The 53088-nt window shown below is 56.3% G+C and carries 70 protein-coding genes, 2 tRNA genes and 2 pseudogenes (1 of these 74 only partly in view); 51 read left to right on the top strand and 23 right to left on the bottom strand.

Annotation, left to right across the window (positions count from 1 at the left end; genetic code table 11):
• Positions 1 to 28 precede the first annotated feature (28 nt).
• From ALO43_RS24175 to ALO43_RS24190, 4 genes are all read right to left on the bottom strand, one after another.
• On the bottom strand, positions 29 to 364 hold the full coding sequence (locus tag ALO43_RS24175; protein ID WP_042932682.1) for a hypothetical protein: 336 nt from the start codon (positions 362 to 364) through the stop codon (positions 29 to 31).
• A gap of 479 nt (positions 365 to 843) precedes the next feature.
• Positions 844 to 1491: a hypothetical protein gene (locus ALO43_RS31690; RefSeq protein ID WP_235662572.1), complete on the bottom strand. Its 648-nt coding sequence runs from the start codon at positions 1489 to 1491 to the stop codon at positions 844 to 846.
• Entirely contained in the window at positions 1488 to 2015 is a 528-nt protein-coding gene (locus tag ALO43_RS24185) for a hypothetical protein (RefSeq protein WP_054998189.1), read from the bottom strand. The genes ALO43_RS31690 and ALO43_RS24185 overlap by 4 nt, the downstream gene beginning before the upstream one ends.
• Positions 2016 to 2082: 67 nt before the next feature.
• Positions 2083 to 2865, bottom strand: a complete 783-nt coding sequence (locus ALO43_RS24190; protein WP_054998190.1) for a DUF2786 domain-containing protein — start codon at positions 2863 to 2865, stop codon at positions 2083 to 2085.
• A gap of 84 nt (positions 2866 to 2949) precedes the next feature.
• Here ALO43_RS24190 and ALO43_RS24195 point away from each other — a divergent pair, with 84 nt between their 5' ends.
• Positions 2950 to 3165, top strand: coding sequence for a hypothetical protein (locus tag ALO43_RS24195; RefSeq protein WP_054998191.1), 216 nt, complete (start codon positions 2950 to 2952; stop codon positions 3163 to 3165).
• Between the two features lie 9 nt (positions 3166 to 3174).
• Here the strand turns inward: ALO43_RS24195 and ALO43_RS24200 are convergent, their stop codons facing one another.
• Positions 3175 to 4311 (bottom strand): DNA-methyltransferase, encoded by a 1137-nt coding sequence (locus tag ALO43_RS24200; protein ID WP_054998192.1) that lies wholly within the window; start codon positions 4309 to 4311, stop codon positions 3175 to 3177.
• A 79-nt stretch (positions 4312 to 4390) separates the two neighbouring features.
• Here ALO43_RS24200 and ALO43_RS24205 point away from each other — a divergent pair, with 79 nt between their 5' ends.
• Entirely contained in the window at positions 4391 to 4579 is a 189-nt protein-coding gene (locus ALO43_RS24205; protein ID WP_054998193.1) for a hypothetical protein, read from the top strand.
• Positions 4580 to 4638: 59 nt separating this feature from the next.
• Here the strand turns inward: ALO43_RS24205 and ALO43_RS24210 are convergent, their stop codons facing one another.
• Complete coding sequence (locus tag ALO43_RS24210; RefSeq protein ID WP_235662573.1) at positions 4639 to 5214, bottom strand: hypothetical protein; 576 nt, start codon at positions 5212 to 5214, stop codon at positions 4639 to 4641.
• 105 nt (positions 5215 to 5319) lie between these two features.
• Between ALO43_RS24210 and ALO43_RS30475 the strand changes: the two genes are divergently transcribed.
• Positions 5320 to 5589, top strand: coding sequence for a hypothetical protein (locus ALO43_RS30475; RefSeq protein ID WP_054998194.1), 270 nt, complete (start codon positions 5320 to 5322; stop codon positions 5587 to 5589).
• 106 nt (positions 5590 to 5695) lie between these two features.
• On the opposite strand, the gene ALO43_RS24220 is transcribed toward ALO43_RS30475, so the two are convergent.
• From ALO43_RS24220 to ALO43_RS24255, 7 genes are all read right to left on the bottom strand, one after another.
• Positions 5696 to 6508, bottom strand: a complete 813-nt coding sequence (locus tag ALO43_RS24220) for a YfdQ family protein (RefSeq protein WP_054998195.1) — start codon at positions 6506 to 6508, stop codon at positions 5696 to 5698.
• 40 nt (positions 6509 to 6548) lie between these two features.
• A complete protein-coding gene (locus tag ALO43_RS24225; protein WP_016567829.1) occupies positions 6549 to 6902 on the bottom strand; it encodes a hypothetical protein in 354 nt (117 codons plus the stop codon).
• A gap of 88 nt (positions 6903 to 6990) precedes the next feature.
• Complete coding sequence (locus ALO43_RS24230) at positions 6991 to 7578, bottom strand: hypothetical protein (protein WP_054998196.1); 588 nt, start codon at positions 7576 to 7578, stop codon at positions 6991 to 6993.
• Positions 7578 to 7916 (bottom strand): hypothetical protein, encoded by a 339-nt coding sequence (locus tag ALO43_RS24235; protein WP_054998197.1) that lies wholly within the window; start codon positions 7914 to 7916, stop codon positions 7578 to 7580. The genes ALO43_RS24230 and ALO43_RS24235 overlap by 1 nt, the downstream gene beginning before the upstream one ends.
• A 625-nt stretch (positions 7917 to 8541) precedes the next feature.
• Entirely contained in the window at positions 8542 to 8943 is a 402-nt protein-coding gene (locus tag ALO43_RS24245) for a helix-turn-helix domain-containing protein (protein WP_003364229.1), read from the bottom strand.
• A gap of 322 nt (positions 8944 to 9265) precedes the next feature.
• Positions 9266 to 9601: a hypothetical protein gene (locus ALO43_RS24250; protein ID WP_024691611.1), complete on the bottom strand. Its 336-nt coding sequence runs from the start codon at positions 9599 to 9601 to the stop codon at positions 9266 to 9268.
• Positions 9602 to 9611: 10 nt separating this feature from the next.
• Positions 9612 to 10331: a LexA family protein gene (locus ALO43_RS24255; protein WP_050587173.1), complete on the bottom strand. Its 720-nt coding sequence runs from the start codon at positions 10329 to 10331 to the stop codon at positions 9612 to 9614.
• Between the two features lie 31 nt (positions 10332 to 10362).
• Here ALO43_RS24255 and ALO43_RS24260 point away from each other — a divergent pair, with 31 nt between their 5' ends.
• The gene (locus ALO43_RS24260) at positions 10363 to 10554 is read left to right on the top strand and encodes a helix-turn-helix domain-containing protein (protein WP_024691609.1); all 192 of its coding nucleotides are present in this window, start codon (positions 10363 to 10365) and stop codon (positions 10552 to 10554) included.
• 185 nt (positions 10555 to 10739) lie between these two features.
• On the opposite strand, the gene ALO43_RS24265 is transcribed toward ALO43_RS24260, so the two are convergent.
• Positions 10740 to 11000 (bottom strand): hypothetical protein, encoded by a 261-nt coding sequence (locus tag ALO43_RS24265; protein ID WP_054998199.1) that lies wholly within the window; start codon positions 10998 to 11000, stop codon positions 10740 to 10742.
• Positions 11001 to 11199: 199 nt separating this feature from the next.
• On the opposite strand from ALO43_RS24265, the gene ALO43_RS24270 reads away from it, so the two are divergent.
• The 20 genes from ALO43_RS24270 (at position 11200) to ALO43_RS24370 (ending at position 22172) form a co-directional block, all read left to right on the top strand.
• Entirely contained in the window at positions 11200 to 11961 is a 762-nt protein-coding gene (locus ALO43_RS24270; RefSeq protein ID WP_054998200.1) for a helix-turn-helix domain-containing protein, read from the top strand.
• A complete protein-coding gene (locus ALO43_RS24275) occupies positions 11958 to 12704 on the top strand; it encodes a replication protein P (protein ID WP_054998201.1) in 747 nt (248 codons plus the stop codon). Before ALO43_RS24270 ends, ALO43_RS24275 begins: the two co-directional genes overlap by 4 nt.
• Entirely contained in the window at positions 12701 to 13006 is a 306-nt protein-coding gene (locus ALO43_RS24280; protein ID WP_054998202.1) for a DUF1364 domain-containing protein, read from the top strand. The genes ALO43_RS24275 and ALO43_RS24280 overlap by 4 nt, the downstream gene beginning before the upstream one ends.
• The gene (locus ALO43_RS24285; RefSeq protein ID WP_054998203.1) at positions 13003 to 13293 is read left to right on the top strand and encodes a hypothetical protein; all 291 of its coding nucleotides are present in this window, start codon (positions 13003 to 13005) and stop codon (positions 13291 to 13293) included. The genes ALO43_RS24280 and ALO43_RS24285 overlap by 4 nt, the downstream gene beginning before the upstream one ends.
• Positions 13290 to 13721, top strand: coding sequence for a VRR-NUC domain-containing protein (locus ALO43_RS24290; RefSeq protein ID WP_054998204.1), 432 nt, complete (start codon positions 13290 to 13292; stop codon positions 13719 to 13721). The genes ALO43_RS24285 and ALO43_RS24290 overlap by 4 nt, the downstream gene beginning before the upstream one ends.
• The gene (locus tag ALO43_RS24295; protein ID WP_054998205.1) at positions 13718 to 13990 is read left to right on the top strand and encodes a hypothetical protein; all 273 of its coding nucleotides are present in this window, start codon (positions 13718 to 13720) and stop codon (positions 13988 to 13990) included. Before ALO43_RS24290 ends, ALO43_RS24295 begins: the two co-directional genes overlap by 4 nt.
• Positions 13987 to 15264, top strand: a complete 1278-nt coding sequence (locus ALO43_RS24300) for a tyrosine-type recombinase/integrase (RefSeq protein ID WP_054998206.1) — start codon at positions 13987 to 13989, stop codon at positions 15262 to 15264. Before ALO43_RS24295 ends, ALO43_RS24300 begins: the two co-directional genes overlap by 4 nt.
• A gap of 2 nt (positions 15265 to 15266) precedes the next feature.
• Positions 15267 to 15584 (top strand): hypothetical protein, encoded by a 318-nt coding sequence (locus ALO43_RS24305; RefSeq protein ID WP_054998207.1) that lies wholly within the window; start codon positions 15267 to 15269, stop codon positions 15582 to 15584.
• Positions 15581 to 15910, top strand: a complete 330-nt coding sequence (locus ALO43_RS24310; protein WP_054998208.1) for a hypothetical protein — start codon at positions 15581 to 15583, stop codon at positions 15908 to 15910. The genes ALO43_RS24305 and ALO43_RS24310 overlap by 4 nt, the downstream gene beginning before the upstream one ends.
• Positions 15911 to 15912: 2 nt before the next feature.
• Positions 15913 to 16296, top strand: coding sequence for an antitermination protein Q (locus tag ALO43_RS24315; RefSeq protein WP_017700707.1), 384 nt, complete (start codon positions 15913 to 15915; stop codon positions 16294 to 16296).
• 131 nt (positions 16297 to 16427) lie between these two features.
• Positions 16428 to 16652, top strand: coding sequence for a hypothetical protein (locus tag ALO43_RS24320; protein WP_054998209.1), 225 nt, complete (start codon positions 16428 to 16430; stop codon positions 16650 to 16652).
• A 48-nt stretch (positions 16653 to 16700) separates the two neighbouring features.
• Positions 16701 to 16786: transfer RNA gene (locus ALO43_RS30480), tRNA-Ser, on the top strand.
• Positions 16787 to 17345: 559 nt separating this feature from the next.
• Complete coding sequence (locus tag ALO43_RS24330) at positions 17346 to 17663, top strand: phage holin, lambda family (protein WP_017700708.1); 318 nt, start codon at positions 17346 to 17348, stop codon at positions 17661 to 17663.
• On the top strand, positions 17660 to 18046 hold the full coding sequence (locus tag ALO43_RS24335) for a hypothetical protein (RefSeq protein ID WP_054998210.1): 387 nt from the start codon (positions 17660 to 17662) through the stop codon (positions 18044 to 18046). The genes ALO43_RS24330 and ALO43_RS24335 overlap by 4 nt, the downstream gene beginning before the upstream one ends.
• Before the next feature lie 357 nt (positions 18047 to 18403).
• Complete coding sequence (locus ALO43_RS24345; RefSeq protein ID WP_054998211.1) at positions 18404 to 18634, top strand: Acb2/Tad1 domain-containing protein; 231 nt, start codon at positions 18404 to 18406, stop codon at positions 18632 to 18634.
• A gap of 160 nt (positions 18635 to 18794) precedes the next feature.
• Positions 18795 to 19148: a hypothetical protein gene (locus ALO43_RS24350; RefSeq protein ID WP_054998212.1), complete on the top strand. Its 354-nt coding sequence runs from the start codon at positions 18795 to 18797 to the stop codon at positions 19146 to 19148.
• 50 nt (positions 19149 to 19198) lie between these two features.
• Positions 19199 to 19378: a hypothetical protein gene (locus ALO43_RS24355; RefSeq protein ID WP_054998213.1), complete on the top strand. Its 180-nt coding sequence runs from the start codon at positions 19199 to 19201 to the stop codon at positions 19376 to 19378.
• Complete coding sequence (locus ALO43_RS24360; protein WP_054998214.1) at positions 19369 to 19785, top strand: HNH endonuclease; 417 nt, start codon at positions 19369 to 19371, stop codon at positions 19783 to 19785. Before ALO43_RS24355 ends, ALO43_RS24360 begins: the two co-directional genes overlap by 10 nt.
• A 167-nt stretch (positions 19786 to 19952) precedes the next feature.
• A complete protein-coding gene (locus tag ALO43_RS24365; RefSeq protein WP_005897614.1) occupies positions 19953 to 20438 on the top strand; it encodes a phage terminase small subunit P27 family in 486 nt (161 codons plus the stop codon).
• A complete protein-coding gene (locus ALO43_RS24370; RefSeq protein ID WP_005897617.1) occupies positions 20439 to 22172 on the top strand; it encodes a terminase large subunit in 1734 nt (577 codons plus the stop codon).
• An 8-nt stretch (positions 22173 to 22180) separates the two neighbouring features.
• Here the strand turns inward: ALO43_RS24370 and ALO43_RS31695 are convergent, their stop codons facing one another.
• Positions 22181 to 22492 (bottom strand): hypothetical protein, encoded by a 312-nt coding sequence (locus tag ALO43_RS31695; protein ID WP_154897054.1) that lies wholly within the window; start codon positions 22490 to 22492, stop codon positions 22181 to 22183.
• On the opposite strand from ALO43_RS31695, the gene ALO43_RS24375 reads away from it, so the two are divergent.
• The 24 genes from ALO43_RS24375 (at position 22473) to ALO43_RS24490 (ending at position 44421) form a co-directional block, all read left to right on the top strand.
• The gene (locus ALO43_RS24375) at positions 22473 to 23636 is read left to right on the top strand and encodes a phage portal protein (protein WP_420028959.1); all 1164 of its coding nucleotides are present in this window, start codon (positions 22473 to 22475) and stop codon (positions 23634 to 23636) included. The genes ALO43_RS31695 and ALO43_RS24375 overlap by 20 nt on opposite strands.
• Positions 23637 to 23639: 3 nt before the next feature.
• Positions 23640 to 24482: a head maturation protease, ClpP-related gene (locus ALO43_RS24380; protein WP_054998215.1), complete on the top strand. Its 843-nt coding sequence runs from the start codon at positions 23640 to 23642 to the stop codon at positions 24480 to 24482.
• Between the two features lie 11 nt (positions 24483 to 24493).
• A complete protein-coding gene (locus tag ALO43_RS24385; protein ID WP_083492241.1) occupies positions 24494 to 25879 on the top strand; it encodes a phage major capsid protein in 1386 nt (461 codons plus the stop codon).
• Positions 25880 to 25929: 50 nt separating this feature from the next.
• A complete protein-coding gene (locus ALO43_RS24390) occupies positions 25930 to 26346 on the top strand; it encodes a hypothetical protein (protein WP_054998216.1) in 417 nt (138 codons plus the stop codon).
• 3 nt (positions 26347 to 26349) lie between these two features.
• On the top strand, positions 26350 to 26826 hold the full coding sequence (locus ALO43_RS24395; RefSeq protein WP_054989973.1) for a head-tail connector protein: 477 nt from the start codon (positions 26350 to 26352) through the stop codon (positions 26824 to 26826).
• Entirely contained in the window at positions 26826 to 27164 is a 339-nt protein-coding gene (locus ALO43_RS24400) for a phage head closure protein (protein WP_054989974.1), read from the top strand. The genes ALO43_RS24395 and ALO43_RS24400 overlap by 1 nt, the downstream gene beginning before the upstream one ends.
• Entirely contained in the window at positions 27157 to 27642 is a 486-nt protein-coding gene (locus ALO43_RS24405; protein ID WP_054989975.1) for an HK97-gp10 family putative phage morphogenesis protein, read from the top strand. Before ALO43_RS24400 ends, ALO43_RS24405 begins: the two co-directional genes overlap by 8 nt.
• Entirely contained in the window at positions 27642 to 28010 is a 369-nt protein-coding gene (locus ALO43_RS24410; protein WP_003407814.1) for a DUF3168 domain-containing protein, read from the top strand. Before ALO43_RS24405 ends, ALO43_RS24410 begins: the two co-directional genes overlap by 1 nt.
• A 63-nt stretch (positions 28011 to 28073) precedes the next feature.
• The gene (locus ALO43_RS24415; protein ID WP_024691402.1) at positions 28074 to 28574 is read left to right on the top strand and encodes a phage tail tube protein; all 501 of its coding nucleotides are present in this window, start codon (positions 28074 to 28076) and stop codon (positions 28572 to 28574) included.
• A 9-nt stretch (positions 28575 to 28583) separates the two neighbouring features.
• Positions 28584 to 29021: a phage tail assembly chaperone family protein, TAC gene (locus ALO43_RS24420; protein WP_024691401.1), complete on the top strand. Its 438-nt coding sequence runs from the start codon at positions 28584 to 28586 to the stop codon at positions 29019 to 29021.
• Between the two features lie 56 nt (positions 29022 to 29077).
• The gene (locus tag ALO43_RS30990; RefSeq protein ID WP_167346621.1) at positions 29078 to 29224 is read left to right on the top strand and encodes a hypothetical protein; all 147 of its coding nucleotides are present in this window, start codon (positions 29078 to 29080) and stop codon (positions 29222 to 29224) included.
• A gap of 47 nt (positions 29225 to 29271) precedes the next feature.
• Positions 29272 to 31845, top strand: coding sequence for a phage tail tape measure protein (locus tag ALO43_RS24425; protein ID WP_054998217.1), 2574 nt, complete (start codon positions 29272 to 29274; stop codon positions 31843 to 31845).
• Positions 31845 to 32189, top strand: a complete 345-nt coding sequence (locus ALO43_RS24430; protein ID WP_054998218.1) for a phage tail protein — start codon at positions 31845 to 31847, stop codon at positions 32187 to 32189. Before ALO43_RS24425 ends, ALO43_RS24430 begins: the two co-directional genes overlap by 1 nt.
• A 36-nt stretch (positions 32190 to 32225) precedes the next feature.
• Complete coding sequence (locus tag ALO43_RS24435; RefSeq protein WP_054998219.1) at positions 32226 to 32924, top strand: phage minor tail protein L; 699 nt, start codon at positions 32226 to 32228, stop codon at positions 32922 to 32924.
• Positions 32925 to 32926: 2 nt separating this feature from the next.
• Positions 32927 to 33709, top strand: coding sequence for a C40 family peptidase (locus tag ALO43_RS24440; protein ID WP_054998220.1), 783 nt, complete (start codon positions 32927 to 32929; stop codon positions 33707 to 33709).
• Entirely contained in the window at positions 33706 to 34293 is a 588-nt protein-coding gene (locus ALO43_RS24445) for a tail assembly protein (RefSeq protein WP_005893813.1), read from the top strand. The genes ALO43_RS24440 and ALO43_RS24445 overlap by 4 nt, the downstream gene beginning before the upstream one ends.
• 54 nt (positions 34294 to 34347) lie before the next feature.
• Positions 34348 to 38184 carry a TipJ family phage tail tip protein gene (locus tag ALO43_RS24450; RefSeq protein WP_054998221.1) on the top strand — a complete coding sequence of 1279 codons (3837 nt, stop codon included), beginning with the start codon at positions 34348 to 34350 and terminating at the stop codon, positions 38182 to 38184.
• Positions 38185 to 38610: 426 nt separating this feature from the next.
• On the top strand, positions 38611 to 39336 hold the full coding sequence (locus tag ALO43_RS24460; protein WP_054998222.1) for a hypothetical protein: 726 nt from the start codon (positions 38611 to 38613) through the stop codon (positions 39334 to 39336).
• A 22-nt stretch (positions 39337 to 39358) separates the two neighbouring features.
• A complete protein-coding gene (locus ALO43_RS24465; protein ID WP_054998223.1) occupies positions 39359 to 40816 on the top strand; it encodes a tail fiber domain-containing protein in 1458 nt (485 codons plus the stop codon).
• Between the two features lie 79 nt (positions 40817 to 40895).
• The gene (locus tag ALO43_RS24470; protein ID WP_054998224.1) at positions 40896 to 41429 is read left to right on the top strand and encodes a glycoside hydrolase family 19 protein; all 534 of its coding nucleotides are present in this window, start codon (positions 40896 to 40898) and stop codon (positions 41427 to 41429) included.
• On the top strand, positions 41426 to 41956 hold the full coding sequence (locus tag ALO43_RS24475; RefSeq protein ID WP_054998225.1) for a DUF2514 domain-containing protein: 531 nt from the start codon (positions 41426 to 41428) through the stop codon (positions 41954 to 41956). Before ALO43_RS24470 ends, ALO43_RS24475 begins: the two co-directional genes overlap by 4 nt.
• A gap of 175 nt (positions 41957 to 42131) precedes the next feature.
• Entirely contained in the window at positions 42132 to 42926 is a 795-nt protein-coding gene (locus ALO43_RS24480; protein ID WP_031595240.1) for a DNA adenine methylase, read from the top strand.
• A 35-nt stretch (positions 42927 to 42961) separates the two neighbouring features.
• Entirely contained in the window at positions 42962 to 43180 is a 219-nt protein-coding gene (locus tag ALO43_RS24485) for a hypothetical protein (protein ID WP_024669238.1), read from the top strand.
• A complete protein-coding gene (locus ALO43_RS24490; RefSeq protein WP_054998226.1) occupies positions 43177 to 44421 on the top strand; it encodes an SGNH/GDSL hydrolase family protein in 1245 nt (414 codons plus the stop codon). Before ALO43_RS24485 ends, ALO43_RS24490 begins: the two co-directional genes overlap by 4 nt.
• A 225-nt stretch (positions 44422 to 44646) precedes the next feature.
• Here the strand turns inward: ALO43_RS24490 and ALO43_RS29590 are convergent, their stop codons facing one another.
• The 3 genes and pseudogenes from ALO43_RS29590 to ALO43_RS29600 form a co-directional block, all read right to left on the bottom strand.
• Positions 44647 to 45129, bottom strand: a complete 483-nt coding sequence (locus ALO43_RS29590; RefSeq protein ID WP_083492242.1) for a type III effector — start codon at positions 45127 to 45129, stop codon at positions 44647 to 44649.
• Positions 45130 to 45212: 83 nt separating this feature from the next.
• The gene (locus ALO43_RS29595) at positions 45213 to 45980 is read right to left on the bottom strand and encodes a papain-like cysteine protease family protein (RefSeq protein WP_083492254.1); all 768 of its coding nucleotides are present in this window, start codon (positions 45978 to 45980) and stop codon (positions 45213 to 45215) included.
• Between the two features lie 91 nt (positions 45981 to 46071).
• Positions 46072 to 46416 (bottom strand): annotated as a pseudogene (locus tag ALO43_RS29600) (hypothetical protein).
• Positions 46417 to 46867: 451 nt separating this feature from the next.
• Between ALO43_RS29600 and xopAH the strand changes: the two are divergent.
• Positions 46868 to 47854 (top strand): XopAH/AvrB family type III secretion system effector, encoded by a 987-nt coding sequence (xopAH, locus tag ALO43_RS24500; RefSeq protein WP_054998227.1) that lies wholly within the window; start codon positions 46868 to 46870, stop codon positions 47852 to 47854.
• On the opposite strand, the pseudogene ALO43_RS32250 reads toward xopAH, so the two are convergent.
• A pseudogene (locus tag ALO43_RS32250) lies at positions 47854 to 47949 on the bottom strand (IS5/IS1182 family transposase); the annotation flags it as partial. The gene xopAH and the pseudogene ALO43_RS32250 sit on opposite strands and share 1 nt — an antisense overlap.
• A 465-nt stretch (positions 47950 to 48414) precedes the next feature.
• On the opposite strand from ALO43_RS32250, the gene ALO43_RS24505 reads away from it, so the two are divergent.
• A complete protein-coding gene (locus tag ALO43_RS24505) occupies positions 48415 to 49158 on the top strand; it encodes a lytic polysaccharide monooxygenase auxiliary activity family 9 protein (RefSeq protein ID WP_054998352.1) in 744 nt (247 codons plus the stop codon).
• Positions 49159 to 49538: 380 nt separating this feature from the next.
• Positions 49539 to 50150 carry a T3SS effector protein kinase HopBF1 gene (gene hopBF1 / locus ALO43_RS24510; RefSeq protein ID WP_054998228.1) on the top strand — a complete coding sequence of 204 codons (612 nt, stop codon included), beginning with the start codon at positions 49539 to 49541 and terminating at the stop codon, positions 50148 to 50150.
• Between the two features lie 143 nt (positions 50151 to 50293).
• Here hopBF1 and ALO43_RS24515 read toward each other — a convergent pair whose 3' ends face one another.
• The 4 genes from ALO43_RS24515 to ALO43_RS24530 form a co-directional block, all read right to left on the bottom strand.
• Complete coding sequence (locus ALO43_RS24515) at positions 50294 to 51325, bottom strand: methionine synthase (RefSeq protein ID WP_005886682.1); 1032 nt, start codon at positions 51323 to 51325, stop codon at positions 50294 to 50296.
• Positions 51326 to 51350: 25 nt separating this feature from the next.
• Complete coding sequence (locus ALO43_RS24520) at positions 51351 to 52334, bottom strand: DUF1852 domain-containing protein (RefSeq protein WP_054998229.1); 984 nt, start codon at positions 52332 to 52334, stop codon at positions 51351 to 51353.
• Between the two features lie 425 nt (positions 52335 to 52759).
• A tRNA-Leu gene (locus tag ALO43_RS24525) sits at positions 52760 to 52845 on the bottom strand.
• A 166-nt stretch (positions 52846 to 53011) separates the two neighbouring features.
• Positions 53012 to 53088 carry the 3' portion of a DNA topoisomerase IB gene (locus ALO43_RS24530; protein WP_054998230.1) on the bottom strand. It continues 979 nt past the right edge of the window, so the window shows 77 of its 1056 coding nt (coding positions 980-1056); the start codon falls outside the window, past its right edge — the gene reads right to left on this strand; it ends in the stop codon at positions 53012 to 53014.

Below are 53088 nucleotides of genomic sequence, written 5' to 3' on the forward strand. Positions count from 1 at the left end.
AACAGGATCGGTCTTTCCTTGGGCTGGGTCATGGCGTCACCACCCGCCGTGCCCACCAGCAGACCGGGCCATCGTCTGTGTCATGAATAGCCAGGCAGAACCAGCCTTCACCATCAGGGCGATCCGGCTCCCAGTAACTGCAATCAGGGTCGCCCGCTTCGAAGTAGCGATCAGCAACAGCTTTGTCGCTTGCATACTCAAGTTCGTCCTTGACCACCTCGAGGCCTTGTTCGGCAATCCAGGCTTTGCACTTGTCGCCGTCACCCTCATCGAAGTCTGGGAGGTCGGGATGCTGGAAAAATCCGTTCTCGTCACGCTTAACGGGCCAGCTCTTAATTAGTGGAATGCGGTCGAGACGTTCGATCTCGGCCAAAATCAAGGCGCCAGCCTTCACCAAGTCGCGACGGCGGTCAGAACTGGGCTTGAATTTGTCTTGGCCCCAAGGCCACGCAGAGCTCATGCTTGTTGGCTGGCCCGCTAGTCTGGAATATACGGATGCCGCCTCGGCCATCTCGCCTTTAACGTAGGCGTCGTCGCGATAGAGCGAATAGCCCTCGGCCGATACTTGCCGCTGGCGCTCAGCTATGACGTCGCGCGCTGCGCTGTTTAGAGTTGGTGAACTTTTTTCGGGCATGACTTCGTCCTTGCCGCACACGCGGCTGACATTGAATTGATTGAGAGGGGGTGGTTACTGCGGGGTGTTCGGGCGCACCTGGCAAAAGTGAGGCCCTGTCAAACCCTTGGAGAAGCGCTTTATGAGTTCAAGTATCGGCCTTTCGGCGGTGATACTCGGTTGTTTCGGCACTGCCTGGGCCGCTGCACGCCAGCATATTGGCTTGCTGGTCATGCCTGGCCGCTGTTCGGCTTGTCGCAGCCCCGAAGCACATCCAAGATGTCGCTCAGATAGCCGCTGGCAACAGTCGGCTGTCCGGCTGCCGCATCACGAAGCTTTTGCACGAAAGCAGTCGCCTCAACCAGTCGCTCATCAACCTTCGCCGTGGCGGGCTGGGCGTGGCGGTAGAGCGGCGTCTGCGCCTTGCAGCAGATTGCGAACACCTCATCGTCGATGCAGTCGGCCCTCGTTAGGACTGAGCCGTCTTCGTACATAGCCGCCACCGGCTCGGCCTGCTGATCGGCTGGGCGGGCGCCGAACGCCTTGAACGCAACCCAAAGGCCTTGAACGTATTCGTCCGCATACCCTTCGCGGTCATCACCACGGCGAAGCCAGTGACCGTCGAGCCAGCCCTTAACGGGGTGCTCGACCGAAAGCGCCCATTTCTGGAACAGTTCACGCGGGCCTCGGGGATTCTGATCTTCCTGCTGGGCGAGCGCTGACGGTTGACAGGCGGGCCTGGCCAGCATCGAATCGCACTCACGCCAATTAGGAGATAACTGACCGCAGGCTGCGCACGACGACCTCGGGTATGGCTTTCCTTCGGCGGCGAGACGCTGGCGACAGCCGACAGGTACAGCCTTGCATTCGTTGATCATGATTTTTCCCCTGTGTATTCACGCCAAGCGACCTTTACGCCGTTGACCAGAAAGCCCCAGTCGCCTTTCCAGCGGCTGGTGATGAAGAGCGTGTACACGCCGCCGGGCGACACTTTGTCGATGCGGTGGTATTCGCCGTGGTTGAGCCGTGCGGTGTCGCCCGCTTCTCGCCAGTAGTCGAGGTCGGTAGGATCGCTAGCCGGCCAAAAGTAACGGCGCTGCTCCTTGTAGAAGCCGCGCAGGATGACCGTGCGCGCATCCCACGGATGGTCGTGCAGGTCCCGGTCGGCGTCGGGCCGCATGATGTGGTGCACCCGGATCGACCAAGCGCACCAGCGTATGCGCCCGAGGTGCGTTTCCCGGTCGTAGGCGTTGAACAGCCACCAGCGTCCCATGTACACCTCTTGTCCATCAGCTGACCGGATGTGCAGGTATGGGGTGCGCTGGGCGCTGGTGATGAGCCAGGCAGCGATTGCCGGGCGCGCGAGTAGCTTGGCGAGCAGTCGCCACAAGAAATTGATCATGCAAGGGCTCCAAATGGCGGTCAGCCTATCGAGGCCCGCCGTGAACTGCGTGATGGGTAGTCTTGGGTCAGGCGCTTGCAGATAGGGCGTGGGCATGCTCGGCGCCATTGGCCAAGCCTGCATGCAAGTCGACCTTGGTGCCCGCCAGCATCCCGGCGATCTGGGCGTTGAGGTCGAGCTCTGCCTCTCTGACCTTCCTGGCTTTGCCGATCTGCTTGTCTGCGAGGTAGCTATCGATCAGCGCTTGGTGCTGGGCTTCTACTGCTACCAGCCCCTGTCCTGCGCTTTGGTGTTCTGGCGTTGTTGGGTCTTCACCACGCGGCACAAGCTCTTGCAACTTGCTCTCAACCGCAAACACCCAGGCTATGGCGAAGTGATCGCCGGCAGTGGGGGCGGAATAGTTGCTTCGGAACTTGCCGGCACGAACCCCGGAAACGTATGCGTTCCGAGCCTGCGTCAGCTTCGAAAGAAGAGTTTCGTAGGCGTAGAGAGCGATGTGTTGTGCAGGGCTCACTCCCACAAACTTGGCACGCTCGACGCGGTTCTTTTTGGTCTCGCACCAATGGGTGAAACGCAGGGCCTTGACGTTAAAAACCTTGGCCACAACTGCGCTCAGCTGTTGATCCCATAACGGTCTGCGTGCAGCTCGCGACATTGACGATTTAGCCTCGCCGACGTCGCTCACCTTTACGTCAGTCTCGCTCAAGTGATACTCACGCATCAGCGCCTGAGCCTGGCGCATCGCCGTGGCGGCTTCGTTTTCGTTCGAGCTTTGCGACAGCGCCAAGCAGTGCTTGATCTTGCGGATAGCCCGCTCGAGCTTTTTCGGATCGATCTGTTTTTCGGACATGGTTCATCCTCGCCGGGGTGGCGTGAGTCGTTGAAGTGGGGTATTGGTGGTTGCCCGGCAAGAAGCCGGTTAAAGGAGATTCGAATGTCACAAGAAGCGAAGGTCATTGCTTTGGAGCACTTGGTTTTAACGCTACTCGAAGATATGAAGGTCAGATCCGGCTGCCATCCTGAGGCGCTGGTTGAAAGAGCGATCAGCTCTATAAGGTCTTCGAGTTATCCCGGCGATGAGGAGCGCATGCAAGCGGCTGTTGGCGCCCTGAAGGATCTGTGGACGCTCGTCGGGGCAAAGAAGCCTTAATCGTCTGATTCATGCGGCTGGCTCTGCGTCATGAAACACATCCATTTGTGCCGCTCCGTCCGCCCAAGCCGCGTCGGTTCGAGCACGGGCTAATGCCGCATACCCTGGGTTCAGCTCGCAGATTATTGACCTGCGACCTTCCTGCATCGAAACCAGCGACGTGGTACCGGCGCCGCCGAATGGGTCCAGCACCACGCCGCCTCGCGGCGCGCCGGCAAGAATGCATGGCCTGATCAGGTCGGGCGGGAAGGTGGCGAAGTGGGCTTCCTTGAAGGCGTGGGTCGCCACGGTCCAGACGCTGCGCTTGTTGCGCGTCGCTGTGTCGTGGGTACTTTCATCCCGGTCAGGCCGGTGCGTGCCTTTTGACTGGCCGGGAATGGCTTGCTCGCGTTTTGAATCTTCACGCTTGAAGCTGTCCCGCCGCTTCCGTTCAGCACCATCCTTGTGAAAGGCCCCGTGGCCACCTTCGCCGGTTGACGTGTCCCAGCCGGTCGGCACAGTTACGCGTGGTTTCGGTACCACGTCGAATCCGTGACCAAATCCAACGCCAGAAGGTGTTGGGCCGTATGCTGCCGGCTCTCTGATGGCCTGCATGTCGCAGTGGTACCGACGCGACTTGCTTAGCAGAAACAGGTATTCGTGAGCTTTGGTGCAGCGGTCCCGCGTCGACTCCGGCATAGGGTTCGGCTTGTGCCATATGATGTCCTGCCGCAAATACCAGCCGTCGTCCTGCAGCGCGAAGGCCAGGCGCCAGGGCATGCCCATCAGATCTTTCGGCTTGTACTCGGCATGTGTTGTTGCTTTCGACTTCCGCTGGCTCGCCATGACCTGGCGCTGGCTGATCGTCGAAACACCAACCCCCATATCGCCCCGGCCATGCGCGCCCCAGCTACCTGCGTAGCTGTCGCCCATGTTTACCCAGATCGTGCCGTCAGCTCGGAGTACTCTGTGCACTTCGCGGAACACATCGACCAAGCGGGCGATGAACTCAGCAGGAGTTTCTTCAAGGCCGATCTGGCCTTCTACGCCATAGTCACGCAGACCGTAGTAGGGCGGGCTGGTCACGCACGTATGCACGCTTTCATCTGGCAGCGTGCGCATCATGTCGATGCAGTCGCCTACCAGTATTTGGTGGAGCTGGCTCATAATCGATTCCGAGGGGTGGCGTCAGTCGTTAAAATTGAGGTATTAAAGATTTTTACAACCACCCTAGCGGGGCACCGTTATGACTTTAAAAAGTGATACAGAAGCGCTTGAGGCGATCGCGGAAGAAGCCGAGATATTGAATCTGCTTCTAGAAAACTTCAAAGGCTCAAACCATGCCGAACTACTCGCCGTCGTTCGACAGATCATCGCAATAGCGCGCTACCGCGAAGAGCTGGGTAACGTTGAGAGCTTTCAGCGCAATGGTTAGGCAGCCCGCTGTTCAAAGATGAAGAGGTCCCACGCTACTTTATCGACGGCGCAGATCCACTAAGTTAGCTCTATACTGTTTTCCGTGTCGCTGACTGATCCGCCGTACTGAGCGCCAGGGAAAGTAAATTTCCCACTGTTTGCGCAATAGGGGTAGCCGCCAGTGAATTCGATGAAGGTAATCCCCGGCTGGGCATCTGCGGCAGAGGACTTGAACGACTCAAACTTTGCGTTTCGGGCACTGACTTCCGCGTCGTGCCCGCTCTTGCACTCTTCTGAGCAGTACACAACGCGGCCATCGAAAACTAGATTCAGTGGAATATCAGAATCTGTTTCCTCGTCCCACCTGCATGCATTGCTGTCGCAGCGGATACCGCAGTGATTGCAATCGAACCACCAGCCCGCATCGATGTAGGCCTTCGCGGGGATGTAACGCAGGCCAGCGTATTGGTCGGCCCATTGCGCGCGACGGCAAGACACACCACTGAAGTCGGTGCCTATCTCGTCAGCACCCTGTCGGCGTGCGGCGGCGTTCGACGTAGCGAACTGAATGGTTGACTCTTCCGGATCATTGGTTTCGACTGAGTACGCCAGCACCGTGCGGTGCTTTTTATCTGCGGATGGTGACTTGTTCATGGCAATCTCCATGCATGCGCCGCCCTCCGTCTCCGGTGGTGGCAAATTGGTTCGGGATGAGGTATTACGAGTGACCGGCATCACGCCGGATCACCGGAGCTGAAAATGAAACAGCACACCGACGCATATACTCATTGGTCAGCGATAAGCGGGCCATTCCTGCACCACAGTGAATGGGTGAGCGATGATCGAGAGATAGATGTTCGGGCGCGAAAGAATAAGTTTGGAGATATTCAAGTCTTTAACGGCGTGTACGATAAAAATGGCGCTCTAAAAATGGAGGAATACCATCCAGATGCAGAGCTGAAGACTTTAGAAGAAGCCTTAGCCTGGGGTATTTCGAGAACGAGAAGCTTTGCTGCAGAGCCTCGATAGCCGATTCGCATCATTCTGGAATTGCGGCCTCATCAGCATGCTCTTGCGGTGAAACTCCAGCGCCACGGTATTCGACACTCCGATTTCGTGGCGCGGGTTTCAGGCGTCAGGCCGCAAAGCTACCCAGCGCCAGCTGAGCGGCATCGCCCACCTTTGCTTCAAGCACCGACTTGAACTCTTGCGCGATATCTTCGCGCTGCACGTCCTCGCCCACCCAGCGCAGTTTCAGCACCGGCTGTGCGCCGCTGGTGATGACCGAGATTCGCAGGATGATTTCGCGCATTTGCAGACCTTCAAACGGCACAGCCGAGAAGATCAGCGACGTGGGCAGCGTTTCTTTACTGGTCGCCTCGATAGCATCCATTGCGCTGCGGCTAGCACGGGTCTCGCTGACGGTGTGATCGCTTTCCGACGATGCCTTGACCGTGATCGTGCGCACGGCGGCGATGGCCTTGGCCAGTGGGATGTTCTGCAGGTCATCACCGACTGCCGACAGCGTGCTGTGCCAGTCTTCAATCCAGTCGCTCATATCCTTCTGCGACATGGCCTTGCCACTGATGGCCTGCACGGCCTGATAGGCTGCGGTGGGCTTAAGTTTCAGCACTGCACGGTCATCTGCGTGGCCTGGCACTTCCTCGTTGCCCAGGTTGAACAGCACCGAACAGGTCATTTCGTCCTGATTGATGAAGCCTTTTGCGTCGGCGACTGCGCGGTCGGAAACGTATTTGGCGAAGTCGGCCAGGGAGTTGGTGGAGAACGTGCCACGGAAGCGACTGCGGCCTGCGCCGAATTGCTCAAGGTTCACGACCTTTGCGCCTTCGGGCAGCACGATGGTTGGCGTGACGGTGTTCAGCTCTCTGCCTTCCGCGATCAGCGCGGTGTCAGTGATCAGTTGAATAGCTTCTTTCGTCAGGGACATTTGTCAGGTCTCTTTGGTGAGGAAGGGTTGTTGCGGTTGATCAGGTGCGAGGCTTGACCGGTGCTTGGTCGCGCTCGAATAGCTGTCCCGGGTGAGGAGCTTCAGCGAACAGCGTTACTTGGCCGCCGGTGCCGACGTTCATCGGGGTATCCAGCGCTGTGTTCTCGCTGCGGGTTCCGCGCTTGGTGGGCACTTTGTAGTCGAGCTTGTGTTTGATCTTAACCATGTGGGAATCGCCGATCTGGCTCATGTCCAGGGTGATGACCAACTTCCCGGCCTTGCCATGCTCGACAACTCCCGAGGCGACTTCGGAAATTGCGTAGCCGATTTGGCTGGCGAAAGCACCGCCATTCAGCTCGTTCAGAAATTCGGTTGTATCGGTAGGGGTGGACATGGGTTCTTCTCCGAGGGCTTGATTCCACTGGGTGGGATGTTGAGTTGAAGAGGGCGGCGGCGATGGTTGGCGCGGGACTGTATACGCCTCATTTAGGGCTTGGCCCTTGCAGCGGGTAGTCGATGTTGAATTCACGGATCAGCCGCTTGATCATCGTGTTACTCAGTCCGAGTTCGACGACGGCGGCCTTCCGCGATATGCCTCGGTCGCGGGCGGCTTTGATCCGCACTACGTTCAATGCGTCAGCTACCGGATCGGTCTGATAGGGAATTAGGTTCGACGCCGGGCTGAACGCCTTGTATTCGAAGCCATGCACGCGGGCCATCTTCCGAAGCCTGTAGATGCTCACGTCAGTTTTTCGCATGACATCGGTGATCGTCATCGTCTCGGCAAGCTTGCGGATGACTTCCACCTGCTTGGCGCGGGCGTTGCAGCGGTCTTGGATAACGTCTTTCGGCGCTGCGGCCCGCAGTGCTTCTTTAGTCCGCCGACGCGGTAAAGGCTGGCGCGCGACCGGCGCACTCATCCGGCCGTATTCCTTTGGCTTGGGCTTCAACGGAAAGCCGCTTTTGGTTTCGATCACGCCGCCGCGTTTGAGGAATGCAGCCACTTCAGCCTCGAGGATGGCGGACCGCTCTTTGTTGCGCTGAATCGTGCTCAGCTCTGGACTTATCATCAGCTTGCACCGTACAGCGCGAAGAGAACGAAGGCGGTGGCGATGGCTGCAGTCCAGCGCAGCATGTGGGAGGCGAACGACGGCTGACGTACAGGTTGCGTTTCCAACTGCTCAGCGGCCTTGCAAGCCGCGCTGTGGCCGCGATGCACACCGCGCACAGCACCTGTTGAACGCTCGACGATACCGAACTCGTTATTGCCGTTTGGTACCACCGTGAAGCGCGGCAGGGTGGCCGGGTTCAGGCGGCCGACCTTGTCGTAAAACTCGGCAGTGGAAAGGTTGCAGCGTTGGCGCAGGCCTTCGAGGATTGCACGACGCTGGCTGATTGTCTGATGCATGTGAGGCTCCTTGACCGCATTGGCCAGATGCCAGGCGCGGGTGACCAAACCCAGCCGTGAGACTGGCCTGGCACCTGCCGATGCGGTCGTTTTGATTTGGGGGAGGGTGATGCAGGGGGCCGATTTAACGGTTTGTACTCATCCGCATCGGATATCGCTCGAATCCCTCCGAGTGTTGCCCGTCTACGCCGCTGCGAAAATCAGCTCTGGCTCGGGACAAGGTGGCCACCCCGCTGTCACGACGGTGGGCCGAGCGATATCCGATGCAGCCTGGCGCTATGACAGGGTTCGGGCAGTTTTCGTCAGGCTGACGTAGTGCTGGTTGAGGCAACAGCCAATTGCTTGAGTCAGGCTTTAATGCCGAGCCGGGTTCTCATTTGTGGAGCGAGCCGACTGCAGAAGCTTTTCTTGAGCTCTGGACCTCTCTGTGCGCGCGCCGCCAAGGGCAGTGATCGCCAGCTCTAGAGCGGTGCTTGCTTGCTCGTATGCTCGCTGTGCCTCGTCTTCTTGTTTCGCTGCTGCTGCCAGCTCGTTGAACGCGGCTAACTGGGCCTCTGTCATTTTGGTTTCTCCAGTAGGTTTCTCGTGCTGGCCAGTCGTAAGGACCGCGCAGGTAAATTGTTGCTCAGCAGATCGCCGCCACTGGCCTCAGCTTGTCCGAGCCTTTACGGCTGATCTTCTGTTCGTACCCGCCCCGGCGTGACTCGGGGGCTCTGCGCTCGCGCCTCATCGATTCATCGCCCAGCACCGCGTGCAGAACGATCACCGACATGAACAGCAGGCAGAGCGGGGAAATGATCTGTCGGCGCATGGCCTCGGCGATCATCGCTGTCTGGCGATTCACGCCGAGCTTGAACATGGCGACCGACAGACGCTTAACGACCGTGCCCGGCGCGATGCCGAACGTGCGGGCGATTTCCTTGGCTGTGCAGCCCTGGGCGGCTGACAACAAAAACTGCAACTCTCGCGGCGCAAGACCACGGCCGAGGTGGCCTCTCCATGCCCCACATACGATGGTGGTGTCCATTACGTTTTACTCGGTGGTTGTCATCCCAAAGCACCCGGCAAGCCAGGTGCTTCAGTGATGCTGTCCAACAGGTGATTCCGTTCTCTGTAAAGAGCTTCGTCCAGTCGGTCCCGTTATCCGGGGCTGGGAGATCACTTCGCTGATCCCGTGCTATCTGGCGGCTTCACCAGTCTTGTGTCGATTCGCTTTGATGCGTTTCGATGGGTAGAACAATACGATACCGAATTAACTGGTGCAAGCCTTTTCAATTCATAAACGTATTAATTTTTATCGAGACGAAAAAAACCCGCCGAGGCGGGGCTTTTTCTGAGAGGGGGAGGAGCTATTCTCCGTCTTGGCTGGCTAAGCAGCCCTTGAACATTTCTGTTCGAAAGTCGCTCACTGCCATGGTTTGATCCCGCTGTCCTTCGCTACGAGGAACACGATAGGCGGCTTCAATAATGATTTTTGCCGATTTTGAGGCGGCTGGGTCGAGTTTATCGGTATTCCGGTAAGCCTCAATCATCGGTACTCCTGCTTGGCGAGAGAGCATCGCAGTCTCAGCTAAACCATCGAGGATGTCGCATATCTGCTCACCCTGGGTGCGTGCCAAGCTCAAGGCTGGAGCGAGCGCCAAGCCCGCACAAATGATGCCTACGGCTAGCCCCTTTATATTCATTTTTGATCCTTCAAAGAAAAGAGTTTGGATACTTTATGTCCACAACTCGACCAATAATTTGAACGTCATCGTCTATGACGATCATCTTGAAATCTGGATTCAAGGGTTTTAGATAACCTATTCCCGAATCTCTCACGTATTGCTTCAGCGTGGTTTCGCCAGTGCTCGCCAGCAGCGCGATGTAATACTTGCCACTCACAAGATCAAATCCCTCTGGCTGCACAAGCACCCTCATGCCTTGGGTAAAACCGTTGCCCTGCGGGGGCGTCATGGAGTCACCTTGGACCTCAAGCCAATACCCGCAGTCTCCTGCATTGCACTCTGAAGGGAGCATTTCTGTGTTAGGTCCTAGCTGATCTACGTCCGGCGACTCCGCCCATGCCCCCGCTGCTATCCAGCTGATAACGGGATATTCCTTTATGCCACGTTGGGGCGCATGGCTCAGTAGAACGTCGCCATGCGTAGAGCCAAACAGCAGCCATTCCGGGGTTACCCCCAGAGAACGCGCAAGTTTTTCGACAGTCGCCTTTCTAGGTGTCTTGCTATCACCATGGAGGATTCGGTGGATTGTGGGCTGTGGGACACTAGCTCGTCTTCCAAGCTCGTTTTCTGACAGAGCCTTTTCGTTCATTTTTGCGCGAAGGCGCGCCGCGATCGTCATAGCTTCGCCCAAGCGTATTAGGGGAGGGCGAAGTGTATTGCCTGCGTTAATTCGGTAGCGTATTATCATGGCCAATTACAAAACGCATTGGTGAGGCATGATGACTATTTCGCAAATGCTGGCCGATCTGACTGAGCAGGGCTGGACCCAGGCTCGCATTGCCGAGCATTGCGGAACCACCCAGCCAACGATCTTCCGCATAACCAAGGGTGGTGACACCAGGTACGAGGTCGGGAAGGCAATTGAAACCCTGCACAAGAAGGTCATGAAGGCTAAGCAGAAAGCGGCTTAAAAGCGGTTCGGTCAGTTCTTGATACGAATTATCCGCTCAGGCGGGAAGGGCAGGTAGTACAGCGGCTGGGCTGTTAATTCATACAGTGAATCTGAAGGGAGTGGAAATGGCAGGCAAAAAGCATCTGGAGAAGGCTCTGCTCAAGACAGATGAGCAAAGCCGCAAGGCGTTCTACGTAGCAATGCTCACTCTTGGTTTGGTGAGACCCGAATGTGATTCAGGGCCTTCACGTAGTTCTCGAGACCGTTAATGACTTCATCTGGGACTGGCAGATACGCGAGCGTCGATCTTGCAGTAGCGATCTCGATATCGAACTCGCGAATGGCTTCCGCACGCACTTCAAGCGGAAGCGACCTCAGCACGCCCAATAGCAGCGCCTGGGTAGCAAGGAGCTCTCCCTTTTGCCCGTTGAGCTTGTCGATGATTTTTTCGGTTGGATCAGTCATGTCCGGTCTCCGTGACCTTCTTGTGTGGAAGCAGAAAGCTACCACGGATGCGCCGGACACCTACAACGCCTGAATTTTGGGCAAAAAAAAGCCGGTGGCTAGACCGGCTTCTTCACAACACTACGAGACAGATTATGCACATCAGACCTGAGCAAGGCAACACAGGCAAAATTGGAGTAGCACTGTGAGCGTTCAAGCAATGTCGTGGGCGCTACAGATCCCACGCGTGACCCTTTCCGATTCCAGCGCCCGGCACGTCCTGCTTTGCCTGGCCAACTATGCCGGTACTGACGGACGCGGGGCGTTCCCTTCTGCCACTACGCTGAGCGAAGACACCGGTCTTTCGGAGCGCACAGTTCGCTCCAAACTCGAGCTGTTGCGGGCGTCTGAACTGATCGTTCCAGGCAATCAAGCGCTGGCCGCTGTGTACATTGAGCGTCATGACCGGCGCCCAGTCGTCTATGACTTGCCGATAAAGCGGGGTGCAAATCCTGCACCCCGAACTGAACGGGGTGCAGATGACGGCACGGGGTGCAAATCACAGCAGAACGGGGTGCAGAATTCGACCGAACGGGGTGCGAAATCTGCACCCAATACGTCACTTAACCATCAATTAACCGAACAGCAGCAGCCGCGCGAGTTTTCGGACTTGATCAACGAGCAGGACGCGCAGGCCCTCGAGAGCACCGATGATCGCCAGCGCTTTTCCATGTTCGCTGACTGGACACCCGACAGCCGCTACCTGATTGCCCAAGCCCAGATCGCTGGCGTGAAGCCGACCGATATCACGGACGCGATGATTCGCAGCTTCATCGGCTGGTTTGTGGCCAAACAGAACACCGTAGACACACCCGCAGGCTGGTGTAATCGCTTGGTGGGCTGGTACGTGAAAGAAAGGGCCAAGGGGAACTCGCCAAATTTCGACGACACGTCCTGGTCTGACGATCTTGGTGACCTATGACCCAAGCCAAGCCAAAGCCGCCCCAGAGCGCTACACAGCTCATGACCAGCATGGGCAACCTGCCGCCTGTCGTTCCTTCGGTTCCGAAAGCACTTCCTCCCGGCACAGCGTCCGTTGTGAACGCGCTGTTCAGGGAGTTGCAGGCGATATTTCCGGCGTGGAAGCAAGCGTGGCCAGACGATGCAGCGTTGCAGGCTGCCAAGCGTAGCTGGATCAAGGCTTTCATCGCTGCGGGTATCAACACACTGGAGCAGATCCGTTATGGCCTGCAGAACTGCCGTCAGAATGGGAACGACTTCGCACCCAGCGTCGGCAAGTTCATCAAGTGGTGTCAGCCAACTCCGGAAATGCTGGGTATTCCATCTCACGACAGGGCATTTCGCGAGACGCTTCTCAACCTGCATCCATCGCGCCGTACATCGCGGGGGTGGTCACACGAGGCAGTACGCCACGCCGCTCTCCAGTGTGAGATGCATAACCTTGCCGACCTGACGTCGGAGAAGGCCAGCAAGGTGTTCGACCGCGCTTATGACATCACCATCCGCATGCTTGTGCGGGGGCAGTCGCTGGAAGACATCGCAGTCGGCATCGGTCATGACGGACAGAAATCAGAATTCGAGCGGGCCGAAGAGCTGACAGATCGGGTCAGTCTCGCACTGATCGCACGACAAGGAATCCCGGCAGACGGTGCAACGGCGCGTCAGCTGCTGATGGCGAAATTTGGCAGAAGGGCGGCGCAATGAATAAGCAAACGAAACTCACCAAGGCAGCGCGTGACCGCGAATGCCAGATCCGTTACCCAGGCTGCTCGAGCGAATCATCGACCACGGTGCTGGCCCATTACCGGCTCGCCGGGACTTGCGGCATGGGCATCAAGCCAAACGACCTGCAGGCCGCTTGGGCGTGTGCTTACTGCCACGACATAGCCGATGGCCGCTTGCGCGCTCCGGCGGTGCTGAGCCGTGACGAAGTCCGTTTGTTCCACGCCGAGGGCGTCATGCGTACCCAGGACGCGCTCATTCGTGAAGGGAAGGTGTCACCGTGAATACTGAAAAAAAGCGAGAACAGTTTGAGGCTTGGGCGCTGGCCCGATTCATAAATTCCGACACCATGAAACCCTTGCAGCGAAGCGCAGATAAGCCAGATGAATACCACTATCCGGTCCTGAACACTGCTTGGGCCGCATGGCAGGCCTCCCGCGAGGCGCTGGTGATTGAGCTGCCGAAAATTCAGTTCATCCAGTCTTCTGAAGAATTTCAACAGTCATGCCTGAAAATCCGCTACTGCGACATCGCTGCCATCGAAGCCGCTGGCTTGAAGGTGAGGCCATGAAGCCCGCCGAAATGACGTTGTTTAAACCGAAGCGCACCCGCGCCAAGTCTGTCGACCGTGAAGGCCTGGAGCAGGCCGCGTTGCTGCGCGAGCTCAAGTTGCGTATGCCTCTGGTAGCGGCGCTGATCTACCACGTTCCCAACGGTGGCCACCGGCACAAGCTGGTTGCGATCAAGCTGAAAGAGCAGGGCGTGCGCGCCGGAGTGCCCGATCTGGTGCTGCCGATGGCACGCGGCGGCTACTTCGGCCTGTACATCGAGTTCAAGGCCACGCCGCCGCACGACGCCGCTGTGTCGGGCAGCCAGTACGAGTGGATACGCCAGTTGGGCGAGCAAGGCTATCTGGCGATCGTCTGCCGTGGTCACTTCGACGCGATGGAGCAAATCCGCGCATACCTCCGACTTCCTCAGACAACGGTGGCAGCATGAACCATCTATTCAAGCAGGGCGACCTGGCACTGACCACGGTTTTTGACGTGGATATTCCTGCAGGAAGCTTGGTAGCGCTCACTGAGCACATAGAAAAAGGAACTCTGATTCGCGGCAAAGGCTATGCATTCAAGGCTCCTACGCCTGGCTGGTACGTGATCCCAAACAGTTCGGGAGCGCGAACTGCCTACGGCGAAAATGAGCTGATACCTCTCCGTGGCGAGTTCGCTCCAGACCATCAGAAAGCCAAGGAGGAGCAGCCTGCATGACGGCCGCCGTGCGCATCACTGACGCTGAAATCAAACGCCAGGCCGCTGGCACCGAGCGTGACCTGCGCGACGTGGAGAACCGTGGCCTGTACCTGCGCTTCACCCGCGACCGCGAACGGGCGTCGTGGTACTTGGTCAGCAAGGGCAAATGGAACCTGGTTGGCCGCTTCCCCGATCTGACGGCCAAGCAGGTCGTTGCGGCACTTCCAGGCATTCGCCTTCGCATCGAGGCCGGTGCCAACTCCACGTTATCCAAATGGACAACTACAGGCGAGCTTTTATGCTGGTTCGCCGAGCGGTATTCGCTCGACCGAAGCCTGTCGGAAAAGCGCAAAGACACCAGTGCGTCGATTCTTAGGTGTCACCTCGTACCGTGCTTGGGAGACGTTGCTCTGTCCAGGATCGACAAAGCCACACTTGACAGCAAGCTGATTTGGCCGATGCAACGAACCGTTAAAATCGACTACGTTCGATCCGCATTCCAGCTGCTCGCCCTGGCGTTCCGGCAGGCATTCAAGCTGCGGCTGATATCGGCAAACCCAATGCAGGACATCAAGTTCAAAGACTTCTCAACAGCCAAGGTCGGCATCAAGGCGTCCAGGCTGCGCGGCACCCAGTTACAGGACCTGCTTCACCATTTGGCTGAGGTCATAGCGTCCAATCCGCACGACGGCATGTTGGCCGTGATGATGCTCTGCCATGGCACGCGCATCGGTGAAACTCGGTTGGCCCGCTGGTCCCACATCAGCCTGGCTGAGCGTGAGTGGTTCATTCCAAGCGAGAACACCAAGACCGGCGTCGAGCATCATCTGCCGCTGACAGATCAGGTGCGGCAGTTGCTTATCTGGTATCGCGACAAACAGCAGGCCATCGGTTACGACGGACAATTCCTGTTCCCGGGTCGCGGCGGTGAAGGGCTCAGTGAGGGCCGAGCCAGTGCGGTATTCGCTCGGGTTGGAAGGGGTGAGTGGACCAGCCACGACCTTCGCAAACTGGCTCGTACCTGCTGGGCAGACATCGGTATCGACCATCTGATCGGTGAGCTGCTGATCAACCATGCCATGGGCCACAACGTGAAGGTTTACGTCCAGTCGGGCGTCATGGCGCGCAAGCGAATTGCATTGGAGAAATGGAACGCCCATCTAGACGGGAAGGGCTTTGGCCTCATTCACGAATTGACCGGATTTAGATTCGAAGATTCTGATAATCACCTACAGCCCACGTATGACGTGGCCTGTAGCGCAGATGCCAACACCACCATAGGCGAGGTTTAAAAATGGCATTTTACTTTCAGGGCCCCACGATTCGCATTGCCGTTCAAGGCCGTAAGCCGCTGGACCTTACCCATCTAAAAGCGCTTGAGGGAGCAGCTACCCCTGGGCCTTGGCTTCGGGATTATGGAAATCACGTTGAGTATTCGGCTTGTGGTGACGAAGGGTTCGAGGAATGGCAGGAGGCGGGGCCGGTGATGGTTGGTGGTGATACCCCGCAAAGCAATGCCGATGCGGATTTCGTAGCCGCTGCTCGCCAAGCTATTCCGGCCCTGATCACTGAAATCGAAGCCCTTCGCGCTCAACTGCTGGAGGCTCAATGAAGAAGAGTCACGGCCCTGCCTTCAAAAAGTCGATCGTGCCGCTGGCCACATGCCCGGCATGCAAAGGAAAGGCCTTTGTGAGCGGCGTCTTTCATCAGATTGATTGCGTCCAGTGCAACGCTTCCGGCTGGGTCCGATTCGATAACGGCGAGGCGCTGGAGATTCATGATTTGGTATTCCAGCTGGGGACGGCTCTCAGCGCCGCCTGCCGACAGGCGAACGGCAGAGAAGTCCAGTCCGGTCCGATACGGACCTCAGATGTCAGTGGTTATTACAGCCAGAACAACCGCCGCGGTGCCGGTGGATCGAATTACACAGGGGATTGACCATGATGACTCGCAACACGCTGCACCGCCCGCTGGGTGAAACTGAAAACATGCTCGAGCAGTGGGGATATTGGCGGATGGACGGAATGGGCGTGCCCAGCTATGCCTCGCCCACGCTCGCCCTGATGCGGGATGCCATGCCGATGCCAGGTAAGTCGTATGTGATCACCGACGAGCTTGCTGGCCTTGTTGACGCAGCCGTTGCTGGTCTGTGCGCTCGTCATCAGCAGATGGGCGATATGGTTTGGTTCTATTACGGCGCGAAGTGGCCCGCGATCCGTGTTGGTCGCCACTTCGCAATGAGCGAGGGTAAGGCACGCGAGTTGATCAAGGCCGGTGCCGCCTGGGTGGATTGCTATCTGGAGGGAGTTCGAGCAGCAGCGTAAAAAAGAGTTGTCCATATGGAATAGCTCTGTTTTCATGGCACGGTGTTCAGCTGTTCCAGCGCGGCACCCATTCATTAACTGCCGAACGTTGTCGCTCCCGCAATGGGCGTTATTTTTGCTTCGGAGGCAATTTGAAAACTGTCTATGTGTTGTTTCGCAATGGCGAAAACTATGGAGAGCAGTGTGCAGTTGGCTGGTACGAATCAAAGCACAGCGCCGATGACGCAGCATTAAAAAGGGAGTGGGAGCACTACCGCGCCGAGGTAGCTGTCCAGCAGCCGGGTGTCAAAGTTTTAAGCCCTGACGAAACCGATTATCGGCGTTTCAATGTTGAGGCTATCCACAAGATCGACTAATACCGTTTAAATCCAAAGCCCAGCCAATAGCTGGGCTTTGTCGTTTCTGGAAGGTGGCGCCCAGTGGTGGGCAAACCGGTTTGAACCCGGTGCTATCGGAAACGGTAAGAGTTCGACTCTTTCACCTTCCGCCAATTACGCCGACTGAGAGTGCGCTGGGACGCACGCTGGACTGTAAATCCGGTACTTAGGTTATGTGGTTCGATTCCATCAGGCGGCACCAATTTGGAATGTAACAAGCCTGCGGAGGCTTGACGGTTTGCTAAACCGATCGATCGGCAACGGTTGTGGTTCGACTCCACTGCATTCCGCCATTTTCGTATTACCATAGTCAGGATGGGCCTTCGGGCGGAGCCTGGACGCGGTATAGCAGGTAGTCACGCGTTACGAAAGAACACCGGCAGTCAGTGTGCCTTCGCTCCATCACACGGGGTAGTGCTGGCGGGCAGCGTGGGAAGACACGCACGCTATGCAGATGAATGCGCAGGCTGATGCGCGAGGAAGCTACACGGGTTTGCCGGTGAAATTCCGGTGCTCCTGCAGGGTTTGCGACCAGCGTTGCCGGTTCGAGTCCGGACGGAACCTTGTATGCCGGGATCAGCACCGGCCATCTGCACCCATTTCAAGGGCTCGCCATATCGGCGGGCCTTTTTCGTTTATAGATCCCGAAAGGGTTGAGACCGGACGCGCACCATGCCCGAAAAGAACCCCGACTTATGGGCGCAGGTCTGGATGGCCCTATCTAACCCACTCTGGCAGGGCGCGATCATGGCCATCATCGTCTCACTACTGCGAATCCTCTACGACGCCAAAGAGACCAGCAAACGCCGCATCTGCTTTGAAGCGTTGATCTGTGGTGCGTTGAGCCTGGTTGCGTCCAGCCTGATCGAGTGGATGGCCTGGCCGCCCAGCCTGTCAGTTGCTGCCGGTGGAACCATCGGCTTTCTCGGCGTAACAGCCATACGCGAACTGGTGACACGGTTCATCGGCCGCAAGGTAGACATCACATGAAGGCTATCGCCGCTGCAATCATCATCGGCCTTGTTGCCCTCTTGCTCGTTGGTATCCAGCAGTACCGCGTCGTTGCCCTCAGTGGCGCCATGCAACTGGAGACCAAGAGCAAGAACGAAGCCATCGCTGCCAACAACGAGAGCCAGGCCACCATCACCACGCTGCGGGCCGAGGCCCAGCGCAACGCTGCATATCAGAAAGACCTGAACCAGCGAATCAAAGCCAGCGAAGACAAAGCCAAAAAGGCGAGGAAAGACTTTGAAAAGCTCAAGACAGATAGCAAGCCTGTTCGTGACTGGGCTGCTCAGCCTCTGCCTGACGGCCTGCGCGGCAAAGCCGGTGCTGGTAACAAAGACGTCAGCGGTACGAATCGAACCCCCTGAGCTGATCCCCTGCGAACGCATCAATGCTGATGAGGCCGATCTGCGGCTGAACGGTGATGTGTGGGAGCTGAAAGATCAGGCCATCAAACTGCTGGATACGTGCGCTGACCAGGTTGACGCACAGATCCAGCGCAGCCAGAGCAAGTAGACAACTTCAATTCATTCACCCGCCATAGTTGGCGAACACCGAGGCAACAATCATGGGATCTAAAACCAACTCATCGAAAGCTGTATCCGCACTTGGCTACCTGGGTTTGGCTGCCATTGTGGCCGCCGGCTTCCTGTTCTATTCGCTGGCCTGACGCGCCACAAATTCAGACACTGCCATTTCGTGGCGCGAACGACAGAGGAAAGATCATGGATAACCAGCACAAGCAAATCACCGGCTACCGCGACCTGAGCCAGTCGGAGATCGACGGTATCAACTCGATAAAAGCCCTTGAGGCTGACGCGGCTGATCTGGTGAAGCAGTTGAAAGCCATCCCTGATGTTGATCAGCGTTCTATTGCCCTCGCGGTCACCAACTTGCACCAGGCCTGCATGTGGCAGACCAAAGGCGTAGCCCGTTCGGACAATCCATTCAACTGATCAGCAAGAACGACAAGTGACGATGACCAAAAAGAATTGGATGGTCACCACTCCCGGCTACAAACCATTCCCGATGATCCTTCTTGAGTGCGCCCTTGATCACACAGGGGCGCTTGCCTTTGCCCGGTCGATCTGGCCTCGCTGCACAGTGGAGTAACGCATGACTGACACCAAGACACTGAAGGTGGCCACGATTATACCTGGCCCTCAGTCACACCCTGGAAGCCCACACCAGGCCAGAGGGACGAAGATCATCCTGTCTGACGGCAGTGAGCTTACCGATGTAACCGGCGTCACCCTGCGTGCAGATGCTGATGGTCTATGGAAGGCGAGCATCGAGGTTTACCCGAGCGAAGTCCCAGCCATCACGGCTGAGGTCACAGCTCTCTCTGTCGTGGACCGCTGGCACGCATCCGGCGATGCAGTCCTGGTTACTAAGGGCTGTGCCAATGTTCCTTCGGGCGGCACGTTCCTTCTTGAGGGCGGCGAACGGGTCATACCTCGTGGCGTGTAGCGGATGCGACGCCCGCCGCGACTGGATCAAGAAGTGGACGAAGGTGGCATATGAACGAGCACAGCAACTCCTTGCTCAGCCAGATCCTGGCCGAGCAGATGAAGCAGACCGAGCTGCTCCGGCTGATGACCGAGCAGCAGACGCTGCTGATCGACGCGCTGAGTGAAGAAGATCCGGGAGATCCCGATACCCAGCCTCTCACTTACCTGGACGGCACACCATGCCGCTAAGGCCGCAGAAGCCATGCAATGCCCAAGGCTGCAACACACTGACCCGCAACCCTCGGTACTGTGAAGCCCATAAGGATGTAGGCAAGCAGTTCGAAGTGAAGCAGCGTGAGAAGCAACGCGAGACCAGTACACAGCGCGGCTACAGCTACAAGTGGCAGCAGGCTCGCAAGTCGTATCTTGCGAAGCATCCGCTGTGTGCTGAGTGCGAACGCCAAGGTTTGGTGGTTGTTGCTACCGATCTCGATCACATCGTGCCTCACGGCGGCGATAAGGATGCGTTCTGGGTTAGATCTAACTGGCAAGGCCTGTGTCACCCCTGTCATAGCAGGAAGACGGCGGCAGAGGATGGTGGGTGGGGCAATGCAACCAAGCCCAAAGGTAGACCTGCCGCGCAAGGTCTTGAGTGATAATAATTATCATCTTTATAAAATTTATGCTCTAAATCGGTGCGCGCACTATTTTGGTGCTTCTGGCTGGGAGGGGGGCGGGTAAAAACTTCACCGGTTCCCGTTTATAGACCGCGCCCTCAGTCGTTTTTTTACACCCGCGAAATTAAAAATTCTGGAGTTGCGCGATGGGAGGTACCGCCACGGTCGCCGGCCGTGGTCGCAAACCCAAGCCGACCGCCAAGAAAGCACTAGCCGGAAATCCCGGCAAACGCGCGCTGAATAAGGCCGAGCCCGCTTTTTCGAAGATCACAAATGTTGATCCGCCCGAATGGCTCAGCGACCGCGCTTCGCAGATGTGGAAGATGATTGTTCCCGAGCTTCTGCGTGAAAACGTGGTCGCGATAACTGATTTACACAACGTCGAAGCGTTCTGCGTTGCATACGACAACTGGCGGATGGCACAGGAGTCGGTCCGCCAGCACGGTATCGTCGTTACTGGTGCCACCGGCGGCCCGATGAAAAACCCGGCGCTCACCGCTGCGAACGAAACGATGCGCCAAATGGTGACGTTCGGTTCGATGCTGGGCCTGGACCCGGCCAGCAGGACACGCCTTATCGGCGGTAACAAGGAAAAAGAAACCAACGAGTTCGCCCAACTACTGAGATCGTAAATGGCCAAGTCCGCCCACCCCAACGTCGATAAGGCGATGGTTTGGGGTCGGTCTCTGTTGCGCGGGAAGGTGCCGGCCTGCCGCTACATTCATCAGGCCGTGCAGCGCCACTTCGACGATCTGGCAGCCAGTCGCAAGCGCGGGTTCAGATTCAAGTTCGACCCGGCGAAGGCTGAGAAAAAACTCAAGCTGATTCAGCTATTGCCGCATACCAAGGGTGAGTGGGCGTTCAAGCGCCAGTTGATCACTCTTGAGGGATGGCAACTATTTGGCCTGGCCGTGACGTTTGGCTGGGTAAAGAAGAAGGGCGGGCACCGTAGGTTCCGCGAGAGCTACTGGGAAGTGCCGCGTAAGAACGGCAAGTCCGTTGTGGCCGGAGGCGTGGGCATAGGCATGTTTGTTGCCGACGATGAGTTCGGTGCCGAAGTCTATTCAGGCGCGACAACCGAGAAGCAGGCTTGGGAGGTTTTCAGGCCTGCAAAGCTGATGGTGACGAAATCGCCGATGCTGATCCAGGCTGCGGGCATTGAGGTCAACGCCTCGAATATGAACATCCCGTCCGACTTCAGCCGGTTTGAACCGCTTATCGGCAACCCTGGCGACGGTGCGTCACCCAGCTGCGCCATTGTCGATGAATACCACGAACACCCAACCTCCGCTCAGTACGACACGATGCTCACCGGCATGGGGGCAAGGCGTCAGCCGCTGATGTTCATCATCACTACGGCCGGCGCTGACATCGAGGGGCCTTGTTACGACAAGCGCCGCCAGGTGATCGAGATGCTGGCCGGCACAGTTCCAGACGAAGAGCTGTTCGGCTGGATCTGGACACTTGATGAGGGCGACGACTGGACGGACCCCAAGATGCTGGCCAAGGCCAACCCCAACCACGGCGTATCCGTGTTTCAGGAGTATCTGGAGAGCCAGCAGGCTCGTGCTATTCGATCTGCGCGTTTCACCAACACGTTCAAGACAAAGCATCTGAACCTGTGGGTCAGTGCCAAGTCCGGCTTTTTCAACATGGAGGACTGGAAGTCCTGCGAGGACACCTCCCTTACGCTCGATCAGTTCGAGGGCCAGGAGTGGATTGCCGGTTTCGACCTTGCGCGAAAGCTGGACATGAACTCGAGAGCGCGTCTGTTTTGGCGGGTGATCGACGGAAAAACTCACTATTACAGCGTGGCTCCAAAGTTTTGGGTGCCATACGACACAGCGTTCGATAGCGACAACAAGCGCATGTCCGAGCGCTTCCAGGCCTGGCTGAACTCGAAACACCTCGAGGTTACCGATGGTGCCGAGATCGATTACCGCGAAATCCTTGAAGACACCAAAGAGGCGAATCACCACGCACCGCTGCGTGAGTCGCCGATTGACCCGCACGGTGCTACTGGATTGAGCCATGACCTCGACGACGAGGGTTTCAATCCGATCACCATCACCCAGAACTACACCAACATGTCCGACGCCATGAAAGAGCTGGAAGCGGCTATCACCGCTGGAAGGTTCCACCATGACGGCAATCCGATCATGACCTGGTGTATCGGCAACGTGATCGGCAAAAACATGCCCGGTAACGACGACGTAGTACGGCCCATCAAACAGGGCGATGACAACAAGATTGATGGCGCTGTTGCACTGATCATGTCGGTCGGGCGGGCGATGATGCAAGTCGTTGTCGGCGATGGCGGCGTGGACCGATTCATGGATTCAATCCGGGACCCAATATTCGAATGAACACAGCATCAATCATTTATCTGCTGACTGCAGTGTTGGGCTTTGCCCTTGCCGTGGCAGGCGTTTACGTGCTGCTTGGCATGGGTTGGGCGCTTCTTGCCGCCGCTTCGTCTTGCTTCGTCGCGGCAGCTTTCATTCGAAGGGGGCTGACCGGTGGCTAAGTCTTTTAAATCCGTCTTGAACGGCGCAATTAGCGCGCCTCGGTCATCGATAATCGATTGGGTGGGCAGGTCTCTCTCCGGCAGCGCTTCCGGCATTTGGGCGCAAACCGTGGGCAGCACATCCGCCAACGGCAAAACCGTGACGATCAACAAAGCCATGCGTCTGGCCGCTTGCTGGTCTTGCGTGCGCCTCATCTCCGAAACGATAGCAACTCTGCCGCTTGGCTTATACCGGCGCATGCCTGATGGCGGTCGTGAAGTGGCCGGCGACAATGACCTGCACTGGATTCTCAACACCAACCCGAACAGCCGCATGACTGCTGTGCAGTTTTGGGAAGCCGTAGTGGCTTCGATGCTGCTGCGGGGTAACGCCTTTGTCGAGATCATCCGTATAAGCGGCCGGATCGTAGCGCTTGAGTTCCTGCTGCCCAACCGAATGGATTTGGATGTAGCGGACAACGGCGAGATTCTTTACCGGTACCGGGAAAAAAACGGGCAACTCCGAGATATTGCTGGCAGCAACATGATGCATATTCCGGCGTTCTCTCTGGATGGGCAAATCGGACTCTCACCCATCGCCTACGGCGCAGACGTGTTCGGCGCGGCAATGTCGGCAGAGGACGTTGCGAGCTCCACGTTCAAAAACGGCATGCACCAAACCGTGGCCTTTGAGGTTGATGCAACGCTGAATAAGCAGCAGCGCGACGATTTTCGCGACTATGTCCAACGCATCAGCGGGGCGATGAATGCCGGTAAATCACCGGTGCTGGAAAAGGGTGTTTCCGCCAAAGTGATTGGTATCAATCCAGTGGACGCTCAGCTTTTGGAATCTCGAGAGTACAGCGCCGAGGAGATCTGCCGCTTTTACATGGTGGACCCGACGCTGGTCGGTTACAGCGATAAGGCATCGAATTGGGGTACCGGCCTTGAGCAGAAACTACTGCGATTTTTGACCTTCACGCTGCGCAGCTATATGCGCCGCATCGAGGAGGGGATCAGTCGTAGTCTGCTGGCGCCTGCGCAGCGCCGTCAGATTTACCCTGAGTTTTCCATCGAAGGCTTGATGCGTGCTGATAGCGCCGCCCGTGCGGCGCTGTACTCGGGCATGGTGCAAAACGGCATCTACACCCGCGACGAATGCCGCATGAAAGAGAACCTGCCCAAAATGGGCGGAAATGCCGGTGTGCTAACTGTGCAAACCAACCTTTCGCCGATCGACAAACTGGGTCAGGGCGATGACGGGCAAGCCGCAAGGGCAGCTCTACAGAACTGGCTGGATCAGCCGGCAAACTCGAAGGAATAAACCATGCAACCAAAATCCAAGGCTGGCAGTTTTAACTGCGAGCTGAGCCCGCGCGCGCTCGACAGATGGAATCCCGCCATCAAAGCGGCCGTGGAGTCCACCAGCGATACCATTACCATCTATGGCGTTATTGGCCAGGACTGGTATGGGGAGGGCGTTACCGTCTCGCGTATCGACGCGGCCCTTCGCTCAATCGGCGATAAGCCAGCCACCGTCTATATCAATTCGCCAGGTGGCGACATGTTCGAAGGCCTGGCCATCTACAACCGGCTCCGCGAGCACAGCCAGCCGATCACAACCAAGGTCCTGGGCCTGGCCGCCTCGGCTGCTTCGGTGATTTACATGGCCGGTGCAACGCGCGAAGTGGCCAGCAGCGGGTTTCTCATGATCCACAACTGCTGGACGCTGGCCGTCGGCAATCGCCATGACTTGCGCGATGTAGCGAACACGATGGAAGAGTTCGATGCTGCGATGACAGACCTTTACGCAGACGGCAGTGGCCAGGCCGTTGCTGACATCGCCGAGATGATGGATGACGAGACGTTCATACGCGGCCGACGAGCAGTTGAGCTCGGCTTTGCAACGGCCGTTCTCTCATCTGACGAAATCACCGAGCGTGAAGACGAGCAGGCCCAACAGAATAACGCGCTGAAAGCTATGGATGTCGCGTTGGCAAAAGCCGGAATGGCCCGCAGCGAGCGGCGCGAACTCTTCGCCAATTTCAAGTCCAGCACGCCGCGCGCTGCTGGCGGGGGTACGCAATACGCTGCCTTGTCCGATAAGCCCCGCGCTGTCGAGTTGGACCTGCCACCCCTGCCGAAACTCAACTTTTCCTTTCCCGTATGAGGCTTCACACAATGATGAAATTTCGTCTGTCCCCGGCATTCTTGATGGCTGTGTTGTCCATCGCTGCCTTGATCCCGCTGACCTTCGGTGCCACGCCCGAAGCAGTTATGGGTTCGCTTTTGCTGGTGGGTATTTCCACTGCGCTCGTAAAACGTGGAACCTCTCACTATCGCGGCTGGAATGCTCAGATGGGGAAAATCGGTGAGGATGACATCGAAACCCAGTACAAGCAGACCCAGGCCAACCTCAAGGACATCGGTGATCAGCTCAAGGCACATGCCGAGCAGGCGCAGAAGAATGTCGATCGCCATGAAGGCCTGAGCAAAGAAACGTCGGCCAAGGTCGATGAGTTGTTGATGAAGCAGGGCGAACTGCAGGCTCGCGTGCTGGAAGCCGAGCAAAAGCTTGTCAATGCCAACCGTGACACACAGCGCAACGAGGCCCCGAAGTCCGCTGGCGAGTTGGTCGTTACCAGCGAACATATGGAAGGCGTCAATTCGTCGTTCCGTGGCTCCCGTCGCGTTTCCGTACCTCGCGCCGCGATCACCACTACGTCCGCCGGTGGCTTGGCGGCCACGGAGCGTTTGGACACTGTTGCGCTGCCGGGCATGCGTCGGGCCACCATTCGCGATCTGGTTGCCCCCGGCCAGACCGAGGCTGGCTCGCTTGAGTACGTCCGCGAGACAGGCTTTACAAACAATGCTGCGATCGTAGCGGAGGGCTCTGCAAAGCCGTATTCCGAAATCACGACCGCCTTGGTTACAGCGTCGGTCCGTACTATCGCCCACCTGTTCAAAGCCTCGCGTCAGATTCTGGATGACGCAAAGGCTTTGCAGAGCTACATCGATGCGCGGGCTCGGTATGGCTTGCTGCTCACTGAAGAGTCCCAGTTGCTGTACGGCAGCGGGGCTGGTGCAAATCTGCAAGGGCTTGTTCCGGTAGCGAATCAATACACGTCTCCGGCTGGCTGGACCGTTACCGGCGAACAGCGCATCGACCGACTTCGCTTGGCCCTTTTGCAAGCTGAGCTGGCAGAGTTCCCTTCGGATGGCATCGTGCTGAACCCAACTGACTGGGCGCTGATTGAATTGATCAAAGACAGCCAGGGCCGCTATTTGATCGGTCAGCCGCAGGAAGGCACTGCAGCTCGTCTGTGGAATCGCCCAGTAGTCTCAACCCAAGCCATGAAGCAAAACGACTTCCTGGTAGGTGCCTTCAAACTGGGTGCGCAGATCTTCGATCGTATGGAAGTTGAAGTTTTGATTTCCACCGAGAACGACAAGGACTTTGAGAACAACATGGTCACGCTTCGCGCTGAAGAACGCCTGGCGTTTGCCATCTACCGTACCGAAGCTTTCGTCACTGGCAAGCTCACGGCTGCGGCCGCTGCGGCTTAAGCTGCCCAACCCCTAAAGTGGCCGGCATCCCCGGCCCACCGAGGTGAGAAATGTCAGATGTATTGATCAAGCCGCTGCGGGCTTACGAGGACCGCGGCACCATCCGTGACACCGACAGCGAGCCTTATGCCGCGCCTGTATGGCTGGCCAAGGAGCTGGAGCAACTCAAGCTTTGCAAGATCGTAGGCGAGGTTGGAGACGCTCTGACGTCGAACTTCAGTGAGCGCTCGGCGCTGACGGTTGCGAAGAAGGGGCAGCGTTGGATCATTGTCGACGCTGAAGGCGCTCAGGTCAGCAACTTCATCGGCAGGAAGGAAGAGGCCGAAAGCGAATTAGCCAAACTTTCGGCCTTGACCACCCCGGATCCCGCCGTGAATCCTGAACCTGATGCTGCTATCGAAGGACCGCCTGTTCAAGGCGAGAATTTGATTCCGGAACCCGAGCAGCACCAACCACCTCTGGAGTGACACATGCCCGTCATCAGCATAGAAACGGCCATGCATCACCTGCACGCCGAATCCGAAGATCAGCCGCTTGTGGAGGCATTGCTCGGCGCGGCTGAGGAAGCCGCTATGCAGTTTTTGCAGCGCCGGTTCTATGCCGATAAAGAGTCTGCCGAATCCGCCAAGGTTGGCACCGTTGATCGCATACGTGAGGCCCGTTCTGCCTATCAAGCGGCGAAGACGGAGGCGGAGCTACCAGAGAACGCCGACATACGCTGCACATTAGTGGAGCGGGCGCGCCAGGCTTTGGCCGATTCGTATGAGTCCATCGACATGGACGATTTCGGAATAGTGGTCAACCCTGCCATTCAGGCCGCGTGTCTACTCAAGCTGGGACACCTGTTCGCCAACCGCGAGGAAGTGGTAATTGGCACGACTGCTACGGAGATGCCGCTGGCGTCCAAGTCTTTACTCATGCCATACCGCATCAGGATGGGCGTGTAATGCGTGCCGGACGACTTCGACATCGCGTTACGTTCCAGGCGCTGGGCCGACTGCAGGACCCTGACACTGGTGAAGAACTGGAGAGCTGGCAAACGGTGTGGGACAAAGTACCCGCAGCGGTCGAGCCGCTAAGCGCCAGGGATTTTATTGCTGCCCAGGCCAGCCAGTCAGAGGCAACCGCACGGATGGTGATCCGCTACCGAGCCGGTGTGCTGCCTACGATGCGAATCCTGTACCGGGGGGATACCTACGACATCAAAGGCCCGCCTTTGCCCGATCCCGATTCAGGTCTGGACTATCTCACCATCCTGGTGGCCAAGGGGGTCAACGATGGCTGACTCAGTGGATTTCCAGCTGCAGGGAATTGACTCTCTCGTTGGGAAACTCGAATCAATCACTCAGGACATGAAGCGTAAAGGCGGTAGGTCGGCGCTGCGAAAGGCTGCACAGCTGGTGGCCAACAAGATGAAAGAGGGCGCGCAACGGATAGATGATCCTGAAACAGGCCGATCTATCGCGGACAACGTTGCGCTTCGCTGGAACGGGAAATTGTTTAAGTCCAGCGGGGACCTGGGTTTCCGGGTTGGTGTCCTGCAAGGCGCTGTCCTCAAGAAAGGCGGCGACAAATCTGCGAACGCTGCGACGCCTCATTGGCGTCTGATCGAATTCGGTACTTCCAAAATGCGGGCGGATCCATTCGCGCGAAAAGCCTTGGCCGACAACATAGCGGAGGCAACCAACACATTCATCACTGAATACGAGAAGGCCATTGACCGCGCGATTAAACGAGCGGCCAAGGCCGCAGGGGGGGCGTGATGTCATATGCACCCATATTCGCGGTATGCGCTGCTGACGCAGGCGTGACGGCACTCCTCGGCGTCAGCCCCACCAGGCTCTATCCGTTCGATGATGCACCCGAAGGTGTGGCGAAGCCGTATGCAGTCTGGCAGCTTATCACCGGCAGCCCAGAAAACTACCTCGCAGGCCGTCCTGACGCCGACAGCTTCACGCTGCAGGTCGACGTATATGCAGCCACTGGCAGCGATGCGAGGGCTGTGACCGCCGCAATCAGCAACGCCATTGAGCTGCAAGCTTATGTGGTCCGCTGGGGCGGCGAGAGCAAAGACGCCGAAACAAAGTTGTACCGGTCGAGTTTCGATGTCGACTGGATAGTGCTCAGGTAGTCCCAACCAACTTTACAGCCCGCCATTAGCGGGTTTTTTTATGCCCGACATTTGGAGAACACAATGGCGATTTTGACTCAAGGCACCCAGATGTATGCGCTGGTGCCTACAACTGCAGACCCGACAAAGCTGGAGGTTATCGAGGTGGAATGCATTACAGCGTTCAACCCGGGCGGCAACCCAGCAGACCAAGTTGAAATTACGTGCCTGAGTGACAAGGTAAGGCGATACCTGCGCGGCTTGCGTACGCCTGGACAGGCTTCGTTCTCAGTAGACGCTGATCCGAAAAACGCCTCGCACGTCCGGCTTTACCAGCTTTCCGAGGATGACTCGGTCGAAAATACGTCGTGGGTCGTTGGCTGGGCTGATGGCTTCGATATCAAGCCCACCTTAAATGCGGCTGGCGATGATTTCGAGCTGCCACCGACACGCACCTGGTTCGTGTTCGACGGCTATGTCGCCGACTTCCCATTCGACTTCGCAGGAAACACAGTTGTGAAGACTGCGGGCACCATCCAGCGCTCCGGCGGCTCCGCCTGGATTCGCAAGTCGGCTAACGCATAAGGCATCGCGATGAAATTAAGTCTTGAAAGCTTGCGCGGCGTCGGTGCGTTTACCGGCCGCCCTGTTGAGAAAGAAATCAAATGGCAGCAGGGCGAAGAAGAAATCGTCGCCACGGTCTACGTCAGGCCGCTGGGGTTTCAAACGGCGATCAACGATGCGCTATCCGCCGCTGGCAAGGTGCAGGTTCACGCGGGCCGAATTGCCGCAAGTATCTGCGACGAAGAAGGGAAGCCCGTCTTCACGGTTGAAGACATCACCGGTGAAGCTGATCCAACGCGTGGCTCGCTCGACCCCAGCCTGACTTTCGCGTTGCTGACAGTCATCGCCCAGGTCAACAACTTGGGAAAGACGGCGCCCTCTCCGACGAAGAAGAGTTCTGGCACGAGCTCGTCCTCGCCGGCATCGGCGGGCGTACGATCGCGGAAGCCAAGGAAACCCTCAGCCTGAATGAGTTCAGGTCCTGGCTGAAGTACCGGGCGCTACGTGGCTCTCTGAACATCGGCATGCGGGTGGAACGCGGATCGGCATTGCTCGCAATGATGTACGCCAACGTGAATTACAAGGACGGTCCGTACAAGATTTTCGACTTCATGCAGCATGAGGTCGAGCCGCCCATCAGTCTCGAGCAGGCTATGGAAAGCTGGGCATAAAACTTAAAAGGCCCGCACAGCGGGCTTTACCTTTGGAGGCGAGTTGAATGAGCAAGTCACTGGGCACGCTCACGCTGGATTTGGTGGCCAGGATCGGTTCCTTCACTGGCCCTCTTGACAGGGCGAGCCAAGAGGCAAAGAAACGCAACGCGGAAATTGCCAAGTCTTTTGAAAACCTGGCCAAGGGTGTGGGCGTTGCCATCGCAGCTGTCCCTGCCGCTCTGACAGGGTTGGTCGCCTACACGGCCGGCAGCGCTAAGGAAATCTCCAACCTTGCAGCGCTGGCTGGTCTTGGAACAACCGAGTTCCAGAAGTATGCGGCGGGCGCGAAAACTGTTGGCGTTGAGCAGGACAAGCTCGCGGACATCTTCAAGGATACCAACGACAAGCTGGGCGACTTCTTCAACACCGGCGGCGGCGAGCTGAAAGACTTCTTCGAGGTCATCGCGCCGAAGGTCGGCGTGACAGCGGAGAGTTTCAAAAAGCTCAACAGCGCCGAAGCTCTTCAGTTGTATGTTTCGACCCTTGAGAAAGCAAATGTCTCCCAGGCTGAAATGACCTTCTATATGGAAGGCATTGCCGACGAGGCTAGCGCGCTCGTTCCCTTATTGCGCAACGGTGGGAAAGAGTTTAAGCAGCTGGGCGATGCTGCGGAGTCCGCCGGCGCTATTCTCAGCGTTCAAACCATAGCCGTCTCGAAACAGTTTTCGAGCGAGCTTGTGGGGCTCATGCAGAACTTGCAGGGGACAAAAAACAAGATCGCTGATGATTTCATGCCAGTGGTTCAGCAATTGACAAAAGACCTTAACGACAGCGTCAAAGCGGGCGGCGGTGTAACAAAGGTCGTCGGGGAGATGGGCGACAAGCTTGTTACCGTAACTGCATTTGTCGTTAGTGCTGGCGATGGAGTTGCGAGAGTATTCAAGATCGTTTCGGATACCCTTGTCGGTATGTACGCGACGGCAGTTGGCTACACATCTTCGATGATGGCGGATGTCGCGGGGGGATTGGCAAAGTTCACCATTGGTGATGTATCCAAACAGTTCATAGCAGACAGTGTCCGCCTGCGCGATGAGGCTAAAGTGAACTTTGGCGCTGCCGCTGAGGCAGCGGCAGGGATTAAAGCAAGTCTCGAAACTCCACTCGCGGGCGATACGATTCAGAAATACATCACCGATGCGCGTGCTGCGGCGGGCGAGTACCAGCGCCTGTTTGGCGGCGTTGGCTTCAGTGATCAGGGCGGAACAGGTAGCGGAGTCGACCCCAAAGCGTTGGAAGCAGCCAAGCAGGCTGCAAAAGACGCTGCGTCGGCGGCGAAGAAACTGAGCGATACCTTCAAAGGCTCCGAGACCGATCTGCAGCGCCAGATCGCGCTGATCAATACCAGCGCGGATGCGCAGAAAAACGCCACGGAAGTGGACAAGATTCGCTTCGAAGTCGCGTCGGGCAAGCTGGTCGGGATCAACGCTGTTCAGCAGAAGCGCCTCGAGGGGCTGGCATCGGAGCTGGATGCTCTCCAAAAACTCAAGGTTGCGAACGAGGAAGAGGCCAAGGCGGTCAGCTTCCTTGCGACCCTCAAAGATGAAAATGCTTCCGTCGGTGCTGGCTTCGACATGGAGCTCGCTGGCGCTGGGATGGGCGACAAGGCCCGGGACCGCTTGAAGCAGGATATGGCCATTCAGGAGGATTATGCGCGCAAGGCTGCGGACCTCCAGGCGCAGCGCAACTCCGGCGATATCAGCGCCGAGCTGTACGCCAAAGAGACCGGCATGCTCTCCGACGCGCTGGCTGAACGGATGGTCAAGCAGCAGGACTATTACAACCAGGTCGACGAAGCCCAGTCCAAGTGGATGGATGGCGTAAGCGATGCTTGGCAGGACTACGTAGACGCCGCCGAAAACTATTCCGCCATCGCAGCTGATTTCGTGTCTGGCAGTCTGGATGATTTGACCGGCGGGTTGGGCGACGTTTTCTCCGATGTGGTAACCGGCGCAAAGGACGCTGGCGATGCGATTGCGGATTTTGCGAGCAACATGGGCAAGTCGGTGATCAATGCGCTTTCCGACATGGCCGCGCAGTGGTTGATCTACCAGGGCATTCAGTTGCTCGTTGGCAAAAGCGGGCAGTCGGCGGCGGCAGCGGGTCTTATCGCAAACGCACAAGCGGCATCGGCTCAGGCCGCGTTGAATGCCTACGCATCGACCGCCGGTATTCCCCTGATTGGCCCCGCAGCCGCGCCGGCCGCAGCAATCGCGGCTGCTGCTGCAACCGCACCGATGGTGGCCTCTGTATCCGCATCAGCTCTAGCCGGCATGGCCCACAACGGTATGGACAACATCCCGAAGGAAGGCACCTGGCTGCTCGATGGTGGCGAGCGAGTGCTCAACCCTAACCAGAACCGCGACCTGACCAAGTACCTCGCCGACAAGTCTGGAACTGGCGGGGGCGGCGGCACCCCGATCACCATCAACGCACCCGTTACCGTGCAAGCCCAGCCCGGCGTCAGCGATGCAGATGCAATGCGACAGGGTAAAGCTGCTGGCGAAGCGTTGGCTCAAGAGGTGCGCAGCGTACTGCAGCGTGAAATGGGGCAGGGCGGCTTGCTCTGGAGGCGCGCGTAATGGCTGAGACATTCGATTTTGATGTACAGGTCGGAGCGTCTGGGGACGTGAAGCAGCGCACCTGGTCGAACGACTTTGGCGACGGCTACACCCAGGCAGGCGGCGTAGGCATCAACACCAAATCGCAGGCGTGGGACGTGACGGTGACCGGGCGGTTCGGCGCGGGCCAGAAGCTCCAGCAGGTTCAGGACTTCCTTGATCGGCATGAGGGCTTCAAGTCATTCCTCTGGACACCGCCGGGAAGCGGGCAAGGCCGATACGCAGCAAACGGCTACAAACTGTCGACCCTCGGCAACGGTCTGCACTCACTGTCCACGAACTTCAAGCAAACCTTCAAACCCTGACCCCGCCGAGTGCGGGGTTTTTCGTAGGTAACCACCATGATTTACAGCGCGGACATCCAGAAACTGGAGCCCGGCAACCAGATTCGTCTATACGAATTGGATGCCACCCGGCTTGGAGCAACGCTCTGGCGCTTCCACGGGCATGAGCATGAGGGTGACATCATCTGGCAGGGGCAGCTGTATTCCCCGATCCAGATTGAGGTCACCGGCTTGGATATCCGAGGTGATGGTCGGCCAGCAACGCCGAAGCTCAAATTGGCCAATGAGCTGTCGGGAATTCCGCGAGCAGTTTCAGCGATTTGCCTTCAGTTCAAGGACCTCGCTGGCGCGGACTTCAAGGTGATCGAAACCTTCAAGCACTTCCTGGATGCCGCGAACTTCGACGGGGGCAACCCAGATGCCGCGGATCAGAGCCGCGTCAGCCTGTGGAAAATCGAGCAGAAGACCGAAGAAAACTTCTCGACGGTCGGGTTCGAGCTGTCCAGCCCCATCGACATGGAAGGCCAGCAGCTTCCTGCCCAGCAGATCACCAAGCTGTGCCGCTGGGCCATGCGTGGCCAGTACCGGCAGGAGGCCTGCGCTTACACCGGCACCGCGATGTTCGATAAGAAGAACGAACCCACCGACAACCCTGCGCTTGACCGCTGCGGCGGCTGGTGGAGCAGCTGCAAGTTGCGCGGCAATACCCGCCGGTTCGGCGGATCAATGGGCGCGAGCCTGATCGCCAAGGGGTAACCATGCGAATCAATCAAAAGCTTCAGGATGCCATGCGGGCGCACGCCGAGCAGTCACACCCGGCCGAGGCCTGCGGGCTGCTGATCAAGACCGATGCAGGCCGCGAGTATGTGCCGTGCGGCAACGTGGCCACCGACCCGCTGCAGCACTTCCTGATCGACAAACACGACGCGGCGGCAGCAGAGGACCGGGGCGAAGTACTGGCGATCGTTCACAGCCACCCGGACCGAGCCGCCACGCCGAGCATGACCGATCTGGTCAGCTGCGAGCTGCACGAACTGCCCTGGGCGATTGTAGGCTGGCCCGGCGGCGATATTCAGTGGTTCAAGCCGACCGGGTTCCAGGCTCCGCTGCTTGGCCGGGACTTCTCGCATGGCCTGCTCGATTGCTGGTCGGCCTGCCGCGACTGGTACGCACGCGAGGCCGCGCTGCCGCTGCCGAACTTCGAACGCAAAGAGCTGTGGTGGGAAGATCCTGACAGCCCGAGCCATTACGAAGACAACTATGAAGCATGTGGCTTCGTCCGGGTTGAGCAGCCCCAGCGAGGCGACATGCTAATTTTTCAGATACCAACTGTAGGTCGTCCCTGCCACTTCCCGAATCATGCCGCGATCTACCTCGGCGCCGATGCCAGCCTGCACAGCGAGGACGCTCCGGCGCTGGGCGGCGTTGGTCCGTTCATCTACCACCACATGCCCGGTCGCCTGGCTGCCCGGGAGGTTTACGGCTGGTCGATGGCCAACCGCGTGAAACTGATCCTGCGCCACAAGGAATACACCCCATGACCATGCGCACCATCAAGCTGTACGGCGTGCTGCGCAAGCACTTCGGGCGTGAGTACCGCATCGACGTACACAGCGTGCGGGATGCGGTGAACGCCCTGTGCGCAATGAAACCAGGTTTCGAGAAATTCCTGCGGACGGGCGAAGAGCGCGGACTGGTGTTCAGCGTCTTCTGCGGTAAGCGCAACGCCGGCGAGGCCGAATTCGACATGCAGGGCAGCGATAACACCGATATTCGTATCGTGCCCTTGATCCAAGGCAGCAAGCAGGCTGGCCTGTTCCAGGTCGTGCTGGGTGTCGCGTTGGTTGTAGGCGGCTTGTTCACCGGCGGCACAACTACAGCGCTTGGCGTGGGCCTGCTCGCTGCTGGCGCGGCTGTCGGGCTTGGCGGGGTTGTGCAGATGCTTTCCCCCACGACCACCGCTACTACCGGCAATAAGAATGACGACGGCAACAACCCTAGCTATGGGTTCGGCGGGGCCGTCACCACCGTTGCTCAGGGCAATCCCTACCCGGTGCTGTACGGCGAGCGCGAGATTGGCGGCGCCGTCGAGTCGGGCGGCATCTATACACAAGATCAGGTTTGATCATCAGGTAACACCAGACCCGCTTCGGCGGGTTTTTCTTTTTCTGGGGGCGGTATGGGAAGTGCGGCAGCAGCGCGAAGCATTCGCGGGAGCAAGGGCGGCGAGGCGAAACAGAAGCAGCCAACGATTGCCACGAACGGCACAGCTTCTATCGCCACCGCACGCATCGTCTATCTGTGGAGCTGGGGGCCGATTGTTGGCCCGGTGAACGGCCTGCGCTCCGTGAAACTGGACGGCACACCGCTCGTGGCCGAGGACGGCACCGTTAATTTCCCGGGCGTGAAATGGCAGTTCCGCAACGGTGAGCTGAATCAGCCGCGTCTTGAGGGCATTGCCGAGTCGAGCAACGAGGTCGATGTAAACCAACAACTGCTCAGCACCACGCCGTACCTGCGCACTATTACCAACCCGGTGCTGGACGCGGTGCGCGTTCGCTTCAGCTGGCCGCAACTCCAGTCGCAGGATGCAAGCGGCAACGTCAATGGCGTGCGAATCGAATATGCCATTGACCTGGCCACCGACGGCGGCCCTCTCGTCCAGGTGCTCAAAGACTTTGTGGACCGCAAGAACATCACGAAGTACGAGCGCAGCCACCGCATCAATCTTCCTGCGGGCAGCCGCTGGACCATGCGCGTGCGACGGATCACGGCAGAGGCGAACAGCTCTCTGGTTCAGGACGCCATGTTCATTGATGCGGTCGCTGAGGTGGTGGACAGCGACCAAGAGTTTCCGCTCACCGCGGTGGGTTGCGTCGAATATGACGCTCAACAGTTCGGCGGCGACATCGCCAAGATCGCGGTTCACATGCGCGGCATGATCGTGCGCGTGCCGACCAACTACGATCCTGAAACGCGGGCCTATGCCACGTCAGGCGCCGGGACGAGTAACGGCATTTGGGACGGGACGTTCAAGCTCGCGTACACCAACAACCCGGCCTGGGTCTGCTATGACATCTCGCTAAACCCGTATTACGGTCTGGGTCACCGAATCGATGCCACGATGGTGGATCGCTGGAACCTGTACCGCATCGCGCAGTACTGCGATCAGATGGTGCCGGACGGTATGGGCGGCACGCACCCTCGGTTGACCTGCAACATCTACCTGCAGAAGCAGGCGGATGCCTACGCGGTGTTGCAAGACCTGTCGGCCATCTTTCACGGCATGAGTACTTGGGATGGCAGCCAGATCACGTTCACCGCCGATATGCCTGGCGATCCCGTTTACACCTACAACCCTTCGCAAATCCTCAACAACGGCGAAATCCAGTATTCGGGCACCCGTGCGCGCGACCGTCACAACCTGGCGATGGTGACCTGGGATAACCCGGCTCAGGATTTCAAGACAGACAAAGAGCCCGTCTTTGATGACGTGGCGATGGCCGAATCTGGATCGGTCAACGAACTGGCGGTGGACGCTTACGGCTGCACCTCGCTCGGGCAGGCGCAGCGGGCAGGGCAATACGCGCTTATCACTGAGCAGACTCAGACGCGGCCAGCGACCTTTCGTGTTGGCCTCGACGGGCAGATACCGAAGCCTGGTCAGATCATCGCCGTGGCCAACCCCATGTTGGCTGGCCGTGCGAACGGTGGGCGCATCAGCGCAGTGGCGGGGCGTGTTATCACTGTTGACCGTGACATCGATATTTCGGCCGGTGCCAAGCTGCGGGTGAACCTGCCCAGCGGCAAGTCCGAGGCCCGTGTGATCACTTCAATCAGTGGGCGGCGTGTGACTATCGCAGCCAGCTTCAGCGAAGTGCCAGAATCGGAATGCGGCTGGATACTCGAATACGACGACCTGAAAACCATGCAGTTTCTGGTGCGCAACATCACGCGCCCGGAATGGCATCAGTACCAGTTCGAGTGCATCCAGCACGAACCGAGCAAGTTCGACGCCATCGATTTCGGCGCTGTGGTGGATATCCGCCCAATCAGCGGCGTCCCGGTGGGCGTGCAGCCTGCGCCTGGCGCGGTTTTCGTGACGCAACACGTTGTGATTGAGCAGGGTATCGCTGTCACCAACATGACCATCAGCTGGGACGCTGCGCCAGGCGCGGTAGCGTATGACGTGGAATGGCGCTGGGGCTCGCGTGAGTGGGTCAAGGTGCCGCGTACCGGTGAGCTGCTGGTTGACGTGCCCGGCATCTACTCCGGCCAGTACATGGCAAGGGTGCGCGCTGTCAGCGCTTTGAACGTGTCATCGCTCCCGACTACATCCCTGCTGACAAACCTGAAGGGCAAGACAAGCTTGCCGCCGGCTGTTACGTCGCTGACTACCACGCCTCTGATATACGGGATTGGCCTTAAATGGACTTTCCCGCCAGGCGCAGAAGATGCTCAACGTACTGAAATATGGAACAGCAAGATCAATGATCGCGCTACTGCGACGAAGCTTGCAGACTTTGCCTATCCGCAAGCCAGCCATGAAATGCAGAACATCACGCCGGGGACGAACCTGTTCTTTTGGGCGCGCATTGTCGACAGGTCTGGCAACGTAGGGCCCTGGTTCCCAGCAGATAAAGGTGTGCTCGGACAGGTCAGTGTCAACCAGCTCGCTTACGAGCAGTATTTCCTCGGCAAGATCAAGGCTTCAGCGCTGGGCGAAGAGCTGTTCACCGAAATCGGGAAGATTTCAGGGAATGGGGACGACTCGGTAAATAAGCGGATCGCGCAGCTGAAAAGCGAAATCGGTGCAATTACCGATGCGCTCGTCTACGTGCCCACCGATACCTACGTGCGGGACAACACCGTGCGCGTGGGTGACAACCTCTGGACGGCCATCGCGGCAGTGCCTGCGGCTGCGAACGGCGCCAACGGCCCGCCGAACCCTACGTACTGGGTCAACACCGGCCAGTCGATTCGCTCGGCCAACGCCCAGGCGGATCAGGTTTCCAAAAACACAGCCAACATCGCAACGGTCGACGGCAAGACCAGCGCGACAGCCAGCCAACTGCAGGCGGTTCAGGCCCAGTATCGGTCAGACAGCGGGGAGGGCGATCTGCTGGATGCGCTCAAGGGCTGGGACAGCACAGCCAGCTACGCACAGGAAGTGAAAGTCAGGACTGAGCAGGATTTCGCCCAGGCCCAACGCACCACGTTGCTGGATGCACGTGTCGGTGGCAACGAGTCGAAAATCAGCATCGTCGAAACGACAATTGCTACGGACAGGCAGGCTACCGCCCAGCAGCTGACAACATTGAGTGCGGCGGTCGATTCGAATCAGGCCGCCACCCGGAGCGAAGCAACCGCCAGAGCAGATGCAGACAGCGCGCTCGCCGCCAGAATCGAGCAGGTACAAGCCACCGCCAGCGGTGCAACTTCTGCCGTAAGGGACGAAGCAGCAGCGAGAGCGGATGCGGACGGTGCCCTGACCCGACAGATAAGCACCGCGCAATCGACGGCAAATGGGGCGTCGGCCAATGCTGAAACGGCTACAAAAACCGTTTCGGCGCTCGGCGGCAAGGTCTCCTCACTTACAACCATAAAAACGTCCACCACGGTTGGCGGGCGCACGGTGATGGCCGGGTTGGCGGTGGGCGTCGAGGGTCAGGAGCAGGAGTCGCAGATACTTGCGTTTGCGCAACGCTTCGCAATTCTGGACGAGGCCAGCGGAACGATGATTGCGCCGTTTGTGGTGCAAGGCGGGCAGGTGTTCATCAACACCGCAATCATCAACACGGCCTTTATCAGAGAAATCATTGCGGGAATGTCGATCACGTCTCAGGCCAAGAACTCACGCGGTGAGCCTTTGTTAGAACTCAACTTCGTAACGGGTGCGGTGAATATTCGCAGTCAGGACGCGGAAGGCTCGGTGCTTCTAAACAACCGGGGTCTTTATGTTTATGACGCCAACTTGGTAGAGCGCACGGCTGTAGGTCGATTGACGGCGTCTTAACCTCGTACTGATAAAGCATTTCGGAGAAACGATGGATATTTATGGAGTGCGAGTGCGAGACGCCAGCAACGTCCAGACGTTAGGGATGGAAGATTTCACTATCAGAAAGCTGGCTTCGATGGTGATACCAGCTTCTCGCACGAGCGGTGAGGGCATTCGTAGTGATTATATCCTGATGGATGTACCGAACTATGATCCTGCGAAGTGTTTCGTGCTGATTACCCCAAGGCAGTATGCCTCCTATGGACAGCCTGGCAATCCTGATGCGTGGGGGTATGTTCCCACTTATAAGGATTTGGGAGGAACGAGCATCGGAATATTTACTTACGTCAATAGAAGACGCCCTACCGGGGTAGGTGGGCGATTCAGGGATGAATGGATAGAACATGCTGTTGAGTCTGTAGTGGAAGTTGTGAGGGTGGGGTGATGGTGGACTATGGTTTCTCCGCAGTTAATGGGGCGAGCTCGGTTATTATCGGTAGCAAGTACAAGGTGCTGGTCTTTTCCGAGCGGGGCCAGTTCGCTATTACTTCCCGGTATACCGACAAGGAAGGGTTTGGTTCTGTTGTGTTCGCCCGGCCAATTCTGACCCAAGAGCCGCCACAGATTTTCGTCAGGCATATAACCGGTAGTCATCCTGACTTGGGGATTTATACCACCATGTCGGGAGGACCCGGTAACTGGACTGGATTTTTGGTGACCTCGGCAGTTAGGTTTGGCGGGGCGGTGCAGAATTACTCGATGGAGTACGTCGCTTGCAAGTTCGCTGATCAGCCAAGCCCCGAGGTCTACGGTATGAATATTCGGGACGATGCTTGGCGCATAGTATTTTCGTCGGCCGACAAGATTGTGAGGTACAGTAAGTTCGCCAAAAACTGGACACTACAAAAAGGCGATATGGTTGATATTTATAATAGCAACCTAACCATTGATGCTGACGACTTTGTTTGCATTTCCAGCATAGACCGGGGTGTCATGTGGTTTGCAGACGGCGTCCAGTTTGCGGGCCTTACCTTGCTGAGTAACAGCGTGCCAGTTTTACAAATAAACGCTCAAATCGCGGGCGGTGGCTATTGGTATTACCAAGGGATGAACGAAACCTGCTTCGCTATACCGGTCTGTAAGTTTCCTGCCTCTAGATATTATAACTAAGCACTTTTTTGGAGTTGCCCTCATGCCTTGGTATAAAACCGGGACGGTTTCCGTCACCCAAAATTCGAACGCCGTTATCGGTAGTGGTACGGCCTTCATTGCAAATAGCCGCGTTGGTGATGGCTTTCGTGGCCCAGACGGCGGCTGGTACGAGGTGACGAACATCGCCAGTGATACGGCCATGTCGATATCGCCAAACTACCAAGGCGCCAGCAATGGTGCTGGTGGGTACGCGCTCGCTCCTCTGCAAGGCTACGTCAAAGATTCAGCCGATGCGCTCCGGGCGCTGGTGAACCAGTTCGGTTTTAAGCTTGCTGCGCTGCGCAGCACCGGCAATTACGACATTCTGCCGGTGGACAAGGGCGGGACTGGCGCAGCATCAGCGGCTGATGCGCGTAAAGGTCTGGAGCTTGGCACGGTTGCCGTTGAGAATACCGTCCCGGTAGTGAAGGGTGGTACGGGCCGCACTGACGGGCGGGTGCTGTTCTCTGAGGTGGGGGTGCAGCAGGCAAGCGCGCTTTACAACGTGCAAGGCATGTATATGGGCTGGAACTCTGGCTCGCAGGGCGAGGGCCATTTCGTTGTAAACCGTGGCGGTGGTGCTGGTGGTTTCACTTGGCGATCAGTGAATGCCGGTAATACAGCCACCGGGCCAAGCATGAGCTACGGCTACGACGGTTTGCTGACTGTGCCGTCGCTGTCTGTAACTGCTGCCCCGATCAGCATTGCATCAGGCGGAACCGGGGGTAACTCTCAGGCAACAGCCCGGAATTCATTGGGCGTAGGGCCAGATTCAGCCCCGACCTTTGCCGGGCTTGAACTCAACAACACCAGTCCTTACATCGACTTCCACTACGGCAAAACAGCCGCCGACTACGACGTCAGGCTTATAAACTCAGCTGCAGGCATATTGACCCTGCAGGGGGCTTATGAAGTCACCGGGCGACTGGCATCGGCGGGCACTTGGTGCCGGGCGGGTCTGAGTGCAGGGCGTGGCGGTACGGTTTATAACTACAATTGGACCGGCTCAAACGTCGACGTGTGGATCGACAACACCTATGTCGGGACCATGACGCTGTTCGGGTCTGACTACCGGTTCAAGAAGTACATCGCCGATGCGAAAGTGCCGTCGTACCTCGATCGCATCGATGCCTACAGAATCGTCAACTACCAGCGCAAGGTGTTCGGCGCAGTATTCCGAGGCGATGGAACCACCTATCAAGGCTTGATTGCGCATGAGGCGCAGGCGGTAAACCCCTTGGCCGTGACCGGCGAGAAGGACGGCGTCGACGAAAGCGGCAACGCACGCATCCAGCAGCTCGACCCGATGGCGCTGATCACCGACGTGATGGGCGGCACCAAAGAGCTAAACGCTAAAACTGAAGGTCTACGTGCCAAGCTGGTAGCGTTGCATGCAGAGTTCGAGGCTTTCCGCACCGAGATGGCGGCATTCAAGGCGTCAATCCAGCCGACATCGTAACTTGCCACCGCGTAACGCCCGCACAGCAACACCCGCACCCCGCCATTGAGCGGGTATTTTTTTGCCTGGAGAAACCTAAATGCCGATCACCGCGCAGCAACTACTGCAGATCCTCCCGAACGCCGGCCAGAAAGCCGGCGTTTTTGCACCCGTCCTCAACACAGCGATGAGCAAGTACCAGATCGTGACCCCGCTGCGTATCGCTGCATTCATTGCCCAGGTCGGCCATGAGTCCGGTCAGCTGCGCTACGTCCGTGAGATTTGGGGCCCAACCAAGCAGCAGCTGGGTTACGAGGGCCGAAAGGACCTTGGCAACACCGTTGCGGGTGATGGCTCGAAATTTCGGGGCCGTGGACTGATCCAGGTGACGGGCAGGGCCAATTACGAGGAATGCGGCGAAGCACTGGGCCTCGACCTGATCAACCATCCCGAGTTGCTCGAACTGCCGCAGCACGCCGCTATGTCGGCGGCGTGGTTCTGGCACCGGGCCGCTCTCAACACGCTGGCCGACAAGGGCGACTTCCTGACCATCACCAAACGTATCAATGGTGGCACGAATGGCTTGGCTGATCGGCAGGCGCTGTATGCCCGCGCGCTTGAGGTGCTGGCGTGAGCGGTCTTTACGCACGGGTCGGCGGCTTATTACTGATCCTGCTGGCGCTGGCCGGTGCGTTGTACGGGGCTTACCTGCACGGCGTGACCGTCACCGACCTGGACTGGAAAGCGAAGTGGGCCGAGGAAGTCAGTTCCCAATCCGAAGCGGTGGCCACGACGACCACCGAATACCGAACCGAAGAGCAACGCCGTCAGAAAGCGGCCAACCAGGTAGCAAACAATGCAAGACAAGAACAGACCGCTGCGCTTACCGATGCTGTTGTCGCTGACGCTGCTGGCGACCGGTTGCGCATCGAAGCCGGAAAGATGGCAGCCACCTCAAGTTGTGTGCCCAGCAATTCCGGAGCTTCCGAACGAGGCAAGGCAGCCAGCCGTGCCGCCATGGTGCTCTCCGAGCTGCTCAGCAGGTCTGACGCGCGAGCGGGAGAGCTCGCTAAATATGCTGACTCTGCCCGAGTAGCCGGGCTGGCATGTAATCGCCTTTTCGATGAGCTATCCAACACCATCAATCAAGCCAGACCGTAGGCCTGATTAGAATTCGTGCTTCACGCACAAAAGGAGCGGCTGGTAAGGATGCGTCAACATCCGTTCCAGCCACCGAACCGCAGACTATTCCTGCAAGTCCAGCCAAGGCCCCTCGCTCTGTGCACAAAGCGCGGCGAGCCTAGCACCTGTTTATCCATACAGTAAAGGCTTGCACATGACTAACCCAATTGTTCCCTGGATGGGCGGCAAGCGCCGCCTCGCCGACCGGCTTATCCCCCTTTTCCCGCCACATGAATGCTATGTCGAAGTTTTCGCTGGTGGAGCCGCGCTGTACTTCATGCGACCTCAGGCCGCCCCTGTTGAAGTTCTGAACGACATCAACGGCGAGCTGGTTAGCTTGTATCGGGTGGTGCAAAACCATCTCGAAGAATTTGTACGCCAGTTCAAATGGGCGCTTAGCTCCAGGCAAGTGTTCGAGTGGCAAAAAACGACCCGCCCTGAAACTCTTACCGATATTCAGCGAGCCGCCCGATTTTTCTATCTCCAGCATCACGCCTTCGCAGGCAAGGTTACTGGCCAGACATTCGGGACCGCGACAACTGGTCCTGCCATAAATCTGCTGAGGATCGAGGAAAACCTTTCCGCTGCTTGGCAGAGGCTTTCTGGCACGTATGTCGAAAACCTTCCTTGGCTGGACTGCGCCGAGCGTTACGACCGTGCCCACACCTTTCACTACATGGATCCCCCGTATTGGAAAACCGCTGGCTATGGCGTGGATTTCCCGTTCGAAAACTACGAGCGAATGGCCGACTTCATGCGGAGATGTAAAGGAAAGGTGATGGTGAGCATCAATGATCACCCTGACATCAGGAAGGTTTTTGACGGTTTCCATTTTGAGCAGGTGGATATTCGCTACACCACTTCGAATCAGCGACAAGGCAAGAGCGAGGTCAGTGGAGAGCTCGTGATCATGAATTGGGAGCCGTCTGCGCTTGGGGGCTTGTTCTGAGGCTTCGCGCCTTTTTTATGTACTTTGGAGGCAAAATGCAGACATCGATTAAGCAGGAAAACTACGACCGCACCATAAAGGTAACGCTGGCAGTGAAGGCGAACGGCGGCTCGGTGTCAGTCCAGATCCAGGCAGGGGATAGCTGGATCAATACCGACACGTTCTGGAAAGACGGTGCCTATCAGTTGAGCTTTCCACCCGCGACGATCCGCATCGTGCCAGCTGGTGGTGCTGCATTTGAGGTATACGCATGAGCCTTCTGGTCAATCCCATCCCTCGACGCCAGCCGATCCGACGCGGCCTGGGCCTGCTCGGCGATAGCTTCTCGGGCAATTGCCACACCATTGCGGCGACGGCGTTCGGCACCGAGGCCTACGGTTACGCCGGGATGATCGCGGCGCGCACCGGCCTGTTTCCCAGCTACCTGGACAATCAGGGCAAGCTCGGCGACCACACCGGGCAGTTCCTGGCCAGGCTACCGGCCTGCATTGCCTCGTCTACGGCCGACCTGTGGCTGCTGCTGTCACGCACCAACGACAGCACCACGGCGGGTATGAGCCTCGCCGATACGAAAGCCAATGTGATGAAGATCGTCACCGCGTTCCTGAACACGCCTGGCAAGTACCTGATCGTCGGCACTGGTACGCCGCGTTTCGGTAGCAGGGCGCTGACCGGTCAGGCGCTGGCCGATGCGATCGCCTACAAAAACTGGGTGCTGAGCTACGTTAGCCAGTTCGTACCTGTGGTGAACATTTGGGACGGCTTCACCGAGGCCATGACGGTTGAAGGGCTGCATCCGAACATTCTCGGTGCCGACTTCATCAGTTCGCGAGTGGTGCCAATCATCACTGCCAATTTCGAATTTCCCGGTATCCCGCTGCCCACGGACGCTGGCGATATCTACTCGGCCATTCGCCCGTTCGGCTGCCTCAATGCAAACCCTATGATGTTGGGCACTGGCGGCACTCTCCCGGCTGGTGTCAACGCCGTGGCCGGTTCGGTGCTGGCTGACGGCTACAAAGCCGTGGGCTCTGCCCTGACCGGGATCACCACGCGCTGGTTCAAGGAGCCTGCTGCTTATGGCGAAGCGCAGTGCATCGAGCTAGGCGGCAACATGGCCGCGGCGGGCGGCTACATCTACGTGCAGCCAACAGCGAACGTCATCAATACCAACCTGGCCGCCGGTGACGTTATCGAAATGGTGTCGGCGGTGGAGATCGCGGGGGAGTCGCGCGGAATACTCGCGTGGGAAGCCGAGTTGACCATCACCAAGCTTGTCGGCGGCGCCTCGACCACGTTCTACTATCGCTCAATGGACAAGTATCAGGAGCCATTCACCACGCCGGCCAGCTTCTCCGGGCAGCTAGAAACGCAGCGCGGAACGATCGACCTGACTGAAACGGTGATCACCTCACGGATGGGGCTGTACCTGGCCGCTGGCGTGCCGCAGAACTCGATAGTCAAGGTCGCACAGTTTGGGATTCGCAAAATCTAAAGAATGGCTCTATTAGGAAGGCGTTAGATATAAATGGCGGATCTTAACTCTTGAATTGGCTATACCTCCAAAACAAGCTCGGGATCTGCGTCTACACGCGGTAGATTCAGTCCTCAAGCCTATATCTGCCTTAGGACCATATTTCGTAAAGAACTAAGCAAGTTTTAGCCATGTATGCAGGCAGTGTACGACGGTCTTTCTGAAGTCGCACACTGCCTGAGGTTATTACCGATTTCCGTAAGGGCTAGGTCTCAGGAGGTGATTTTGATCAGGCCCGTCTGGATTCATAGTTTGAAAGTAACGCTCTGAAGAGCCAGAATTAGTGTCCATTTCATCCTGTACAGATTTGCGCATTTCACTCCATTCAGATATAAATCCACGCATATGGGCAACGTCTTCATAGGGTTGCGACCCTAGAGAGAGTACTGAGAGTCCCGTCATAAACCTATGCTGAATACTCGCCCTATCAAGCATGCGTTGAGTGCGTTCATAGAGATTGTTGTAGCGACCTCTCAGATCTTGAGATGCTCGATGATTAATGAAGTAATTCTGTTCTCTAGTTAGACCAGAAGAGTCCGCCAATTGGTGTCTGACGCTCAGAAATTGACTGGCGGTAACGTGATTGGATGTATCCGAGTTGTTGCCAAGTCGGTCTGGTGAGTTCACCTGATGGGCCATCGATGAGCCGCCTACACAGAAGTTTCCCATTGGTATATACCCTCTTTAGCGCAGTGTTTATCACAGCAGTTAGTTGCTGCGGTCTGACTTTTCAGACAAATCCATAGGGCGACTTACCGATAGAGCATTGCGTGTGGGACCTGCCACGCTAGACGTTGGTTGAATTCGCTAATTGGCATCATAAAGTTAGGTCCATGACGAGGATCGTGGAAAATTATTTTAGAGGAAGCTGGATCGACACCTGTAAGAACTGACATATGCCAACTGTTACTTGGAGTCTGCCACCCAAAAATAATTGGACCATGCCTGTAAAGAAGTGAGCTAAGTTGTTCGTGCGAAAACTCCCTATTACTTGGCAGGTCTACTCTAGACAAACCTTCGTTTTGAATAAAGCGCTCGACGTCATCAAATTCTCCCAAGCGGCCGTGGCCGGAACGCGGACTGTAGAGCTCTGGCAATCCTAACCGTGGGCCCGCCTCGACAGAGTGTCCAACCATCCTTGCACAGGCATACCAGCATCCCATTCGCTCATTTCCTTGGGGAACGAAGGGTACGTGTTCTAGATGGAACGACGGGCACTCGGCCGGTTCGGAATTCACATTTGAGCGTTCCACATGGGAACTTGAACTTCCGGACTCGTGTCTAGATGATTTTTTCTTAAAGAATCCTCCAAAGGCAGGTGGCTCTATCTTTTGTCTTCCTAATATTGTCTTGGTGGCAAGTAATGCACGATCTTCATGATTGGCTGCACTAGTTTTTAGTGCTGTTTTTTCGTCTTCAGCAGAATTACTGCTGTTTTGGTTAGGTAACTCTGGCTCCTTAACCGAATGCGCTTCGTTACTGGACGGGATATGGCGTGTCACACTGAGTCCGACTTGCATTTTGCACCTCTGCGGCTTATTGAATGACGAATCAGTGGTCATAGAGGTTAAAATGGTTCCAGCCCTAACTTGGATCCAATACTTCAGGGGCTCACCGATCCTGGCCACCCCATCTTTCCGGGCCGATTCCTGCAACTCTCATAACTTCACGATACTGGTCGATTGCGTACTTCTGGGAGTTGATAGTTTTCCATGAGTCACAAGCGTCGCGCAGGAGGTCGGATATCCGGCTTTCTGCGTCTCTCAGCTTGACCCTGAGTTTGTCACGCTCTAGCGCTGCATCGTTGTGCATGTTGATCAGCTTGGTGACATGTCTCCGATATCGGTCTACCTCATCGCGCAGCAGCCTGTTCTCTTCTGAGATCAGGTGCGCATATTGAGCATCTGCTCCTCCGTGGGGCAGAAAGGCCCAGTCTTCGGCGTAGTCGATGTTCATGATGAGTGATTCTCAACCACTGTATGGGTATACAGTTTTTAGGTGGTTCAGGTTTGGGGAGCGGTGTTCGTCGGCAGAATACAGGAGATTGGACCGGAGAATAGCTTCGATTCGCCATCGTCTTTTTTTCTCACGTGACGACCTACAATCGACTAAACCGCAGGCTGCCTTTGAGAAAAAGCGTCGTAGATATGCGATAGACGTGCCGACCCGTGATATGGGTTTGTTATTTTAATGTGAAATTCTTTTCATCTGGATGCTGTTCTGATTTGGAACTGGCTAAGCGCTTTTGTCCACTCATAGATGGGTAATAAACTATTCGTCAGTGATTGAATTGCAGATATATCAAGCTAAGAATATATGTCTGCGGCTCAATTTTTAAAAAAAATCACAGGCAGTTGTAATGTTTTTATTGCTGCTTTAATCGAAATTAACTTAAAGGGAAAGGGGTATGGGTTGTGCATCTTCAAATATGTCGGTTAGTTCGTCTGGGAGTTTTCGAGCAAATAGTCTGAATTCTCCAGATCATTCTAGAGCTGAATACTCTAGTGTGAATTCTACATCGAGATCCCCAAGGTTCGGTGAGCTTAAAGGACCACAAGACAGCCGGTTAACTCAGCATCAACAATCGTTAGTCGGTGTGGCTCGTTGGCCGAATCCTAATTTTAATAGAGATCACACGCCCTACCAGATGGAGTATGGCCAGTCTTTTTATCATAAAAGCCGAGAGTTGGGCGCCGCGATTGCTGGGGGGAATATCAATAGTTTTAGTGAGGCTTGGGACGAGGCACGTGATTGGAGAAGCGCCAGAGCCGGCGACAAGGCAAAGGAGTTTGCCGATATCCGTGATCCCAATTGGCCTCGTGAGTTCATTACTCCTCTTACAGGGCCATACGAATATATAAAGGATAGATTCGCAAAGCGTAAAGATGCAGATATTAGAAGGCCCACAGGCACCCTACCAAAGAGCAAGGTTTTTAAAGTCTACGGAAAAATTGACGGTGAACCCTTACTACTTACGTGTATATGGATGACCACTGATCGTCATGCTGACCGGACAAAAGAACCTTATCCAAATATGCGCAGGATTGGTATGAATGATATAGGCGAACCTTATGTAATAGTTCATACGGATGCCGAGCACATTCCGAAAATTTTGCAGCATGTCGAAGGGCTTTACGGAGTTGCTACTGACGCTACGATATCCGATGCTCGTGCATTAAAGACGCTTGCAGAGATACACTGGTGGGGGGTACATGCTGTACCTGATATGCGTGGAAGTGCAGCAAAAGCCGAACTATGTGTGCGTTCTATCGCTCAAGCAAGAGGTATGGATCTTCCTCCAATGAAACCAGGTATTGTTCCAGATTTGGAGGCGTTAACAATGAATTTGAAAGATTTTGTGAATAGCTATGAGGGTTTTTTTGATCACAGCTGACGGACGTTTCTTCTTGGATTGCGAAACATCTGCTCAATGATGTTTCGCTGCCGGTTTTTTGGTCGATCAAACAGCTGAGGTACGATAGGTCTGGGAGCGTCGTGGTACTTACCGCTACGGTTGCTGCCGGTCGCGGTAGTGGCTAAATACTCAGTACGATAACCCTTATCAACCGTGAATCAGTTCCGAAATAAAAAGTATAGTCCCCATTCTACGAGGGCTCCAGAGGACTTTTCTCGCTTCTATTTCGGAACCAAATATCGCTACAGTCCGCAGCCTGCTTGTATTTCATAACCGGATTGCAAATCCGCCTACGCCGGTTCGATTCCGACCTCGGCCTCCACTATTCAAAGCCCCGTAGATTAACGTCTGCGGGGTTTTTTATTGGGCGGCGAAAGTGAACGCTGTTGCCTGGCCGGTAGCACCAGGCAGTGGTAAAAAGAGCCTGCGACTTTTGGCGAGGCGCTATGCACCTCATATTTCCACCGAAAAATCTACTGGTTGAACTGCTAGCTATCCGCTTTACGAAAGTAAGTACTCAATTGTGCAACAGGCAAGGCATGCCTGATTCGACAACTGAGGGTATGGAAATGAATGAATCTGATACCGCGCGCCCCAAGCACGGCAGGGTAATAAGCCCAGCATCCCGTGGTTCTTATGCCATGGAGAAAGAGCTGCTACTGGAATGGGAAGTGGTCTCCATGGAAGGAGGCAAAAACTTTCCCGACCTGACCTATGGTTACGCACACGATTTCCCTCGTGTCGATGTACCTGTCGACTTAACTTCTACGCTTACTGATCCCCCAGCAGACGGGCTTATACTCAGTGGCGGGAATAGTGGTAGGTGGGCACGTGTAAACCTTACGGATAAAGGGATTATTGAAGAAATAAAGAAAAACGGTAAAGGTTATGCCGATAAGTGGCCTCGCTTGAGCGTCACCAGAGGAGCCGAATTTAAAATTGAATGGGTGTATCACGCTGAACATTTGACGCGCGGCTACCGGTGGTTTATTACTAAAGAGGGCTGGGATGAAAGTACACCTCTTACCCGAGCTGACTTCAAGGGGAATAACTACGTGTCTGATAACCACTTCAACGCTAACTCGCAAGACGGGTTAATGTGGAGTGATGTTTCTGATTTGAGTCCTTTCAGTGAGCACAGGAACGAGCTACAGCCGAAAAAGACTTCATCAGTAACACTGCCTGATGATAAGCACGGGCACCATGTCATTCTTCTCGCCTGGATCATTGCCGAAACTGATAAAGCCTTTTACCAAGCGTTTGATGTCGATTTTGGGGCGTAAGGTCTGTTTTAGTTACGACGGACAGCTTGACGATTTGATGCGCTCCCCTGGCACATGTACAGGAACTTGCTCGGGGCGACCGCATTAGCGTAAAGCTGCCGCGCACCCGTTCTCGGAAAGTCTTGGTGTCCGGATCAAGGGTCTAGGTGCCAAGAATTTCTGGCTATCTTGCGTGATACTCGCTGGCCCATTAGACCGCCGACAACGTTCTTCTAAGCCGGTTAAGCGCGTGGTGCCACTTTGAGCCTGCTATCAGCGAGAAATCTGAAAAACGGGAACCTGATTCATCCAGGTGCCCACTGACTGTACCGTATCGTTACGGCTGGAATGGTAGTTGCGGATCCAGCAAATCAATACCTTAAGATGCAGTGGTGAATATTATGACAAGCGTTTCCCGTACCGCCTCCCTTAGAAATATTCAAGCCATCCCGGGCTTCGAGGCATCTTCAGAGTGCAAATTGATTCCCTCCTTGGGTGAGAAGCTCGGCAGTGGAAGCCAGAAAGACGTTTATCACTCTCGACAAGACCCAAGGCACTGCGTCTGTCTGATTCGGCCCGGTACGACAGGAACTGTTCTTGAGCGGGAATATGCTTTAAAAGAACTGGAAGCGACCCGGTATTTAAAAAACCTCGGCTTTCCTGTCGTGGATGCGCATGCTTTGGTGACTTACGATGGCAAGGTGGGTATCTCGAAAGACTATGTTCACAACGCTCTGGACTCCGGGGATATCATTCATGGTCGCACCTGCATGCCACGTGATTTGGCTTTCAATAAAAATGTGCTGTCTGACTGTGATGAGATCATATTCAAGCTGAGAAACCACAACCTCCATATTGAGGATTTACAGTTCATAATTGATGAGCATGGCCGGGTGAGAATCAATGATCCACGGGGTGTAGTTCGATCCTTTCCTGAGAAAAGTATCGATAAAGTTAAAGATTTGCGGACCATTGCACTTGAGAACACGCTTGACGATGCCGACAGTGACTGAGATCCCCGGATCACGACTCTTTTTGCTGAATGCTAAAGAAAGGGCTCACCGAGCGCGTTGCCCAGTGAGCCCTCGATCTATAAGTTTTGCTATAGGCACGATTTTGCGCGGAGCGCATGTTGCTCACGGCAACATTCCGCGAATCACAGGTTCAAGAGTTCTTTTCGGACGATGTCTGCGCCTGCACTTAACGCGCGCAGCTTGCCGCTGGCGACATGACGAGGGAGGGGCGCCATGCCGCAGTTGGTGCACGGATAGAGTTTATCGGCATCGACGAATTGAAGTGCCTGTCTCAGGGTGTTGGCGACTTCCTCAGGCGTCTCAATGGTATGGCTTGCCACATCAATGGCCCCCACCATAACTTTCTTGCCCCGAATGAGCTCAATCAGATCCATAGGGACGCGAGAGTTGTGGCATTCCAGAGAGATGATGTCGATACTGGACGTTTGCAGTCTGGGAAAAGCCTCTTCGTACTGCCGCCACTCTGAGCCTAACGTTTTCTTCCAGTCGGTATTCGCCTTGATGCCGTAACCATAGCAAATATGCACGGCAGTTTCACATTTGAGCCCTTCAACTGCCTTCTCTAACGTAGCAACTCCCCAGTCATTCACTTCATCAAAAAACACATTAAATGCAGGCTCATCAAACTGAATGATATCCACTCCGGCGGCCTCAAGTTCTTTAGCCTCCTGGTTGAGGATTTTGGCAAACTCCCAAGCCAGTTTTTCACGATCTTTATAATGAGCGTCGTAGAGAGTATCAATCATCGTCATTGGCCCTGGCAGGGCCCACTTGATAGGCTGCGTGGTTTGCTGACGTAAAAATTTTGCGTCTTCAACAAAAACTGGCTTTCGGCGAGCAACAGCACCTACAACCGTTGGCACGCTCGCATCATAGCGGTCACGAATTCTGACGGTCTCGCGCTTTTCAAAGTCAACGCCTTCGAGATGCTCGATAAACGTAGTTACAAAATGCTGGCGTGTTTGTTCACCATCGCTAACGATATCAATATTGGCCAGTTGTTGTTCTTGCAGCGATAAACGCAACGCGTCCTGCTTACCTTCAACCAGTTCTTCGCCATGCAATTTCCAAGGCGACCAGAGCGCCTCGGGCTGTGCAAGCCAGGAAGGTTTAGGCAAGCTGCCTGCAGTGGAGGTGGGCAACAGTTTTTTCATTAAAATAGCCTTGGTTTTTAATAGTTCAAAGCGCGCAGTCAGCGAACCATCGATCAAGAACGGCCTGGTAAGGTTTGATAAAGTGTTCTTCAGCAAATTTGCCTTGTTCAATAGCCAGCTGACTACGTTCCTCGCGGTCATAGACAATTCGAGTCAATGAGTAATCCTGGTTTTTCAAGCTAGGCTGATAGCGTTTTCCTGCCACTGAGTTTGCGTTATAGATCTCAGGTCGGTAAATTTTCTGGAAGGTGTCCATCGTGCTGATGATGCTAATAAGCTCAAGATTGGTGTATTCACCAAGCAAGTCGCCTGAAAAATAAAAAGCCAAAGGTGCAACGCTATTCGGAGGCATGAAATAGCGAACCTTTAAGCCCATCTTCTTGAAATACTCATCCGTCAAAGAGTATTCGTCCTGCTGATATTCAAATCCCAACACAGGGTGCTGATTTTCGGTCCGGTGATAGGTCCTGGAGCTTGATACGCTCAGGCAGATAACAGGCGGTTTGTCGAAATTAGCGTGGTAGCTGCTTGAATTGACGAAGCATTTGAATAGCTTGCCGTGCAGGTCTCCGAAACCTTCTGGCGTACTCAGCCCGGCCTGACTCTTGCTGTGCTCCAGCAATCGGACACTGAAGTCATAGTCCCGTACGTAAGAGGAAAAGTTGTTGCCTACAACCCCGTTAATTTGTGCGTCAATTTTTCGATCAATGATCGTTGTTTTTAAAACTTCCATCAACGGGATAGCAGGGTGATTGTCTCCAGCGGCAATATTCATTTCCGCAGAAACAATGTCCAGTTCGACCGTATAACGATCTCCTTTGGGGTTGTCCCAGTGCGCCAAGGCATTGAAGCGATTGTCAATCATCGTCAAGGTGTTACGTAGATTTTCCTGGCGGCTTTCCCCTCTGGCCAGGTTCGCAAAGTTAGTTGTAATGCGCGTGGTGTCTGACGGTGAATAATCCTCATCAAAACGAGTTCGCTTGACAGAAAATGTGGGTTCTTTAGTCATCCTGGTGTGTCACCCTGTTTTTGAGGTGAAACCTGAGTGGGCTCCTTGCCTCTTATAGATTTGATCGACAGCTGTTTATTTACTCGGCAGTCGTTATCCTTCTGAGTGAAGGTGTGCGTGGATTTTAAGCCGGGTGCCTACGAGAACAAAAACGAATTGATTTCAATAAAGCATTAGTCACGCTCATGATTGGAACAAGGTCAGGAATAGGGTCCTTGGAGGGGGCATGGCTGCAAGTCTTGGACGTGGTCGATGGGTGATTTTAATTTGTGTGTGTAATGAGTGATTCGGGTTTGGGGAGTGGTGTTCGTCGGCAGGACGCCGGAGAGGGGCTAGAACAATAATTGCGGCAAGAATATAAAATTGCGGCAATCTAAACAAAAAGGGCCTACGCACATAAAGCGCGTAAGCCCTTGATCTATAAGTGGTGCCCCGAGCCGGGGTCGAACCGGCACGTCCAAAGGACGAGGGATTTTAAGTCCCTTGCGTCTACCAATTTCGCCATCGGGGCGGTAGCGCCAAGAGCAGGGAATATATACACCCGGCCCCCATGAAGCAAGCTTGAAAGCACTGTAAATGCCACAGGATGCCGCTTTCCCGTCTGTCAGAAATGCTTGGCAAATCATAAGGCTACAAAAAATACTGAAGCAAACGCTGAGTAGCCGGGTTCATGCTGCTCAGGCTTTGCCTTCCTTCACTACCTTTTCGACTTTATCCGCCAGGATTCGCAAGTAGCTGGCCAGCGCGACTTCTT

It is taken from the genome of Pseudomonas tremae (assembly GCF_001401155.1).
In the GTDB taxonomy this organism is placed as follows: domain Bacteria; phylum Pseudomonadota; class Gammaproteobacteria; order Pseudomonadales; family Pseudomonadaceae; genus Aquipseudomonas; species Aquipseudomonas tremae.

Excerpts from the sequence above, each read along its gene's own strand:
- ALO43_RS31690 (WP_235662572.1), bottom strand. The coding sequence starts at position 1,491 with ATGATCAACGAATGCAAGGCTGTACCTGTCGGCTGTCGCCAGCGTCTC.
- ALO43_RS24185 (WP_054998189.1), bottom strand. The coding sequence starts at position 2,015 with ATGATCAATTTCTTGTGGCGACTGCTCGCCAAGCTACTCGCGCGCCCG.
- ALO43_RS24190 (WP_054998190.1), bottom strand. The coding sequence starts at position 2,865 with ATGTCCGAAAAACAGATCGATCCGAAAAAGCTCGAGCGGGCTATCCGC.
- ALO43_RS24195 (WP_054998191.1), top strand. The coding sequence starts at position 2,950 with ATGTCACAAGAAGCGAAGGTCATTGCTTTGGAGCACTTGGTTTTAACG.
- ALO43_RS24200 (WP_054998192.1), bottom strand. The coding sequence starts at position 4,311 with ATGAGCCAGCTCCACCAAATACTGGTAGGCGACTGCATCGACATGATG.
- ALO43_RS24205 (WP_054998193.1), top strand. The coding sequence starts at position 4,391 with ATGACTTTAAAAAGTGATACAGAAGCGCTTGAGGCGATCGCGGAAGAA.
- ALO43_RS24210 (WP_235662573.1), bottom strand. The coding sequence starts at position 5,214 with ATGAACAAGTCACCATCCGCAGATAAAAAGCACCGCACGGTGCTGGCG.
- ALO43_RS30475 (WP_054998194.1), top strand. The coding sequence starts at position 5,320 with ATGAAACAGCACACCGACGCATATACTCATTGGTCAGCGATAAGCGGG.
- ALO43_RS24220 (WP_054998195.1), bottom strand. The coding sequence starts at position 6,508 with ATGTCCCTGACGAAAGAAGCTATTCAACTGATCACTGACACCGCGCTG.
- ALO43_RS24225 (WP_016567829.1), bottom strand. The coding sequence starts at position 6,902 with ATGTCCACCCCTACCGATACAACCGAATTTCTGAACGAGCTGAATGGC.
- ALO43_RS24230 (WP_054998196.1), bottom strand. The coding sequence starts at position 7,578 with ATGATAAGTCCAGAGCTGAGCACGATTCAGCGCAACAAAGAGCGGTCC.
- ALO43_RS24235 (WP_054998197.1), bottom strand. The coding sequence starts at position 7,916 with ATGCATCAGACAATCAGCCAGCGTCGTGCAATCCTCGAAGGCCTGCGC.
- ALO43_RS24245 (WP_003364229.1), bottom strand. The coding sequence starts at position 8,943 with ATGGACACCACCATCGTATGTGGGGCATGGAGAGGCCACCTCGGCCGT.
- ALO43_RS24250 (WP_024691611.1), bottom strand. The coding sequence starts at position 9,601 with ATGAATATAAAGGGGCTAGCCGTAGGCATCATTTGTGCGGGCTTGGCG.
- ALO43_RS24255 (WP_050587173.1), bottom strand. The coding sequence starts at position 10,331 with ATGATAATACGCTACCGAATTAACGCAGGCAATACACTTCGCCCTCCC.
- ALO43_RS24260 (WP_024691609.1), top strand. The coding sequence starts at position 10,363 with ATGACTATTTCGCAAATGCTGGCCGATCTGACTGAGCAGGGCTGGACC.
- ALO43_RS24265 (WP_054998199.1), bottom strand. The coding sequence starts at position 11,000 with ATGACTGATCCAACCGAAAAAATCATCGACAAGCTCAACGGGCAAAAG.
- ALO43_RS24270 (WP_054998200.1), top strand. The coding sequence starts at position 11,200 with ATGTCGTGGGCGCTACAGATCCCACGCGTGACCCTTTCCGATTCCAGC.
- ALO43_RS24275 (WP_054998201.1), top strand. The coding sequence starts at position 11,958 with ATGACCCAAGCCAAGCCAAAGCCGCCCCAGAGCGCTACACAGCTCATG.
- ALO43_RS24280 (WP_054998202.1), top strand. The coding sequence starts at position 12,701 with ATGAATAAGCAAACGAAACTCACCAAGGCAGCGCGTGACCGCGAATGC.
- ALO43_RS24290 (WP_054998204.1), top strand. The coding sequence starts at position 13,290 with ATGAAGCCCGCCGAAATGACGTTGTTTAAACCGAAGCGCACCCGCGCC.
- ALO43_RS24295 (WP_054998205.1), top strand. The coding sequence starts at position 13,718 with ATGAACCATCTATTCAAGCAGGGCGACCTGGCACTGACCACGGTTTTT.
- ALO43_RS24300 (WP_054998206.1), top strand. The coding sequence starts at position 13,987 with ATGACGGCCGCCGTGCGCATCACTGACGCTGAAATCAAACGCCAGGCC.
- ALO43_RS24305 (WP_054998207.1), top strand. The coding sequence starts at position 15,267 with ATGGCATTTTACTTTCAGGGCCCCACGATTCGCATTGCCGTTCAAGGC.
- ALO43_RS24310 (WP_054998208.1), top strand. The coding sequence starts at position 15,581 with ATGAAGAAGAGTCACGGCCCTGCCTTCAAAAAGTCGATCGTGCCGCTG.
- ALO43_RS24315 (WP_017700707.1), top strand. The coding sequence starts at position 15,913 with ATGATGACTCGCAACACGCTGCACCGCCCGCTGGGTGAAACTGAAAAC.
- ALO43_RS24330 (WP_017700708.1), top strand. The coding sequence starts at position 17,346 with ATGCCCGAAAAGAACCCCGACTTATGGGCGCAGGTCTGGATGGCCCTA.
- ALO43_RS24335 (WP_054998210.1), top strand. The coding sequence starts at position 17,660 with ATGAAGGCTATCGCCGCTGCAATCATCATCGGCCTTGTTGCCCTCTTG.
- ALO43_RS24345 (WP_054998211.1), top strand. The coding sequence starts at position 18,404 with ATGGATAACCAGCACAAGCAAATCACCGGCTACCGCGACCTGAGCCAG.
- ALO43_RS24350 (WP_054998212.1), top strand. The coding sequence starts at position 18,795 with ATGACTGACACCAAGACACTGAAGGTGGCCACGATTATACCTGGCCCT.
- ALO43_RS24355 (WP_054998213.1), top strand. The coding sequence starts at position 19,199 with ATGAACGAGCACAGCAACTCCTTGCTCAGCCAGATCCTGGCCGAGCAG.
- ALO43_RS24360 (WP_054998214.1), top strand. The coding sequence starts at position 19,369 with ATGCCGCTAAGGCCGCAGAAGCCATGCAATGCCCAAGGCTGCAACACA.
- ALO43_RS24365 (WP_005897614.1), top strand. The coding sequence starts at position 19,953 with ATGGGAGGTACCGCCACGGTCGCCGGCCGTGGTCGCAAACCCAAGCCG.
- ALO43_RS24370 (WP_005897617.1), top strand. The coding sequence starts at position 20,439 with ATGGCCAAGTCCGCCCACCCCAACGTCGATAAGGCGATGGTTTGGGGT.
- ALO43_RS31695 (WP_154897054.1), bottom strand. The coding sequence starts at position 22,492 with ATGGCTTTGTTGATCGTCACGGTTTTGCCGTTGGCGGATGTGCTGCCC.
- ALO43_RS24380 (WP_054998215.1), top strand. The coding sequence starts at position 23,640 with ATGCAACCAAAATCCAAGGCTGGCAGTTTTAACTGCGAGCTGAGCCCG.
- ALO43_RS24385 (WP_083492241.1), top strand. The coding sequence starts at position 24,494 with ATGATGAAATTTCGTCTGTCCCCGGCATTCTTGATGGCTGTGTTGTCC.
- ALO43_RS24390 (WP_054998216.1), top strand. The coding sequence starts at position 25,930 with ATGTCAGATGTATTGATCAAGCCGCTGCGGGCTTACGAGGACCGCGGC.
- ALO43_RS24395 (WP_054989973.1), top strand. The coding sequence starts at position 26,350 with ATGCCCGTCATCAGCATAGAAACGGCCATGCATCACCTGCACGCCGAA.
- ALO43_RS24400 (WP_054989974.1), top strand. The coding sequence starts at position 26,826 with ATGCGTGCCGGACGACTTCGACATCGCGTTACGTTCCAGGCGCTGGGC.
- ALO43_RS24405 (WP_054989975.1), top strand. The coding sequence starts at position 27,157 with ATGGCTGACTCAGTGGATTTCCAGCTGCAGGGAATTGACTCTCTCGTT.
- ALO43_RS24410 (WP_003407814.1), top strand. The coding sequence starts at position 27,642 with ATGTCATATGCACCCATATTCGCGGTATGCGCTGCTGACGCAGGCGTG.
- ALO43_RS24415 (WP_024691402.1), top strand. The coding sequence starts at position 28,074 with ATGGCGATTTTGACTCAAGGCACCCAGATGTATGCGCTGGTGCCTACA.
- ALO43_RS24420 (WP_024691401.1), top strand. The coding sequence starts at position 28,584 with ATGAAATTAAGTCTTGAAAGCTTGCGCGGCGTCGGTGCGTTTACCGGC.
- ALO43_RS30990 (WP_167346621.1), top strand. The coding sequence starts at position 29,078 with ATGCGGGTGGAACGCGGATCGGCATTGCTCGCAATGATGTACGCCAAC.
- ALO43_RS24425 (WP_054998217.1), top strand. The coding sequence starts at position 29,272 with ATGAGCAAGTCACTGGGCACGCTCACGCTGGATTTGGTGGCCAGGATC.
- ALO43_RS24430 (WP_054998218.1), top strand. The coding sequence starts at position 31,845 with ATGGCTGAGACATTCGATTTTGATGTACAGGTCGGAGCGTCTGGGGAC.
- ALO43_RS24435 (WP_054998219.1), top strand. The coding sequence starts at position 32,226 with ATGATTTACAGCGCGGACATCCAGAAACTGGAGCCCGGCAACCAGATT.
- ALO43_RS24440 (WP_054998220.1), top strand. The coding sequence starts at position 32,927 with ATGCGAATCAATCAAAAGCTTCAGGATGCCATGCGGGCGCACGCCGAG.
- ALO43_RS24445 (WP_005893813.1), top strand. The coding sequence starts at position 33,706 with ATGACCATGCGCACCATCAAGCTGTACGGCGTGCTGCGCAAGCACTTC.
- ALO43_RS24450 (WP_054998221.1), top strand. The coding sequence starts at position 34,348 with ATGGGAAGTGCGGCAGCAGCGCGAAGCATTCGCGGGAGCAAGGGCGGC.
- ALO43_RS24460 (WP_054998222.1), top strand. The coding sequence starts at position 38,611 with ATGGTGGACTATGGTTTCTCCGCAGTTAATGGGGCGAGCTCGGTTATT.
- ALO43_RS24465 (WP_054998223.1), top strand. The coding sequence starts at position 39,359 with ATGCCTTGGTATAAAACCGGGACGGTTTCCGTCACCCAAAATTCGAAC.
- ALO43_RS24470 (WP_054998224.1), top strand. The coding sequence starts at position 40,896 with ATGCCGATCACCGCGCAGCAACTACTGCAGATCCTCCCGAACGCCGGC.
- ALO43_RS24480 (WP_031595240.1), top strand. The coding sequence starts at position 42,132 with ATGACTAACCCAATTGTTCCCTGGATGGGCGGCAAGCGCCGCCTCGCC.
- ALO43_RS24485 (WP_024669238.1), top strand. The coding sequence starts at position 42,962 with ATGCAGACATCGATTAAGCAGGAAAACTACGACCGCACCATAAAGGTA.
- ALO43_RS24490 (WP_054998226.1), top strand. The coding sequence starts at position 43,177 with ATGAGCCTTCTGGTCAATCCCATCCCTCGACGCCAGCCGATCCGACGC.
- ALO43_RS29590 (WP_083492242.1), bottom strand. The coding sequence starts at position 45,129 with ATGGGAAACTTCTGTGTAGGCGGCTCATCGATGGCCCATCAGGTGAAC.
- ALO43_RS29595 (WP_083492254.1), bottom strand. The coding sequence starts at position 45,980 with ATGCAAGTCGGACTCAGTGTGACACGCCATATCCCGTCCAGTAACGAA.
- xopAH (WP_054998227.1), top strand. The coding sequence starts at position 46,868 with ATGGGTTGTGCATCTTCAAATATGTCGGTTAGTTCGTCTGGGAGTTTT.
- ALO43_RS24505 (WP_054998352.1), top strand. The coding sequence starts at position 48,415 with ATGCCTGATTCGACAACTGAGGGTATGGAAATGAATGAATCTGATACC.
- hopBF1 (WP_054998228.1), top strand. The coding sequence starts at position 49,539 with ATGACAAGCGTTTCCCGTACCGCCTCCCTTAGAAATATTCAAGCCATC.
- ALO43_RS24515 (WP_005886682.1), bottom strand. The coding sequence starts at position 51,325 with ATGAAAAAACTGTTGCCCACCTCCACTGCAGGCAGCTTGCCTAAACCT.
- ALO43_RS24520 (WP_054998229.1), bottom strand. The coding sequence starts at position 52,334 with ATGACTAAAGAACCCACATTTTCTGTCAAGCGAACTCGTTTTGATGAG.